The organism is Nocardioides sp. NPDC057772, from assembly GCF_042798075.1.
Lineage (GTDB): Bacteria > Actinomycetota > Actinomycetes > Propionibacteriales > Nocardioidaceae > Nocardioides.
The window spans coordinates 1-54690 of record NZ_JBHVKN010000005.1 but is presented as its reverse complement, the minus strand read 5'-3'; the positions used below and the strand labels follow the sequence as shown (position 1 = coordinate 54690).

The window sequence follows — 54690 nt, the reverse complement described above, 5'->3', positions numbered from 1 at the left end:
CGTCGCTGCGGCGGTGGTCATCCTCCCCGCGAGATCGCGGGAGGGGCGGATCGGGCTCCCGCTGTCTCCGGCGCCCGCGGCCGTGTCGTCGGCGGGTTGCGCACGGTCGAGCCGGATCGCCTCGGCGGCGGCCAGGCCGACCGACCAGCCCTGGTCGACCAGCTGCTTCATCGAACGCAGCACGGCGACCTCGTGCTCGCCGTAGAGCCGGTAGCCGCTCTCGGACCGAGGCGGCGCGATGACGCCGTATCGCCGCTCCCAGGCACGAAGTGTCGCGGTGGTGATGCCGACCCGCTCCGCTGCGTGCTTGATGGTGTACATCTGCTCGACTACCGGCCCAGTCGGTCCAGGGTCGCGCGCAGCTGGTCGGACGCCTTGTCGCCCAGACGGGTGAAGGCGGGGGTCAGCAGTGGGGCCACCATCCTGGCCATGCCTTTCAGCTCGAACTCGGCCACGTAGCGTACGGATGTTCCGCCCGTGGCTGTCGGTACGAAGGTCATCGTGTCATGGGCGGTGACCGTCTTGTTCTCGCCGCGTAGCGCGACCTTGGTGTCGGGCTCGTAGGCCTCTACCACATAGGTGAGGTCGGTGTTGCGTCCGAGGAATCGAGAGGTGTTCGCGTACGCCGTTCCGACCCCGCCGTCGCCGGAGATGCGTTCGGTGCGCACCGTGCCCGGATCCCACTGCTCGGTGGTGGTGAAGTCGGCCAGGAAGGCGAACACCTCGGAGGTCGGTGCGGCGGTCTCCACGGTTCGGTCGATTCTCATCATTGCGCCCTTTCAAACCTTTGACATACCTTGAACGAAGATTGTACATTCCATCCTCGGAAGTAGCCAGTGACAGTGCTGTCGCCTGACGAGGAGTACCCATGAGTCGAACGGCCCGGACGCAGCGGCCGAGCGTGGCCGTGATCGGGGGCGGGGTCTCCGGCCTGACCGCGGCTCATCTCCTCGGCCGCACGCACGACGTCACCCTCTTCGAGGCAGAGCGGCGGCTCGGGGGGCACGCGCACACGCACGACGTCTCGTCCGCCTCGGGAGCGCGCCTCCGCGTGGACAGCGGCTTCATCGTGATGAACGAGCGCACCTATCCGAACCTGCTCCGCCTGTTCGCGGAGCTCGGCGTCGAGACCCGGCCGACCGAGATGAGCATGAGCATCGTCTGCGACGACTGCGGCCTGTCCTACGCCGGCGGCAAGGGCCTGAACGGCATCCTGGCCGACCCGGGTCGCCTCCGCGACCCACGCTTCGTCCGGATGCTGGCGCAGGTGCCTCGCTTCCACCGTCGTGCCCGCCGCCTGCTCGAGTCCGGGGGCGACCTGACCTGGGGCCAGTTCCTCGCCGAGGGCGGCTTCAGCGACTACTTCGTCCAGCACTTCGCCGTCCCGCTGGTCTCATGCGTCTGGTCGTGCGGCGACGAGGACGCGGCGGCCTACCCGGCGAGGCACCTGTTCGCCTTCCTCGACCACCACGGGATGCTCCAGATCACCGGGTCACCCACCTGGCGCACGGTCGTGGGTGGCTCGCGCACCTACGTGGACAGGATCGCCGAACGGCTGGGCGACGTCCGCGCCGGTGAGCCGGTCGCCACCGTGGAGCGGCACGCCGATGGTGTCGAGGTACGCACCGGGGCCGGGTCCTCGCGCTTCGACCGCGTGGTCGTGGCGACCCATGCGGACCAGGCCCTGAGGCTGCTGGTCGACGCCACCCCGGAGGAGAAGACGGACCTGGCGGCCATCAGATACTCGCGCAACGAGACCTGGTTGCACCGTGACGCCAGCCTGCTGCCGGAGTCGCCACGCGCCCGGGCATCGTGGAACTACCGCCTCGCCTCGTGCGGCGGTGGCGCCGACAAGGTGGTCGTCAGCTACTGGATGAACCGGCTCCAGGGCCTCGAGGACCGCGATGAGCACGTGGTCACGCTCAACGCGACCGAGCATGTCGACCCGGCCACGGTCACCGCGCGGATGACCTACGAACACCCGGTCTTCACCACCGAGGCCGTCGCGGCGGCCGCGCGGCTGCGTACGGGCGGCGGGCCTCGGCTGGCCTTCGCTGGCGCCCACCTCGGTTGGGGCTTCCACGAGGACGGTTGTCGCTCCGGCGTCGAGGCGGCCGAGTCGTTCGGGGTGAGGTGGTGATCGCATCACCGGTCTTTCCCGAGGTGCCGTCGCTGGTCGTCGGTCATGTCAGCCACACCCGAGAGGTGCCGGTGCGGCACGCTTTCCGCCACCGCAGCTACCACTGGCTCATCGACGTCGACGATCCACCTCTGCTCCCGCTCTGGCTGCGCCCGTTGGCCGGGTTCCGGGTCGAGGACCATCTCGACGGAGGCTCGTCGGGCCATGGCGTACGTGGCGATCTCGGTGTGTTCCTCGCCCGCCGCGGCGTCGACCTCGCGCCGACCGATCGGGTGCTGATGCTGACGAACGCCCGCGTTCTCGGGCATGTCTTCAACCCCCTCACGGTCTTCTGGGTGCAGTCGGACGACGGTGTGCTGCGCGCGGTCGTCTTCGAGGTGCACAACACCTACGGCGAGCGTCACGCCTACCTGCTCGACGTCGATCGACACGGACGAGCCCGCACCGGCAAGGCCTTCTACGTCTCGCCGTTCAACGACATGGCCGGGACCTATGACATCCGGCTGCAGGTCGACCCGGGACAGGTCTCGGTGACCGTCGGCCTCGACCGCGACGGCGCTCGTGTGCTGACGGCGACCACCCGCGGGACACCGGAGGCCGCGACTCGCCGTGCTCTGCTGCGGGTCAGCCTCACCCATCTGCTGATGCCCCATCGGGTCAGCGCCCTCATCCGGTTCCACGGGATCCGGCTGTGGCTGCGCAGACTGCCCGTCTTCCCTCGTCCGGCCCCTCCGAAGGAGTCCACAACATGACCGCAGAGCCAGTGAGGCTCGGGCTGCCGGCGCACAGGGCGCCGACTGCCACCAAGAGCCTGCGAGCAGGCATCGCCAAGCAGATCCTGCGGCTGGCGACCCGGCAGGTCCCGGTCGACGTCGTGCTCCCGGACGGGAGCCTGCTCAACCGTCGTGCGGGCGCGCCCACCGCGGGACGGCCGGGCAGGCCGGGCATCGTGCTGCGGCGTCCGGAGTCGGTCTACAGCCGGCTCGCGGCGAACCCGAAGATCGGCCTCGGCGAGGCCTACACGGCAGGGGACTGGCACGCCGCGGACGGCACCGATCTCGCCGACGCGCTGACTCCTTACGCCGAACGCCTCTCCGGGCTGCTCCCGGGCTGGATGCTGCGGCTGCGCCGCCTGGTCGACCAGCCCATTCCCGCCGACCAGCGGGGCGCCGTCGAGGACTCCCAGGAGAACATCTCCGCCCACTACGACCTGGGGAACGACATGTTCGCCGCGTTCCTCGACCCCAGCCTCAGCTACAGCTCTGCCCTGTTCGACCGCACCCGTCCGCTCGCCGAGCAGGACCTGGAGGAGGCCCAGCTGCGCAAGGTCGGCGCCGCCCTCGACCTGGCAGGCGTCGGTGCCGGTGACGACCTCCTGGAGATCGGCACGGGGTGGGGGACGCTCGCGATCGAGGCGGCCCGTCGCGGCGCCCGGGTCACCACCGTCACGCTGTCTGTCGAGCAGGCGGCGCTGGCCAGGGAGCGGATCGAGGAGGCCGGTCTCAGCGACCGGGTCGAGGTGCTGGTGCAGGACTACCGGCACGTCGTCGGCACCTTCGACGCCGTGGTCAGCGTGGAGATGATCGAGGCGGTCGGTGAGCGCTACTGGCCGGACTACTTCGCCGCCCTGTCGCGTCTGGTGCGTCCCGGCGGAGCCGTCGCCCTCCAGGCGATCGTGATGCCGCACCAGCGCTATCTGGCGACGCGTCACTCCTACGGATGGGTCCAGAAGCACATCTTCCCGGGTGGGTTGATCCCGTCCGAGACGGTCATCTCCGAGCAGGCCGCCCAGGCCGGGCTGAGGGTTACCCGCACCGACAGGTTCGGAGCCGACTACGCCGAGACCCTGCGCCGCTGGCGCTCCGCCTTCCTGGCTTCGTGGCCGACGATCCGGTCGGACACCTTCGACGAGGGGTTCCGGCGCACCTGGGAGTACTACCTTGCCTACTGCGAGGCGGGTTTCCGGGCCGGGGTCATCGACGTCGCCCAGATCCGCCTCGAACCCGACGAACGGCACCATCCATGACGACCTCACTGATGTGGTTCCGACGGGACCTGCGGCTGGGAGACCATCCTGCCCTGCAGGCCGCGGCTGCCGATGGGCGCGTGGTTCCGCTGTTCGTGCTCGACCCGCGCCTGGCCGGCTCGGGGCAGCGGTGGGAGCGGCTGCTGGCCTCCCTCGCCGCGCTGCGAGAGGAGACGGGCGGGGCACTGGTCATCCGTCAAGGGGACCCGGTCGAGGTGGTGCCTGGGGTCGCGGCCGAGGCCGGGGCGAGCCGGGTGCACGTCTCGACCGAGACGACCCCCTACGGCAGACGCCGCGACGCGGCCGTCGAGCAGCGCCTGGCAGCCGACGGCATCGAGATGGTCGGCACCGGCAGCCCCTACGCCGTGACCCCGGGCAGAGTCCGGAACACGTCCGGAGCGCCCTACCGTGTCTTCACCCCCTTCCTGCGGGCTTGGCGTGAGCACGGCTGGAGAGCACCTGCCGGAGATCCCCAGGTCGAGTGGACGGCCGAGGTCGGATCGGACCCGCTGCCGGACCACCCCGACCAGGAGGCCGGCGAGCGTGCTGCCCTGCACCGATGGGAGGACTTCTGTGCCGAGGACCTGGCCGGCTATGCCGAGGCTCGGGACCGGCCCGACCTCGATCGGACCAGCCGGATCTCGACGGCGCTGAAGTTCGGCGAGATCCACCCACGTACGCTGCTGGCCGATCTGGGCGCGCTCGCGCACGGTGCCTCCGGCGAGGATGTCGAGCGATACGTGGCGGAGCTGGCGTGGCGCGAGTTCTACGCCGATGTGCTCTGGCACGATCCCGGGTCTGCCTGGCGCGACCTGCGTGACGACCTGCGCGGCATGCGCTACGACGAGGATCCGGCGCTGCTGGAGGCATGGAAGTCGGGCACCACCGGCTACCCGTTCGTCGACGCCGGCATGCGTCAGCTGCTCGCGGAGGGCTGGATGCACAACCGGGTGCGGATGGTCGTCGCGAGCTTCCTGGCCAAGGATCTGCACATGTGGTGGCCCGTCGGGGCTCGGCACTTCCTCGACCACCTCCGCGACGGCGACCTGGCCTCCAACAGCCACGGCTGGCAGTGGGTCGCCGGCACCGGGACCGACGCCGCCCCGTACTTCAGGGTCTTCAACCCGGTCACCCAAGGTCGCCGGTTCGACCCGCAGGGCGACTACGTCCGTCGCTGGGTCCCCGAGCTTCGGCACCTCCCCGGCGCGGCGGCCCACGAGCCCTGGCGCCACTCCGATGGAATGGCCAACGGCTACCCGGAACGCGTCGTCGACCATGCCGAGGAGCGTCGCGAGGCGCTCGCCCGGCTGGCAGAGGTGAAGGAGGTACGCACGTGAGCCACGCATCGCCGGCGCCTGACCGCGGCATCGACCGTGTGCTCGACCGCACGGTCGTGCTGGGCTACTCCCGCCTCGGCTACGCGGTCCGTCGCCGCCGCTGGTCCGCGGGTGACCCGCGCCCCGGGGCGCTGGAAGGCCGGACCGCCCTGGTCACCGGTGGCGGCAGCGGTCTCGGCGAGGCCACCGTCCTGGGTCTCGCCCGACTCGGCGCCCGCGTCCACGTCCTCGTGCGCTCGCCCGAACGCGCCGCACACGCGGTCGCCCGGATCGAGCAGCAGCTGCGCGACGAGGGGAGGGTCGCCGAGCTCCGGGTGGAGCGCTGCGACGTCTCCGACCCGGAGGCGATCGACGCCTTCGCCGACGGCTTCTGCGCGCGTGAGGACGGGCGGGCCGAGCTCGACGTGCTCGTGCACAACGCCGGAGTGATGCCGCCCGACCGGACCGAGTCGGTCGACGGTCATGAGCTGTCCGTCGCCACCCACGTGCTCGGGCCGATCCGGCTGACCGAGCGCCTGCTCCCGGCCCTGCGCCGGTCAGAGCGCGGCGCCAGGGTGGTCTTCGTCGCCTCCGGTGGGATGTACACCCAGCCGCTTCCGGTGGGCGACCCCGAGTTCGAGCACGGCACCTACCGAGGTGCCGTGGCGTACGCGCGGTCCAAGCGCATGCAGGTCGAGCTGGCCCCGGTCCTCGACCGGCGGTGGTCCCCGGAGCGGATCTCCACCTCGGTCATGCATCCCGGCTGGGCGGACACGCCGGGCCTGGCCCGCTCGCTCCCCGCCTTCCGTGCCTCGACCCGACTGCTGCTGCGCACACCGGAGGCGGGCGCGGACACCGCGGTCTGGCTCGCCGCCACGGATCCCGTTCCGCCGTCGGGCGCCTTCTGGCACGATCGCCGGATGCGGCCCACGAGCTATCGGGCGGCGACGCATCCCGATCCCGGCGAGACCGAGGAACTGTGGCGGTGGGCGGCAGCGGCCGCCGGCCTGGACAGGCCATAGCTCCTACCTCCCCGACGATCCTTCATCTCTACCGGAAAGGTCCGACCATGCGGTCCGCGACAGCACGTCTCGCGCAGCTCACCACGAGGAAGGCCACGGCATGGGTCGTCCTGGCGATCACGGTCGTCCTGACGGGCGTGGTGATGGCCGTGGGGTCCTCGTTTGGATCCACCAGCTCGGCCCCCGACCCGCTGCCGGCGGATGCCGAGTCGGCCCGCGTCGCTGAGCTCCAGCAGCGCTTTCCGGGAGGAGACGTGCTGCCCGCCGTTGCAGTGGTGGAGCGCGCCGGCGGGCTGACCGCGGAGGACCGGGCCTGGGTCGCCCAGGCGTCGCAGCGCTGGGCCGAGATCACCGGGAACAAGGTCTCGCCGCCGATCCCGGCGACGGACGGCGACGCGCTGATCGTCGCCATCGACGTCGACGCCGAGGTGACCGGACTCGATCTCACCGAGCTCGTCGGCGACCTGCGAGACACGGTCGACGAGGACCGGCCCGACGGCCTCGTGGTCGAGCTCACCGGTGGTGCCGCCTTCGCCGCCGACATCTCCTCGGCGTTCGAGGGGGCGGATCTGCGGCTGCTTCTCGTCACGGCCGGTGTCGTCGCGCTGCTGCTGATCCTGACCTACCGATCGCCGGTGCTGTGGCTCGTGCCGCTGATCGTGGTCGCGGTGGCCGACCGCACCGCATCGGTGGTCACCCAGATCGTCGCGGACTGGACGGGTAGCGGGCTCGACGGCTCGACGTCGGGGATCACCAGCGTGCTCGTCTTCGGTGCCGGCACCAACTACGCGCTCCTGCTGGTCTCGCGCTACCGCGAGGAGCTCCGGCGGCATGCGCACCACCGTGACGCCCTCGCAGCGGCGGTACGCGGCTCCGCCGAGGCGATCGTGGCGAGCAACCTCACGGTCGTGCTCGCGCTGCTGGCGCTGGTGTTCAGCGTCGCTCCCAGCACCCGCTCGCTCGGAGTCTCGGCCGCCATCGGTCTGCTGGTGGCCCTGGCCTTCGCGCTCTTCGCCCTGCCCGCAGCGCTGTCGTTGTTCGGCCGTGGCCTGTTCTGGCCGTTCGTACCCCGCGACGGCGAGGACGAGAAGTCCCGCGACGGTGTCTGGTTCCGGATCGCCCGTGCCGTGGTGAGCCGCCCGGCAGCGGTGCTGGCCGTGGCCGCGCTGATCCTGGGCGTACTCGCCTCCGGGCTCCTCGGCGTCAAGGTCGGGCTCTCCCAGACCGACCAGTTCCGTGTCGACGCCGAGTCCGTCGACGGTCTGGACACCCTCTCGAAGCACTTCCCGCCGGGTGCCTCAGATCCGGTGACGATCGTGGTCGGAGCCGACGAGACCGACGCCGTTCTCGCGCAGGTCAACCAGATGGACGGCGTCGACAGCGCACGCCCGTCGGGCGAGAGCGGCGACCTGGTGAAGATCACCGCGACGCTGGACGACGCACCGGCGACCCCGGAGAGCATCGAGACGATCGAGACGATGCGCAGCGAGCTGGCCGGGACCGGCGCTCTCGTCGGTGGCAGCGTGGCCAAGGACCTGGACAGCCGGAACGGTGCCGAGCGTGATCTGAGGATCGTCGTGCCGATGATCCTGCTGGTGGTGCTGCTGGTGCTCTTCGCGGTGCTGCGGTCGATCGTGACGCCGCTGGTGCTCGTCAGCATCAGCGTGATCGCCACCCTCGCCGCCCTCGGACTGGGCGCCTGGATGAGCACTCATGTCTTCGGGTTCCCTGCCCTCGACGTCAGCACACCGATCTACGCCTTCCTCTTCCTGGTGGCGCTCGGTGTCGACTACACGGTGTTCCTCGTCCTGCGTGCACGGGAGGAGACCGCCGAGCACGACACCGTCGACGCCATGGTGATGGCGGTCGGGCTGACCGGTGGTGTGATCACCAGCGCCGGCATCGTGCTGGCCTCGGTGTTCGCGGTGCTGGGTGTGCTGCCCCTGATCACGCTGACCCAGGTGGGCCTCATCGTGGGCCTGGGCATCCTGCTGGACACCTTCCTCGTTCGCACCGTGGTCGTGCCGGCGGTCTTCGCGCTGGTCGGCGACAGGATCTGGTGGCCCGCCCCGATCGCCCGCCGGCACGCCGAGGATCCGGTGGTCAGCGACCCGCGGTGAGCACGCGAGCCGCCTCCCGGCCGGCGGCGGCGTTGAGGACGCCGGCGCGCGAGCCCGCGAGCTTGGCGGCGATGTGCTCGTCGACGGTGACGTCGCGGTAGAGGCGGGGGTGCTCGTCGTCGACGAACCCGGGCAGCGGACCGATCATCGCCTCGGCGTCGCCGTCGAAGAAGTACGCAGCCGACCGGCGTCGCCGGATGGTGCCGCCGACGATCGGCGGCTTGACCCGGTGCAGGGTCGAGAGCCACTGCTCGTTGGTGAGTCTGGTCGTGAGGTCACCGAGGTTGATCAGCAGCGCCCCGTCGGCCGGGCTGACGTCGTGCCACTCGCCGTCGTGGAGGACCTGGAGGCCCTTGACCCGGTCGGCCCACAGGATCGTGACGATCCCGTAGTCGGTGTGCTCGCCCATCCCGATCATGTCCTCGTCGACCTCGACGCGGGTGCCCTCGGGCAGGGCATAGTTGTTCATCCGCAGGACCTCGATCGGATGGGCCGCGAGGCGCGAGATCGCGCCGCGATCCAGGTCGAGCGCGTCCTCGAAGATGGTGACCATGGTCCGCACGACCCGGGCGGCCTCGGCGCGCCAGGCGTCGATGCGTACCTGGAAGTCCGGGACCTCCGGCCAGGTGTTCTCCGCGTAGTGCGCCTCGACGAGGTCGGCACCGGGGTGGTCGGAGACCGACGAGCCGACGTTGAAGGCCTCGAAGAAGTCCTTCATCCGGGTCTCGGACTGCACCCCGGCGCTGAGCGCGAGCGTCTCCGACTTGGGCGGGGTGTAGCCACGGTTCTCGGCGGCAGGGCGGCGCCACCGGGACTTCTCCTCCAGCGACAGCGCGAAGAAGTCGTCCATCGCCGAGGCGAGCCCTTCGGCCAGAGACGGCGCGACGCCGTGGCCGAGGATCTGGATGAAGCCGACCTCACGGCAGGCGGTGTCGATCGCGGCCGCGACGGCTGCCTTCTCCTCGGGCGTTCCGCCCTGGACGTACGCAGCGATGTCGACGACAGGGACGTGGAAAGTGCTCACGGGTGCTCTCCTAGCAAGGCGCAGACGGTTTTGGTCGTGCCCGGAGGTGTCCGCTTTCCCGGCCTGGAGGCCTCGCTGTCCGTTGAACTCGGGCCTCACCACCCTAGAGCGCCGACGTTTCGGCGCTATTTCGGGCCGAGGTGCTCGTCGAAGAAGGCGAAGATGCGGCGCCAGGCGTCCTCCGCCTCGGGCTCGGAGTAGTTGTAGCCCACCACCCGTTCCAGGGCGGGAACGGGGCGGGGGAAGCCCCACTCGTTCATGAAGCTGTGGCCGACGTCCGGGTACTCCTTGAGGTCGCGGGGCACGTCGCCCGCGGCCAGTGCCGCCTCCACCTTGCGCGCGGCACCGGGTAGCAGGCGATCCTTGGCGCCGAAGCTCGCCACCATCGGACACGAGGAGCTCAGCGCGGACATATCCCTCGGCAGCACCCCGTAGTTGGGTGCCGCCGCGTCGAAGATGCCCCGGGGAGCCAGCAGGAGCGTGAAGCCGCCGCCCATGCAGAAGCCGACGATGCCGACCTTGCCGGTGCAGCGTGGGTCGGCGGCGAGGTGGTCGCGAGCGGCGATCAGGTCGTCGACCGCGGTGCCCTTGCCGGTCACCAGCGACTTCATCGTGCTGACGACGCATCCGACCTTCGGGCCGCGGTGGTAGAGCGACGGCGTCAGCGCCAGGTAGCCGTTGGCAGCGATCCGGTCGCCGATCCGCTGGACGTCCGAGGTCACACCCATCAGGTCCTGCACGACGACGACGCCGGGCCAGGGGCCGTCACCTTCGGGCACCGACAGGTAGCCACGCGTCGGCCCGGCGGGCGCCACATAGTCGATCATCGACATCTCATCACCTCGGGCGCTCATCCTTGCAGGTCGAGCGCCCGAGGTGCGATCAGTCCACCTTGGAGGGGTGCTTGGCGAGCGGGGTGACGTGCACGTCCATGTAGGGGAACAGCGGCAGGCCGGAGAGGATCTGGTGCAGCTCGTCGTGGGACTCGACGTCGAACACCGAGAAGTTCGCGTACTCCCCGGCGATCCGCCACAGGTGCAGCCACTTCCCGGCCCGCTGGAGCTCCTGTGCGTAGGCCTTCTCGCGGGCGATCGTGTCGTCGCGGACGTCCGGATCCAGATCGTGCGGGATCCGGACGTCCATGCGTACGTGGTAGAGCATCAGCCGCGGACCGGGTCGAGGACGAAGCCGTAGTCGACGCTGACGGAGCCGTCCTCGTTGGTGACCGGCGCCAGGACGAGCTCGGGCTTGACCGCCGAGGCGATGTCGTCGTCGTTGTGCTCGTCGCCGGGGAAGTAGAGCTGGGCGGTGAGGAGCTCGTGGCCCGGGGCCGACACCTTGACGTGCAGGTGGGCCGGACGCCAGGCGTGCCAGCCGGCGGCGGCGATGAGCTTGCCGCAGGAGCCGTCGGTCGGGATCTGGTAGGGCGCCGGCTGGATCGTGTGGATCTCGAAGGCGCCGTCGGCCCCGACCGTGAAGCTGCCGCGCAGGTTCCACTCCGGGATGCCCGGCGCGAACTGCGAGTAGAAGCCGTCGGCGTCCGCGTGCCAGAGCTCGACCTTGGCGCCGTCGAGCGGGGTGCCGTCGGTCGAGGTGATCGTGCCGGTCCAGGTCAGCGGGGTGCCGGCCTCGCCCTCGCGCATCGGGATGGTGCCCTTCGCACCCTGCTCCGGGGCGGCGGGGACGTAGTAGGGGCCCTCGATGGTGCCCTTGTTGCCCTCGCGGTGCTCGGTGGCGACCTTCTCGATCTCGTGCTCGACCCAGACGTCGAGGAAGAGCGGCCACTCGCCGTCCTTGCCGACCTGGATCAGCCACGCCTTGAGCGCGTTGTACTCGTCGTAGCTGACCTTCTCCTCCCGGATCGTCTCGTAGACGGCGTTGAGCACGCGCTTGGCGAGCCGGTCGACGCGCTCCGGCGGGGTGTCCTTGACGGCCTCGAAGGGCGACTTGTCGGCGGCGAACCGCTCGGTGGCGGAGGCGCCCGAGGCAGCGGCGGTGGCGGCCTCGGTGGGCTCGAGGGTCTGGTCGGTGGTCATGGGTGTGTCCTCTCGTGTTGCGGTGTGGGGTCTGGTGTTCAGTTGTCGGTGCGGTAGCGATCCAGCTTCTCCGGATCGATCTCGACCCCGAGGCCGGCACCAGGACGTACGGCGAGCTCGCCGTCACGGATCTCGAGCGGCTCGGTGAGCAGGTCATCGGCCATGTCGAGGAAGTTGGAGAGCTCACCGGCCCGGCGGGAGGTGAGCCGGTGGGCGGAGCCGAAGGCGATCGAGCAGGCGGTGCCGAGCTGGCCGTCGATCTGGTTGCCCATCACGACCTCCAGCCCGAGACCCTCGGCGAGATGTAGCACCTGCTGCGACCCGGTGAAGCCGGTGCGCGCGGTCTTGATGCTGATCGCGGTGGCCGAGCCGCCGAGCACCTCGCGGGTGACGTCGGCCGCGGTCGGCACCGACTCGTCGGCGATGAACGGCACGTCCACCTGACTGACCAGCCAGCGCCGCCCGAGCACGTCGTCGGCCGGGTTGAGCTCCTCGGCGAAGAGCAGGTCCAGGTCGGCCATCTGCTTCATCGCCCGGGCGGACTCGGCCGCGGTCCAGCCGCGGTTGCCGTCGACGTACAGCTCGATGTCGGCGCCGAAGCGCTCGCGCAGAGCCCGGACGACGGCGGTGTCGAGCTCGATGGGGGAGCGGCCGACCTTCACCTTGAACGTGCGGATCCCGTACGTGTCGAGCATCCGCTCCGCCTCGGCGACCATCGCCTCGGGCGAGTCGAAGCCGAGCATGTGCGAGACGCGCATCTGGTCGGTGAAAGCGCCGAGCAGGTCGACGACCCGCAGGTCCAGGGTCTTGCCGAGGGCGTCCCACATGGCCATGTCGACCGCGGCCTTGGCGGTCGGGTTGCCGACGGTGCGCTCCATCAGGGCACGGGCGGTCTCCCGCTCGAGCAGCGTGAGCCCGGCGAGCTGCGGGGCGAAGAGCTGGTCGATCACGGCGATGATCCCGGCCTGGGTCTCGCCGTAGGTGAACGGCCGCGGCGGCGCCTCGGCGATGCCGACGACACCGTCGTCGGTGTGGACCCGGACCAGCACGTGCTGGGCGGTGTGGACCTCGCCGGAGGCGAAGCGCAGCGGTTTGCGGTAGGGGATGGCGAAGGGGATCGCCTCGATCTTGGTGATCTTCATGACCGGGGAGCTTCCAGACGGGGTGCGGTGAACAGGTCGGCTGCCTCGAGGACCTCGATGACGGCGTCGACGACGGGGTTGTCGTCGTCGGTGCGGTAGGCGAGGGAGAGCTCGACGCTGCCGGCGTCGAGCAGGTCGCGGAAGACCACGCCCTCCAGCGGCAGGGCGCGGACCGAGGCCGGGACGACGGCCACGCCGAGGCCCGCGGCGACCAGCGCCAGCAGGACCGCGGTGCTCGGGGCCTCGTGCTCGCGGCGCGGGACGAACCCGGCCTCGCGGCAGCTGCGCAGGACGGCCTCGTTGACCGCGGAGTCGCGGGCGCTGTAGGCGATGAACGGCTCGGTGCGCACGTCGGCCAGCGCCACGACCGGCTCGACGGCCAGCCGATGGTCGACCGGGATCGCGAGGGCGAGCGGCTCGACCTCGAGGGTGCGCAAGGTCAGTCCCTCGCCGACCGCCGGCGGCCGCAGTACGCCGAGGTCGAGCGCTCCGCTCTGCAGCCGCTCGCACTGGGCCGGGGTGAGCAGGTCGGCGTGGATCTCCAGCGCCACCTCGGGCAGCTCGCGCTTGACCACCCGGGCGATGCCCGGCAGGTGCGAGAACGAGGCGGTGCCGGTCAGGCCCAGGCGGACCAGGCCGTGGCGGCCGGCTCCGATGCGGCGTACGCCTCGGACGCTGTCGTCGATGGCCGACAGGACCCGGGTGGCCTCGGCGCGCAGGAACTCGCCGGCGGGGGTGAGGGAGACCTGGCGGGTCGTGCGGGTGAACAGGGTGACGTCGAGCTCGGACTCGAGCTGGCGGATCGCCTGGGAGAGCGCCGGCTGGGCGATGTGCAGCTGCGCCGCGGCCTGGCCGAAGTGGCAGGTCTCGGCGACGGCGGCGAAGTACCGCAGGTGGCGTAGCTCCATGAAGCGCTCCTCACGAGGTGGTGATGGTCGCCACACTAGGTCTGCGATAGATAAACAACAAGGACGAAACTGACGCTCATTGATTGATTCGAATGATCAATGGATGCCGAGGTCGGAACTGGGCATTCGCCTGGTGTGACGGCCGCCACTCCCTTGCGAAGGTGTGGTGACCGTCACCCGTTGGAGGCATCACCATGACCGCACCGCTCACCGAGAGCCTGGGCCACATCGAGAACGTCCTGGCGGACGCCGTGGTCGAGGACCGCGAGGCCGGGATCTACCGCGCCAACCGCCGGATCTTCACCGATGAGGAGATCTTCGAGCTGGAGATGAAGCACATCTTCGAGGGCAACTGGATCTACCTCGCCCACGAGAGCCAGGTACCCGACCCCGGCGACTACTTCACCACCTACATCGGGCGACAGCCGGTCGTGATCACCCGCGACAAGGACGGCGAGCTGCACTGCATGATCAACGCCTGTGCCCATCGCGGGGCGATGCTGTGCCGGCGCAAGACCGACAACCGGATGACCCTGACCTGCCCGTTCCACGGCTGGACGTTCCGCAACGACGGCACCCTGCTCAAGGTCAAGGACCCCGACGACGCCGGCTACCCGGAGAGCTTCAACACCGAGGGCTCCCACAACCTCACCCACGTGGCCCGCTTCGACAGCTACCGCGGCTTCCTGTTCGGCTCGCTCAACGAGGACGTCCTCCCGCTCGACGAGCACCTCGGCGACACCGTCAAGGTCATCGACATGCTCGTCGACCAGTCGCCCGACGGGCTCGAGGTCCTGCGCGGTGCCTCGACCTACACCTACGACGGCAACTGGAAGGTCCAGGCAGAGAACGGCGCCGACGGCTACCACGTCACCGCCACCCACTGGAACTACGCGGCCACCACCTCGCGACGCAACACCGGCGAGTCGAAGAACACCACCAAGACCGTCGACGCCGGCAGCTGGGGCAAGGCGGGCGGTGGCTACTGGTCCTACCCGAACGGCCACCTGTGCCTGTGGACCTGGGCGGCCAACCCCGCCGACCGGCCGCTGTGGGACCAGATGGACACGCTCAAGGAGAAGTTCGGCGACGCCAAGGGCGAGTTCATGGTCAAGGGCTCCCGCAACCTGCTGCTCTACCCGAACGTGTATCTGATGGACCAGTTCTCGACCCAGGTCCGGCACTTCCGGCCGATCTCCGTCGAAAAGACCGAGGTCACCATCTACTGCATCGCCCCCAAGGGCGAGAGCCCGGAGTCGCGGGCCTGGCGGATCCGGCAGTACGAGGACTTCTTCAACGCCTCCGGCATGGCCACGCCCGACGACCTGGAGGAGTTCCGCTCCTGCTACGTGACGTACCAGGCCTCCGCGGCGCCGTGGAACGACATGAGCCGCGGCGCCGAGCACTGGCTCACCGGGCCCGACGAGGTCGCCGAGGCGCTGGAGATGCCGGGCGTGATCTCCGCCGGCGCGAAGAACGAGGACGAGGGCCTCTACCCGGTCATGCACGCGCAGTGGGCCGAGCAGATGCGTACGGCCATCGCGAACGAGGCGCAAGCCGGCGGGGAGCGCAGCGACCGACGCCAGAAGGGGAACTGACCATGACGCTCACACAGCAGAACGCTGCTCCGGCCGGGGCGAAGCTGATCACGCAGAACGCGATCGAGCAGTTCCTCTACCGCGAGGCGCGCTTCCTCGACGACCGCGAGTTCGAGAAGTGGCTCGAGTGCTACGCCGACGACGTCGTCTACTGGATGCCCTGCTGGGACGACGCCGACCTCCTCACCGAGGACCCGCAGACCGAGATGTCGCTCATCTACTACCCGAACAAGGGCGGTCTGGAGGACCGCGTCTTCCGGATCCGTACGGAGCGGTCCTCGGCCACCTCGCTGCCGGAGCCGCGTACGTCGCACAACATCAGCAACGTCGAGGTCATCGAGCGCCGCGGCGACGTGGTCGACGTGCGCTTCAACTGGCACACCATGTACTTCCGCTACAAGACCGTCGACCCCTACTACGGCACGTCGTTCTACACCATCGACTTCTCCGGCGAGCAGCCGCTGATCCGCCGCAAGACCGTGGTGCTGAAGAACGACTACATCCACCACGTCGTCGACATCTACCACGTCTGAGGCGCGCGATGACTGCAACAGAGACCGAGCCCACCACCGCGGTCGCGACCCACCAGGTCGCGTTGTCCTTCGAGGACGGGGTGACCCGGTTCATCACCGTGCGTGAGGACCAGACCGTGGCTGATGCGTCCTACCGGCAGCGGATCAACATCCCGCTGGACTGCCGCGACGGCGCCTGCGGGACGTGCAAGGCGCTGTGCGAGTCGGGGGAGTACGACGGTGGCACCTACATCGAGGACGCGCTGTCGGCGGCGGAGGCCGCCCAGGGGTACGCCCTGCCGTGCTCGATGAAGCCGCGTTCGGACCTCGCGCTGCAGATCGCCACCACCTCCGAGGTCGCCAAGACCGGGGCCGCGAGCTACACCGGAACCGTCGTCGGCCTGGACCGACTGAGCCCGACCACGGTCGAGCTCTCGCTCGACATCCCCAACCGCGGGGAGCTCGCGTTCCTGCCCGGCCAGTACGTCAACATCGCCGTCCCCGGCACCGACGTCACCCGGTCGTACTCCTTCGCGAACGCCCCGCACCATGAGCGGCTCGTCTTCCTGGTCAAGCTGACCGACGGCGGCGCGATGTCGACCTGGCTGACCGAGCGGGCCGCCGTCGGCGACGAGGTCACCTTCACCGGGCCGAACGGCTCCTTCTTCCTGCGCGAGGCGCGTCGGCCGGTGCTGATGCTGGCCGGCGGCACCGGACTGGCGCCGGTGCTCTCGATGCTGCGCCAGCTCGAGGTCGACGGCTGTGACCGTGGCGGCCGGCTGGTCTACGGCGTGAGCACCGACGACGACCTGGTCAAGCTCGACGAGGTCGGCGAGCTGATCTCGCGACTGCCCGGCTTCACCTGGGACCACTGCGTCTCCGACCCCGCCTCGACCGCCGCCAACAAGGGCTACGTGATGAGCCTGATCGGCGAGGAGGACCTCCACGACGGCGACGTCGCGATCTACCTGTGCGGCCCGCCACCGATGGTCGAGGCGGTGCGTACGCACGTCGCCGGTGCCGGCATCGAGCCCACCGGGTTCTACTACGAGAAGTTCGCCCTCGCCGTCCCCGCCGCTGCCGAGGCGTCGGCCGCGTCGGCCGAGGCGTCGGCAGCGTCGGCCGAGGCGTCACCCGTACGCGTCGAGCTGGAGACACACCCGGAGGCACGGGCGATCGCGGGGCAGCAGATGCTCCCGGCGGTCGACCTCGGCCCCGCCGGATCGGCTGCCCTGGCTCGGGACGACGGAGATGTCGTACGCCGCATCGCCGGTCAGCTGGTCGCGCCAGCCGCGCTCGACGGAGCTGTCGGCATGGTCGCCGAGGACGACGGCATGACCGTGACCGGTGACGCCCGCCGGATCGGCGGCCAGGAGGTGTTCCCGACCCGGGATGACCTCTCGACCGACGCGGGTGACGCTTCGGCCGACGCGGGCGACGTCTCGACGACCGCGGACGGCTACACGATCGGCGAGGAGCACCCGGACATCTCCGCGTCCGACGCGATCTTCGAGGCGCGTGCGGCGCTGGAGGTGGGGGCGCTGGATCTGACCATCGGGCGGCTCGACTCCCAGCAGCTGGCCGGCTACCGGCTGCTCGCCGAGTCGACCGTCCCGTACGTCGACGGCGACCGCTTCCTCGACGCCCACGGCTACACCGAGTCGAACGCGGCCTTCCACGACTACCTGTTCACCCTCACCGGCAACGGCCACCTGCTGGCGGCCTACCAGGCGCTCGGGGTCAAGGGCCGGATGGAGGACGTGCTGCGCAACGCCACCTGGTGCCACCCGCGGTGCACCCAGGACCACCTCGACATCGTCGAGGCGTTCGAGCGCGGCGACCGGACCGCCGCCCGCGACCTGATCAAGGCCCACAGCGAGCGTTCCCAGGAGACGATGCGGCGCGCGATGGCCGAGTCGGCCGCCGCGACCAGGCCACGGTTCATCACCCCGGGCCGGTTCGCCGGGCAGGTCGTGGTGGTCACCGGGGCGGCCCAGGGCATCGGCGCGCAGGTGGCTCGCCGGGTGGCGGCGGAGGGCGGAAAGGTCGTCCTCGCCGACCGCTCCCCGCTGGTCGCCGACGTCACCCACGAGCTCACCGGTCAGGGCGCCACGGCCAGCGCGGTGGAGTGCGACCTCGAGCACTACGAGGGTGCCGCGGCGCTGGTGGAGCAGGCTCTGGCGACGTACGGCCGGATCGACGTGCTCATCAACAACGTCGGCGGAGCGATCAACTTCAAGCCGTTCACCGAGTTCACGCCCGCGCAGATCGACGCCGAGATCACCCGGTCGCTGATGACCACGCTCTACGCCTGCCGTGCCGCTCTGCCGGGCATGGTCGAGCGCGGCCGCGGCGTGATCGTCAACGTCTCCTCGGCCGCGACCCGGGGCATCCACCGGATCCCGTACTCGGCCGCGAAGGGCGGGATCAACGCGATCACCGCCTCCCTCGCCCTGGAGTACGCCGGTGATGGCATCCGGGTCACCGCGACGGCCCCGGGAGGTACGGAGGCTCCGCCGCGCCGGATCTCCCGGGGCACTCCAACGCCCCGGACCGACACCGAGAAGGCGTGGTTCCAGGCCCACATCGACCAGACCCTCGAGACCTCACTGATGCACCGCTACGGCACGCTCGACGAGCAGGCCGCCGCGATCTGCTTCCTCGCCTCCGAGGAGGCCTCCTACATCACCGGCACGGTCCTTCCCGTCGCCGGCGGTGACCTCGGCTGAGCCACCAGGTTCCTCTCTCGGGGCCGTCCCTCCCTTCGCGAGTGCGCTCGCGTCACCCATGGAGATCACCCATGCCCGACAACACCGAAAACACCGATGAAATCGCCCGGGCCAAGAGCGGGCGCCAGCTCGCCTGGGTCGTCGTGCTCTCCGCGCTGGCCCTCATGTTCGACGGCTACGACCTCGTGGTCTACGGCACGGTGCTGCCGACGCTCATGGCCGACCCCTCCCAGATCGGCCAGCTCTCAGCGGGCCAGGCCGGCACGCTGGGCAGCTACGCCCTGGTCGGCGTGCTCGTCGGCGCGCTGAGCGCCGGTGCGGTCAGCGACCGGATCGGCCGCCGCAAGGTCGTGCTCGCCAGCATCACCTGGTTCTCGCTCGGGATGGCCGCGACCGCGTTCGCGCAGTCGATCGCCGTCTTCGGCATCCTGCGCTTCCTCACCGGCCTCGGTCTGGGCGCGATCCTGGCGACGGTCGGTGCCCTGGTCGCCGAGTTCGCGCCGCCGGAGCGGAAGAACCGGCTCAACGCGATCGTCTACAGCGGCATCCCCGCCGGTGGCGTGAGCGCCTCGCTGATGGCACTGATCATCGACCCGAGCGGCTCCAACTGGCGGATCCTGATGGCGATCGGCGCCGCCCCGCTGGTCCTGCTGCTCCCGTTCGCGGTCGCGAAGCTGCCCGAGTCACAGCTGTGGCTCGACTCCCGCGGCCGAGCCGCCGCGACCACCACCGCTCCGGACGCGGTCGGCTTCGGCGCCCTGGCTCGCCGGCCGCTGGCCTTCCCGACCCTGGTGCTCGGGCTGATGAGCTTCTCCGGTCTGCTGCTGACCTACGGCCTCAACACCTGGCTGCCCAAGATCATGGAGGACAACGGCTACGGCAAGGCGTACGCCCTGGCCTTCCTGCTGGTGCTCAACGGCGGCGCCATCCTCGGTGGCCTCCTCGCCTCGTACGTCGCCGACCGCACCGGGGCCAAGAAGGTGGTCTCGACGACCTTCGTGCTCGCCGGTCTGATGTTGTTGCTGCTGCCCCTCGGACTGCCGCTCGCCGTCCTGTTCCCGGCCGTCGCGATCGCCGGCGTCGGCACGATCGGCACCCAGGTGCTCATCTACGGGCTCGTCGCCAATTACTACCCGACCCGGGCGCGCGGTGCGGGCGTCGCCTGGTGTGCCGGGTTCGGCCGGCTCGGCGGCATCGTCGGACCGATCATCGGTGGGGCACTGGTCGCCGCGGGTGTCGGAGGCACGACCGCCTTCCAGATCTTCGCGGGTGTCGCGGTGCTCGGTGCGGTGGTCACCGTGGCGGTGCCGCGATCCCCGGAGGAGCCGGTCGTGGCCGTCACGCTCGAGGAAGGCCTGCCCGCGTGAGGAGGCCTAGGGTGTGACCGTGCTCATAGAAAGAGCTGGGTGTGTCGGTCGTGAGGACGAGCTCGTCGAGCTCACCTCGCGGCTGGCCCTCGCTCGCACCGAAGGCTCCGCCGCCGTCCTGGTCCTCGGGGACCCGGGGCTGGGGAAGACCGCGCTGCTGCGCGGGCTGGCCGACCGGGTCACGACGCCGCCGCTGAAGGCCCGCGCGGGTGCATGGGAGCAGGACTGCCCCGGCTCGGTGCTGCGCCAGCTGCTCGGTGAAGAGCCGCCGGACGACGCGGTCGCCGCGGCCGACGTCCTGTTCGCGCGAGCCCTGGCCGAGCGTGCAGAGGAGTCCGGTCTCGTCCTGGTCGACGACGCCGACCTCGCCGACACGCTCTCGCTGCAGGCGATCGCCTCCGCGCTGCGCCGCCACCACGACGCACCGGTGCTGGTGGTGCTGGCAGCCACCCGCAGCACCCCGTTCCTCGGCGAGATCGCCGCCGACACCGTACGCATCGAGGGGCTGGACGCGGCCGCGGTCGGCGAGCTCGCCGCCGTGCGCGGTCGGGTCCTGCACCCGGCGATGGCCGAGGTGCTCACCCGCCACACCGCCGGCAGCCCGCGCGACGCGGTCGCCCTGCTCGACGAGCTCCCGCCGAGCCGGTGGGCACGGCCGGACACCCAGCTGCCCGCCCCCGTCCACGTACGCGACGAGGTCCAGCTCGCTCTCGCCGGCTGCGGCGCCGACGGACGTGCGCTCGCCGAGGCCTTCGCGATCCTGGGTGAGGACGCGTCGCTGGGTCAGGCCGCCACCCTCGCCGGCCTCGACGACCCGCTGTCCGCGGTCGACGCCCTGGTCTCGGCCGGGCTGATCGAGACCACCCGCGACCACCGCCCCCGCTGGCGTACGCCGCTGGTCGGTGTCGCCGTGCGCGGCACGATGGGCGCTCGCCGGGCCGCCGACGCGCACCAGCGCGCGGCCGCGATCGTCGACGACGAGGTTCGGCGGGCCCGGCATCTCGTCGCCGCGACCCCGGTGCCCGACGCCGCGCTCGCCGACGAGGTCGCCCGGCTGGCGCAGCGGCGTGGCGACGAGGGCGCCTGGGCGCAGGCCGCGGCGCTCTACCGCGACGCCAGCCGGCTCACCGAGGACCCGGTGCGGCGCGACGACAGGCTGATCCGCTCCGTCGACGCGCTGGTCGCGGCGGGCGACGGCATGGGTGCCGCGGCGCTGGTGCCGGTCGTCGAGAGCCTGCGCGAGACGCCGCTGCGCGACGCCGTGCTCGCCTACCTGGCGATCCTGCGGGGCCGGGCCACCGAGGCCGAGGTGAGGCTCAAGCGCGCCTGGGACATCGTCAACCCCGACCGGGAGCCGGAGACCGCAGCGCTGATCGCCACCCGTCACGTGCTGCACTCGCTGGCCCTGTGCCGCGGCGAGGAGCTGGTCACCTGGGCCGACCGGGCGATCTCGCTCGCCGGCCGCGACTCGGCGGCCGGAGTCGAGGCCGCGGCGATCCGCGGGCTGGGGCTGGCGATGTCGGGCCGGTTCGAGGAGGCCCATGCCGCCTACGCCCTGGCCGCCCGCCGTGTCGGTCACAGCGCCCAGACTCAGCGGGTCACCATGGGTCGCGGCTGGTTGGGTGTCCTCACCGACGAGCCCGACGAGAGCCGCAGCCGACTGGAGGGGGTCACCGACCCGCGGATCCTGGGCGGCTCGACGCGGATCGCGATGTGGGCGCTGGCCTGGCTGGCGCGCGTGCAGTTCCTCACCGGTGAGGGCGACGCGGCGCTGCAGACGGTCGCCGCCGGGCGAGCGCTCGCGACGACGTCGGGCATCGCCCTGGTCACCCCGCTCCTGGAGTGGACCGCCACCGAGACCCACCTGTTGCGCGGCAGCTGGGAGGACGCTGCCCGCACCGCCCGCGCCGCCGAGATCGGCGCCCAGGGCTACGAGATCATGCGCGTCCCCGCGCTGCTCGCCCGCGCCCACATCGCCGAGGCGCGCAGCGACTTCCGTGCCGTGCTCCGCATCCTCGAGCCGCTCACCCAGGCCCCGGCCGGAAGCGCGCTGAGCGAGCCGGCGATCTGGCCCTGGGCCGAGACGTACGCCGCAGCGCTGGTCGCCGAGGGCCGCCTGGACGAGGCCGACGAGTTCCTGCGCCCGCACGAGACCCGCGCCCGCGAGGAGGAGCACCGCTCCGCCCAGGCCAGGCTCGCCGCCGCTCGTGGCCGCTGGCACGGCGCGCGCGGCGACCTCGCGGGGGTCCGCGACACCTTCGACCGTGCCCTCGAGCTGCTGGAGGGACTGCCGCTGCGCTACGAGCGCGCCCGGATCACCTTCGCCTACGGCCAGGCGCTCCGTCGTGCCGGCCGCCGTCGGGACGCCGAGGCGCTGCTGTCGTCGGCGCGCGATCTGTGGGACGGCCTCGGCGCGTCGATGTACGTCGACGCCGCCGAGCGCGAGCTGCGCGCCGGGGGAGTGCGGGCACCGCGCGGCCAGCGCGGCCCAGTCGACCTCACCCCGCAGGAGGAGACCGTCGCGGAGATGGTCGCCTCGGGCCTCTCCAACCGCGAGGTCGCCGCGCAGCTGTTCGTCTCACCCAAGACCGTGCAGTACCACCTGACCCGCATCTACGCGAAGCTCGGCGTCCGCAGCCGGACCGAGCTCGCCGCGATGGCGGCCGAGCCGACGGAGGAACCATGAGCACCGTCGTCCGCGAGCACCGCCCCGACCTCAGACGTGACCTGGGTTGCCACGAGCTGGTCAACGGCTTCATCGGGTTCCTGTTCTCCTGCACCGGCCCGGTCGCGGTCATCCTCGCCGTCGGCCAGGGCGCCGGACTCTCCGCCGCAATGGTCGCCTCCTGGGTGAGCGCGGTCTTCTGCCTCAACGGCGTCCTGACGATCATCGCCTCGCGCTGGAGCCGGCAGCCGCTGGTCTACTTCTGGACCATCCCCGGCACCGTGGTCGTCGGCCAGGCCATGGCCGCCGGCACCACCTGGCCGGAGGCGGTCGGCGGGTTCGTCATGGCCGCGTTGCTGCTGGTCGCGCTGGCCCTGACCCGGCAGGTCGACCGGGTGATGCACCTGCTGCCGATGCCGATCGTGATGGCGATGGTGGCCGGTGTCTTCCTCCGCTTCGGCACCGACCTGGTCCTCGCCGTCGACCGCGACCTGGCCATCGCCGGACCGATGGTCGCCGCCTTCGTTGCCGTCAGTGCGATCCCGCGGCTGGCCCGCTGGCTCCCCGCCGTGCTGGTGGCGCTGGCCGTCGGCGCGGTCGCGGTGAGTCTCGCCGACCGGCCCGCCGTCGAGGTCTCCGGGCGCTGGGTCATCGACCCGGTCTGGACCACGCCGATCTTCACCGGGTCGGCCTTCGTCGAGCTCACTATCCCCCTGCTGATCACCGTCCTGGTCGTCCAGAACGGCCAGGGCATGGCCGTCCTGCGCGCCGCCGGCCACGACCCGCGGATGAACCAGGTGACCGGCTGGTGCGGGGTGACCTCGCTGGTCGCAGCCCCGTTCGGCGGCGTGTCCACCTGCCTGGCCGGGCCCACCAACGCGCTGGTCACCGCCTCGGGGGAGCGGCGGCGGCACTATGCCGCGGCGGTCTGGTGCGGCGTACTCGCGATCGGGTTCGGGATGCTCGCCCCCGGGATGGTGCGGGTGATCACCACCATGCCCGAGGCGTACGTCGCCGCGCTCGGCGGCCTTGCCATGCTCAAGCCGCTCCAAGGCGCCTTCCAGACCGCCTTCAGCGGTCCTCACGTCACCGGCGCGCTGGTCACCTTCCTGGTGACCGTCGCCGACATCACCGTCTTCAACATCGGCTCCGCCTTCTGGGGGCTGGTGGTCGGTCTCGCGGTCAGCGTGCTGCTCGACCGCAACAGCGAGGAGAAACCATGACCACGACAGACACCACCTACCCCGACGCGACGATGCGCTACGGTGCCACCGCCCGCCAGGTCGCCGACGTCTTCGAGCCGGCCGAGGCGACCGACTCGCTCGTGCTGCTGCTCCACGGCGGGATGTGGCGCGACTCCGGCCGGATGCGCACCTGGTCGGCCGGGCGGGCGCTGGCCGAGGCGGGCCACCTGACCGCGACGGTCGAGTACCGGCACGGTCCCGGCCAGTGGCGCCAGGCTCTCGAGGACGTCGAGACGGCCATCGGGTCGATCCAGCTCAGCGGCCGGGAGTGGACCGTCCACAACGACGCACCCCGCCGGATCACTCTGGTCGGACACTCCTCCGGCGGCCAGCTCGCCCTCTGGGCCGCCTCGCGCCCGGACACCCTGGTCACCGGCGTCGTCGCCCTCGCCCCGGCCGCCGCGCTGATCGCGATGAGCGAGGACGGCCTCGGCGACGGTGCGGTCGAGGAGTTCCTCGGCGGCAGCCCGTCCGAGGCGCCCGAGGCGTACGCCGCCGCCGACCCGCTCGGCCTCGTTCCCCGGGCCCCGGTGCGGGTCCTCCACGGCACCGCCGACACCGTGATCCCGCTCGCGATCTCCGAGCGCTACGCCGCCGCACACCCCGGCATACGTCTCGAGGTGGTCGACGGCGCCGACCACGCCGCCTGGGGCGACCCGGCCTCGGCGGCCTGGCCGCACCTGCTCACCGCGGTCAGAGAGGTATGAGGATCGAGGCGAGTCCGAGCAGCGCGCAGACGCCGAGGGTGCGCAGCGTGGACCACTTGCGCCAGAACATGAGCGCGATCGCGACCGCCGTGATCGCGAACGCGATCGGGTCCCAGGAGGACAGCACCGGGAGGTCGAGGTCGACCGGGCCCCACGCCAGGGTGCGGGAGCGGTCGAAGAGCGTGTGCAGCGTGAAGAACAGCGCGAGGTTGGCGATCACGCCGACCACCGCCGCGGTGATCCCGGTCAGCGCCGCGGTGAGGCTCCGGTTGTTGCGGAGCCGCTCGACGTAGGGCGCGCCGAGGAAGATGAACAGGAAGCAGGGCACGAAGGTCACCCAGGTCACCAGCAGCGAGGCGATCACGGCGGCGACCCACGGGTCGAGCGAGCCGGGGTTGCGGTAGGCGCCCACGAAGGCGACGAACTGCACGACCATGATCAGCGGTCCGGGCGTGGTCTCGGCGAGCGCGAGACCACGGACCATCTCGCCGGCCTTCAACCAGCCGAAGACGTTGACGGCCTGGTGGGCGACGTAGGCGAGTACGGCATAGGCACCCCCGAAGGTGACGACGGCGGCGCCGGAGAAGAACAGGCCCATGTCCACGAAGACGCTCTCGCGGCTGAACACGATCGCCGCCAGCGCCACCGGAGCGAACCAGAGCACCAGTCCGAGGACGAGGATCTTCAGGCCGCGGACCTTCGAGGGCGCGTCGTGATGGAGGGCGTCGTCGCTGATCAGCGGTGCCGGGCCGTCGTCCGCGCCGCCGTGGCCCTTGCTCTGCACGAAGGCGGGGACCCGGGTGCCGACCAGCCAGCCGAGCAGGCCGGCGACGACGATCACGACCGGGAACGGCACCTTGAAGACGGTCAGTGCGAGGAACGAGGCGATGGCCATCGCCACCAGGATCGGATGGTGCAGGGCCCGTTTGCCGACGCGCTGCACGGCTTGGACGACGATCGCGATGACCGCTGGGGCGAGGCCGGCGAACAGACCGGTCACGACGGCGGTCGATCCGGCGCCGACGTAGAGCGCCGAGAGGGCGAGGAGGGCGACGACGCCGGGGAGCACGAACAGGACCCCGGCGATCAGCCCGCCGAGGGTGCCGTTGAGCAGCCAGCCGACGTAGATGGCCAGCTGCTGGGCCTCGGGGCCGGGCAGCAGCATGCAGTAGTTCAGCGCGTGCAGGAACCGCTGCTGGCCTATCCAGCGTTTCTCGTCCACCAGCTTGTGCTGCATGACCGCGATCTGGCCGGCGGGTCCGCCGAAGGTCTGCAGGGAGATCGAGAACCAAGCGCGGGTCGCCTCTCGCAACGGGATCACGTCGCGGATGCGGGTCTTCTCGGGTGTCATCGGGGTGTCCGTTCGGGTGGGCGGATGGACCGGGTCTTGACGTTTGCAGATTACTCAGTCAATATTGACTCAATGGAGGTTGAGAGACAGGCCGGGTTGGAACGTCGGGCCAAGATACATGCTGCGCTCGGCGATCCGGTGCGGCTGCGCATCGTCGAAAGCCTCCAGATCAGTGATGCCTCCCCCACAGAGCTCGCCGGGATGCTGTCGATCCCGTCGAACTTGTTTGCTCACCATGTTCAGGCTCTGGTGAGCGCAGGCGTCGTGTCCCGCCATCATTCCGAGGGTGACGGGAGACGCACGTACCTGCACCTCGAGCAGGACACGCTCGAGAGCCTGGGCACCGCGTCCCCCGTGGCGGTGCCCAGGCGTGTCCTGTTCGTCTGCACGGGCAACTCCGCGCGCTCGCACCTGGCCGCGGCGCTGTGGCGCCAGGTCAGCTCGATCCCGGCCGCCTCGGCCGGCACCCATCCCGCCGACCGCATCAATCCCGGGACCATCGACGCCGCCGCCCGCCACGACCTGGATCTCCCCATCGTCGAGCCGAGCCACCTCGACGACGTCCTCGACCCGGGTGACCTGGTCGTCACCGTCTGCGACCGTGCTCACGAGACCCCGAAGGTCCCCGGCGAGCTGCACTGGTCGATCCCCGACCCCGTCGACAAGGGCCCCGAGGCCTTCGACGCTGCGTACGTCGAGCTCGAGCACCGTGTCCGGTCGCTCGCCTCGCGCTTCGACTCCTGATTTCCCCCACAAGTCCCCGCGCAAGGAGAAACCCCCATGGAAGCAACCCCCACCGACGGCACCCCGGCCGTGCTTTTCCTCTGCATCGAGAACGCCGGCCGTTCCCAGATGGCGCTCGGCTTCTTCCAGCACTACGCCGGCGACCAGGCGGTCGGCTGGTCCGGCGGCTCAGCGCCGGCCGCTGCCATCAACCCGGTCGCCGTCGACGCCATGGCCGAGCTCGGGATCGACATCTCCGGTGAGTTCCCCAAGCCGTGGACCGACGAGGTCGTACGCAGCGCCGACGTCGTCGTCACCATGGGCTGCGGCGACTCCTGCCCGTTCTACCCCGGCAAGCGCTACGAGGACTGGAAGGTCACCGACCCGAAGGGCGGCGGCATCGAGCACGTACGCGGCATCCGCGACGAGATCGAGCAGCGGGTGCTCGGCCTCCTCGGTGAGCTCGGGGTCACCCCGGCTCGCTCCGTCACGAGAGAGTGATCGGCGACCGGCTGATCGTGAACAGCTCCTCGGTCGGGGCCGTCGGGCCGCAGCAGCCGCCACCGCTCGTGGTGGTGTCCGGGTCGTCGAAGACGCCGGCCCCGCCGCACACGCCGGTGTCGGGGAGCTCCAGCTCGACCCGGGCGGCCGCGTCGTGGTCGCCGGCGAGCTCGGCCACCACGCTGCGTACCTGCTCGTAGCCGGTCATCGCCAGGAACGTCGGGGCTCGCCCGTAGGACTTCATCCCGACCAGGTAGAGGTCGGGCTCGGGCTGGGCGAGGTCCTTGGCGCCGGTCGCGCTGACCGAGCCGCAGGAGTGGATGTTGGGGTCGATCTGGACCGCGATGTTGCGTGGCGCCTCCAGCGTCGGGTCGAGGTCGAGCCGCATCTCGCTCAGGAAGCTCAGGTCAGGGCGGTAGCCGGTCAGCACCACCACCTGGTCGGCCTCGATGGCCCGGCCGTCCTCGGCGGTGACCGTGGCGCCGTCGACCCGCTCGGTGCGGAACCCGGTCACCAGCTCGACGATGCCGTCCTGGACGGCCTTCTTCGCGCGTACGCCGAGGGCGCCCCGCTCCGGGAGCTCGTCGGCTTCGCCGCCGCCGAAGGTGTTCGTCGAGACCGCGCGGCGGATCGCCCAGGTGACCCGTGTCTCCGGGTGGTCCTTGGCGATCGCGGTGAGCTCGTTGACGGCGTTGAACGCGGAGTCACCCGCGCCGATCACGAGCGTGTGCTTGCCGGCGTAGGTCGCGGCGTCGGCCCGGTCGGGCACCGCGTAGGTGACCTTGCCGGCCGCGCGGGCGGCGCGCTCTCCGAGCGCGGGGAGGCCGTCGGCGCCGGCCGGGTTGGGCCGGCACCAGGTGCCGGAGGCGTCGATGACGGCACGCGCCTCGATGCGCTCCGCGATGCCGTCTGCGCTGGTCACGTGGAGCACGAAGGGCTGCTCGGCGCGTCCGGCGTCGACCAGCCGGTCACGGCCCTTCCTGGAGACGCCGGTGACGGTGGCGCCGTAGCGGACGTGGTCGCGCAGGGCGTCGGCGAGCGGGGCGAGGTAGTGCTCCCGCCACTGCGCTCCGGTCGGATATCCCTTCTCCGGCGCGGCCCAGCCGGTCGGCTCGAGGAGCCGGGCGGCGGCCTTGTCGACAAGCTCGGGCCAGGCCGAGAAGAGTCGCACGTGACCCCATTCGGCGACGGCCGCGGCCGGCTCGCGCCCCTGCTCGAGGACGAGCGGGGTGAGGCCGCGCTCGAGGAGATGGGCTGCGGCCGCGAGGCCCTGGGGTCCGGCGCCGATGACGGCGACAGGCAGGTCGGTCATGATGCTCCTCAGATTCAAGAACGTCGATATGTCGGTGACCCTAGGCGACGTATCGACGCTCGTCAATATCATTCGCTAGACTCCTGCCATGGCCGTTCTCCCTGTGCTTCCGTCTGCTGCTGTCGCGTGCTGCTCGCCGGTGACGGCGGGCGTGCTCGATGACGACCAGGCGGAGGTGTTGGCGCGGACGTTCAAGGCGCTCGGCGACCCCAACCGAGTCAAGCTGCTCTCGATCATCGCGGCCTCCGAGGGGCAGGAAGCCTGTGTCTGTGACCTCACCGAGCCGGTCGGACTGTCCCAGCCGACGGTCTCCCACCACATGAAGCTGCTGGTCGAGGCCGGGCTGGTCACACGTGAGCAGCGGGGCAGGTGGGCCTACTTCTCGATCGTCCCCGGCATCCTCGACTCGCTGGCCGGAGCCCTCGCTTGCCGTCCGTCAGCCCAGGGCGAACCGATTGAGTCGGTACGCCTTTCCTGAGCGCGTCCGCGACATCACGGGACTCATCAAGCGCAGCGTGAGTGGGAGCCTTCGGCGGACCGCATCCGGGGCCTGGCCGAGTGTGCGCGACTCCAGCAACCGGACTCCAGGCGCCCAGGATTCGATCACGGCGGGATCGTCGCAGCCCCAGTCGATACGTGCCTCGAGGTTCTTCAGCGGCGATCCCTCGTCACCCTGGTGCTCGAGGAACCAGTTGCCCCAGGTGTCCATCAGCAAGGTCGATCCGGGGAACCTGTCGGCGACACGGCCGACCACATCGCGCACGTCGCTGCCGGAGACATAGAGGAGCACGGCCTCGGAGACGAAGCATCATGGCTCGGGTAGTTCCTCGACGAGCGGGACCCAGTCGGGGTCGGTGATGGAGCCGGCGTGCATCGTGCGTCGCTCGGTGTCCTCGAAGAACCGGCGCCGGAGCTCCATCGCATCGGGAAGGTCGATCTCCAGCCACCGTGCGGTGCCGTTGTCGAGTCTCTCGTAGCGGGTGTTGAGTCCGGCTCCGATCTCGATCACGCTGCCGCCCGGATGCTCCCGAAGGAACTCGCTGACCCAGTGGTCGAAGATCGCGCCACGCAGCACGGAGCCGACCAGCGAGTCTTTCTTGAACTTCGCGAAGTCGTAGTCGATGGACTCGACCAGCTCCACGGCGCGCTCGTCGTGCATCCATGGCCGTCGCTGGCGCATCTCCATCGCCCGCCCGTAGAGCGGGATCAGCAGAGTCTCTTGGGCGGCGCCGAGCTCGACCCGCGACTTCATCGCGCATCCTCGCGGACCTGGTCGACGACGACATTGCTCATGGAAGCCCCTCGTGGCGGTTGAGAACGCTTCTCACCATCCCACAATCAGCCTCAAATGAGAACCATTACTATTAAGTTCGATGCGCCGGCCTGGCTCGGGCGCGGGCCTTGGGAGCTGTCAGTGCTCGTCGTAGTGGTCGCCGTGGGCGGCGTGGCGGTGCTCGCCATGCATGTAGTCGACGTGGTCGCCGTGCTCGACCGTCTCGTGGCCGCAGTCGGGGCCGTGGGTGTGCTCATGGGTCTCGGCGGTCACGTGAGCGTCGACCTCGTGCTCGTCGTAGTGTCCGTCGTGCTCGTGGTGTGCGTGGCCGTCATGCAGGTAGTCGACGTGGCCCTCGTGCTCGACCGCGACGTGACCGCAGTCGGTCGCGTGCTGATGGCCGTGAGCGTCGTGAACCTCGTGTTCCTGTGTTGCCGACATCGTCATCCCCCTTGAGTCCGGATCTTCCTGCCTTCAGGCATACGCCTGATGGATCTGCGGCGCAACCATTGCCGGGGCCGATGTCTCTTCGGGGGTCAGGTGAGGCTTGGGGGCTGCGCTGCCGCCTGGCTGATCCCGTGGATCGCGGCACGGATCCGAACGGCTGCCGTGTCCGGGTCGGGCTGCCCGCTGTCCAGCCAGGCGATGACGGCGTCGGTCGTCATGGTCGGGATCAGCTGTGAGGCCCAGTCCAGCCAGGGCCCTGCGGGGATCTGCTTGGCGAGGTTGGACCGGGCCACTGCGACCGCGGAGGCCGAGAGGCTGTCGGTCAGGTCCTGGAACTCGCGCTCGCGAGTGGCGAAGCGGAAGAGCAGTCGAAATGCGTCCGGGTCCTCGGCAGCAGCCCTGAGCAGTGCCGGAATCGCGTCGTCCTCGAAGTCGTCGGTGCCCACTTGCTCGGCGAGGCGCGCGCAGGCTTGGTCCAGGATCGTTCGATAGAGCTCGGCTTTGGAGTCGAAGTGCCGATAGAGCACGACACGCGTGATGCCGGCTTCGTCGGCGATCTCGTCCAGGCCGGTGTCGGCGAATCCGTGCCTGGCGAACGCGCGGGTCGCGGCCGCCAGGATCTGCGCTCGTCGTTCCGCGCGCGGCAACCGGGTCTTGGCTGCGGGCTGGGGCATGCGGCACTTCCTCTCTTGTATATCCTGGAGTTTACATCTACCGTTGTATACATGCGAGTAAACTTAAGTTCTGCGGTCGACGCGCGGGTCGAGGTCAGCGGACTGACCAAGCAGTACGGGGGGATCGCGGTCGTCGATGACGTGAGCTTCACCGTCGAGCCCGGATCGGTGACGGGCTTCCTGGGCCCCAACGGCGCCGGCAAGACCACCACGCTGCGGATGATCCTGGGTCTGGTTCGCCCCGATCGCGGCCGAGCAACCGTCGGCGGGGTCGAGTACGCCGACCTGGTCGCTCCCCTCGAAGTCGTCGGTGTGGCTCTCGAGTCGACCGGATTCCATCCGGGGCGTACTGGCCTCGACCATCTCCGGATCTACGCCGCGGCGGGATCCCTGCCCTCCTCGCGGGCTGCTGTCGTATTGGACCTGGTCGGACTTGCCGATGCCGGCCGCCGGAAGGTCGGCGGCTACTCGCTCGGCATGCGGCAGCGTCTCGCTCTCGCCACGGCGCTCCTCGGCGACCCCGACGTACTGATCCTCGACGAGCCGGCCAACGGCCTCGATCCGGAAGGCATCGTCTGGTTGCGTCAGTTCCTCAAGGAGTACGCCGACGCCGGGCGGAGCGTGCTCGTCTCTAGCCACGTCCTGACCGAGATGCAGCAGCTCGTCGACCGCGTCGTGATCCTGCATCGCGGCCGGCTGATCCGACAGGCGACGCTCGCCGAGCTCTCCGGCGATCACGGTGACCTCGAGACCGCCTTCTTCGAACTCACCACCAACCGGGAGGCTCAGGCATGAGGTCGCTCATCATCTCCGAGATCCGCAAGCTGTTCTCCACCAGGCTCTGGCTCTGGTTGCTCCTGGCCTCGATGGCGCTGACGGCCCTCTACGCGGCGCTGCTGATCGGGTTCAGCGACGACCCCGACACCATGACGTTGCCGCTGAACAGTGCTGCCGGCCAGCAGACCCTCTTTGCGGTTGCTTCGGGCGGCGCGAACACACTCGTCGCTGTCCTGGCGGCGATCGGGGTCACCGGAGAGTTCCGCCACCGCACCGCGACCGCGACCTTCCTCGCGACGCCTCGCCGCTGGAGGGTGGTCGCCGCCAAGCTGGCGATCTACGCCGCGGTCGGGGCCGGATATGCAGTCGTCTGCCTCCTGGTCGTCGCCGTGGTCGCCTGGCCCTGGCTCGGCACCAAGGGCATCGACATGGACCCTCTCGGCAACGGACTCCCCGGCACGTACGCAGGCGTCCTCGCCGACGTGACGATCTTCGCTGTGCTGGGCGTCGGTCTGGGAGCGTTGGTGCGCAACCAGGTCGCCACCGTGGTCGGCCTGCTCGTCTACCGATTCGTGGCCGAGCCCATCGTCACCGCGGTGCCGGCGCTTTCCGACTGGACCGCCTATCTCCCTGGATCCGCATCCGCGGCGCTCACCCAGGTCTCGCTCAGCACTCAGGACTACCTCGATCCATGGCTGGGTGGCTTCGTGCTCGCGGGGTACGGGCTGTTTCTCGCCGTCGTCGGCGCGCGCGTCTCCATGGGGCGAGACGTCGCCTGACCCGGGTTCATCGGGTCGCTGCGGTGATGACTTCCAGCAGTCGGCGGTGGAGCTCCATGAGCTCCTCGACGCTCATGTCGAGGCGCTCGACGATCGCAGGCGGGATCTTCTCTGCGTCGTCGCGCAGCGCGCGCCCGCGCTCGGTCAGCACCACGGCGAGCGAGCGCTCGTCGTGCTTGTTGCGCTCGCGCCGGATGTAGTCCTGGGCCTCGAGGCGCTTGAGCAGAGGGGAGAGGGTGCCGGGGTCGAGCTGGACCTTCCGGCCCAGCTCGGAGACGCGCAGTGGCTCCTCCTCCCAAAGGGCCAGCATGACCAGATACTGCGGGTGGGTCAGGCCCATGGGCTCCAGGAGCGGGCGGTAGAGGGCGATGACGCTGCGCGCGGCGACGGCGAGGCCGAAGCAGACCTGTTGATCGAGCGCCAGCGGGTTCTCGATCTCCGTGAGAGGATGCTTCTTCGTCGGCATGTAGTTAGCGTACCAATAATTTGTGCACAAACAATTGGTCTGCAAGTATGGGACCGTGAACGAGCAACCGCGACGACCGCGCCACCTGATGGACCCGGACAACCCGATCCGGCCGGTCAACGACAAGTCGCTCACCCACGTGAAGCAGTGGGTCGCGTCCGTCCTCGTCGTGTTCACCGTCGCCCACCTGGTGGTCGGGCTGGTCATCGGCGCCGTGGCGATCGACCCGGTCTACCAGAGCTCGCGCATCGGGCTGTGCGTCATCGCGGCGGCCTTCGGGGTGCTGGGTCTCGGCGGTGGATTCCTGATCCACCGGCGCAGCCCGTTCACGCCGTGGCTGATCCTCGGGATCCTGCCCTCCGTCGTGGGCCTCTGGTTGATCCTGCGCTGACAGGGCGGCGCCCCGGACCGAGGCACCGCCCTGTCAGCTGAGGCGGTAGGTCAGAACAGGTCCGGCACGGTCCAGCCGTCGAGGTCGTACTCGGCCAAGAACTCGTCGGCGAAGCCCTTCATCGCGTCCGCCCCGCCGCGGTTCTGGGCGGCGAAGAGGAGCTCGGCCTTCACGTTCTCGTGGTTGCCCGAGTAGTTGCGCTCGTAGAGCTCGTGACGGCCGCCGAACTCGGAGCCGATCGAGTCCCACAGCGCCTTCATGACCTTCACCCGGTCGACGGCGGTGATGCCGTTGGAGCCACGGACGTACTTGTCCAGGTACGGCCGCACCTCGGGGCTCTTGAAGTCGGCGGCGCCGGAGGGCAGGTAGATCAGCCCGGAGGCGACGTCCTGCTCGATGATCTCCTTGACCCGCGGATAGCCGTGGATCATGAACATCCGGTACGTCAGGCCGTACTCCAGCTTCGGGATGACCGCGTCGCCGATCCACGGCTCGGGGTCACGGGCCATCGACTCGGTCAGGGACCAGAACAGGTTGCGCCAGCCGATGACCTCGCCGACCCGCGTCTGTACGCCGCGGAAGCCGCCCGAGCCGGTGGCGTCGAGCGCCTTCATCAGCAGGCCGGCGATGAAGTCGAGCTTGACCGCCAGACGGGTGCAGCCCTGGAAGGTGAACCGGGGCAGGAATCCCGACTGCGGGAAGAAGGCGTTGATCCGGTCGACGTCGCCGTACATGAAGACGTTCTCCCAGGGCACAAGTACCTTGTCGAAGATGAAGATGGTGTCGTTCTCGTCCATCCGGCTCGACAGCGGGTAGTCGAACGGCTCGCCGTTCCGGGCCGCCTGCTCGGTGTAGGACGAGCGGCAGATCAGCTTGATGCCGGGGGCGTCCATCGGGACGGTGCAGATCAGTGCGAACTGCTTCTTGCGGATCGGCAGGCCGTAGTGGGCGATGAAGTTGTAGTTGGTGATCGCCGAGCCCGTCGCGACGACCTTGGCACCGGAGACGATCAGGCCGGCGTCGGTCTCCTTCTCGACCTTCATGTAGACGTCGCCGACCTCGTCCGGCGGCAGCTGGCGGTCGACCGGCGGGTTGATGATCGCGTGGTTCCAGTAGAGGACCTTCTCCTGGGACTCGCGATACCAGCGCTCGGCGTTGTCCTGGAACGGGGCGTACAGCTCCTTGTTGGCGTGCAGGGTGCCGAGGAAGCTGGCCTTGTAGTCGGGGGAGCGGCCCATCCAGCCGTACGTCATCTTCGCCCAGCGCGCGATCGCGTCGCGCTCCTTGAGCAGGTCGGCCGAGGACGTCGGGGTCTTGAAGAACGGCATCGTGACACCGCCGTTGCCGGTGTCGGTCGGCACGGTGAGCTCGTCGACGTGCGGGCCTGAGTGCAGGGCGTCGTAGAGGCGCGCGGTCATCCGCACCGGGTTGCGGAAGGCCGGGTGGGTGGTGACGTCCTCGACCCGCTCGCCGTGCAGGTAGATCTCGCGGCCGTCGCGCAGGCTCTCGATGTACTCGTCGCCGGTCATCGGCCGGGAGGCGAAGTTGGTCTGCTTGTTGGCGGGCGACTCGGCGGCCGGGTTGACGGTCGGCGGGCCGTCGGTCTGGGACTCGGGGGCGAGGGTGTCGGTCATGGTGTCTCTCCTTGGTCTGGTTGGTGGTTGGCGTCAGTAGTGGGTGGATCGCGGGATCGCGGGAGTCTCGACGGCGGTGAACGACGTGGTCGCGTCGAACCAGCCGGTGTGCGGGTCGTCCTGGCAGCCGAGCCAGACGACCTCCGAGGACGGGTTGCCGATGTGGTGGAAGGCGCTGTCGTGGAAGAGCAGCGGCTTGCGGTCGGTGGTGATCACCTCGACGACCTCACCGAGGAACAACAGATGGTCGCCGCCGTCGTCGGTACGCCACGGGCGGCACACCAGCGTCGCGGCGGTCCCGCCGAGCCGCGGTGCCGTCGCGCCTTCACGCCAGGGGAGCGGGTCGCCGCACGGGCGTCCGGCGAAGTGCATGGCGATGTCGCTCTGGTCGGCCGCGAGCACGTTGACGGCGAACGAGGCGCCGTCGAGATAGGCGGCCGCCTTGGACGTACGTGTCAGGGCGACCTGCACCAGCGGCGGGTCGAGCGAGATCGGCGTGAAGGCCGTGACCGTGGCGCCGTGGTGGGCGCCGTCGGGGGTGCGGCAGGTGATCACGGTGACGCCGGTCGCGAAGCGGCCGAAGGTCGACCGCAGGGTGCGTGGGTCCATGGAGCTCCTCCTTCGTCGGGCCGCAGGATGTGTGGCGGCGGTCACGTCGGAGGACGACGGTAGGTCCGGATCGCGAGGGCGGCGATCCGCTGGGCGAAGGGGTTGTCCGGATTGCGCACCCGGTTTGTGGACGGTTTCCGGAGGCTCTCGGCTGGAGGCCGATGCGCTGTTAATGTGAAGGACGTCACTAGGGGGTGGCAGATGAGCGTGACCGGCACTCTCACCGTTTCGTCGGGGTCGTCCGGATCGTCCGGCGACATGGAGACCTTCTCCGACGAGGTCTCCCAGGCCTACTTCCCGCATGCCCTGTCCATGCGTGGCCGGCCCACCCGCCCCGCCGAGCTACGTGCGGTCGACCTCGGTCCCGTCCGGCTGACCCGGATCGGCTGGGGTGCGGAGGTGTCGGTCGAGTCCGACCACCCGGGGGCCTGGGCGGTCAACGTCCCGCGCAGCGGTGTCCTCGAGGCCAACGTCGGCGGCGCCCACGTGCTCTCCCTCGATGGTCAGGCGACCGTGTGCCCTCCCGACCGGCCGACCAAGATGACCCGCTGGTCGGCCGACTGCTCGATCGTCGGCATGCGGGTCGACCGCGACTACCTGGTCGACGAGGTCGCCGCCCTGGTCGGCCTGCACACCGACCGGCTGCCCGCCCAGCTCGATCTGCGCGCCGACGGCGCCCGTGCCTGGATCGGCCTGCTGGGCTCCCTCGGCACCGAGGCGATGCGCAACCCGGCGCTGGTGGGCGACGAACGCGTACGCCGCCGGCTGGCCGGGACGCTCACCGCGGCCTTCGTCGCCGCCTGCTTCCCCGAGGAGCCCGCCGTCGGCTCCGTTCAGCCGCGCATCGTCTCCCGGGTCGTGGAGGCCATGGAGGCCGACCCGGCCAGGGAGTGGACCGTCTCGGACCTGGCCCGCGAGGCCGACGTCGGCATCCGCCGCCTCCAGCAGGGCTTCCAGCGCTACCTCGGCCGCACCCCGACCCAGAAGCTGCAGGAGATCCGCCTCGAGCGCGTCCACGCCGATCTCATCGCCAGCCACGGCGACACCGTCGCCGAGGTCGCCTACCGCTGGGGCTTCACCCACCTCGGCCGCTTTGCCGCCGCCTACCGCCAGGCCTACGGCGTCGCCCCCTCACAGACCCTGCGCTGCCGCTGACCCGACTCGGCTAGTCGGCGCTGAGGCCGGCCAGGATGGCCAGCGCGCGGGTGAGCAGCGGGCTCTCGTCGCCGGCCCGGGTGGCGGCGACGAGCTCGACGCCAGGGGTGCCGATGAGAGGGACGTAGACGACGCCGGGGACGGCGAGGGCGGCGGTGGGCTCGGGGACGATGGCGACGCCGAGGCCGGCGGCCACGAAGGTGACCAGGGTGGAGGTCTCGGCGACCTCGTGGGCGATGTGGGTGCTGATCCCGGCTTCGTGGAAGAGGCGCTGGATCATCGCGTTCATCGCCGAGCGGCCGCTGCCGGCGTGGATGACGAGGCCCTCGCCGTCGAGGTCGGCGATGCGTACGCGACGACGGGCGGCGAAGCGGTGGTCCTTCGGCATCGCCACCAGCAGACTCTCCTGGCGCACGTGGGTGATCGAGAGGCCGGCGGAGTCGGGCAGGGGACGGAGCAGGCCGAGGTCGAGGGTGCCCTCGGTGAGCGCCGCGGCCTGGTCCGGCGAGAGCATCTCGCCCCGGAACCCGAACTCCACCTCGGGCAGCTCCGCCCGCAGGGTGCGCGCGAGGGCGGGCAGCAGCGAGTACGTCGCCGACCCGACGCACCCGATCAGCAGCCGCCCGCGCCGACCGGAGGCGATGCTGGCGGCTTCGTGCGCGGCGGCGTCGACGGCGCCGAGGATCTCCCGCGCCCGCTCCAGGTACGCCGCCCCCGCAGGCGTCAGGTCGACCCGTCTCGTCGTCCTGGTGAGCAGGGTCAGCCCCAGCTCGGCCTCGAGCTGGCGGATCTGCTGCGACAGCGGCGGCTGTGCCATGTGGAGCCGCTCGGCCGCCCGGCCGAAGTGGCGCTCCTCGGCGACCGCGACGAAGTAGCGAAGATGGCGCAGCTCCATGCACTCATATTCGCAGAGTCTCAGTCGACCGTCGGTGATCCGCCCGCCGCGAGCTCAGGCCGGCAGCGAGTCGCCCTGGACGGCCTGGATGTCCAGCTCGACCTTGAGGGTCGTGCCGATGGCGGCGATGCCGGCGGCGACGGCCTGGTTGTAGTTCATCGCGAAGTCCTCGCGTCGTAGCTGGGCGGTCGCACGGAAGGCGGCGCGGGTGCCGCCCCAGGCGTCGGGACCGGTGCCGAGATAGGCGACGTCGAGGTCGACGGGGCGGGTCTGGCCGTGCATCGAGAGCTCGCCGTGGACGGTCCAGCGATCCGCTCCGGCCGGGGTGAGTCCGGTGGAGCGGTAGACGACCTCGGGGAACGCGTCCACGTCGAGGAAGTCGCCGCTGCGGAGGTGGTCGTCACGCATCCGGTTGCCGGTGTCGATCGAGGCGGCCCGGATGATGGCCTCTACGCGCGACTTCTCCAGATGATCGGGAGCGATCTCGACGACTCCGGAGAAGTCGGTGAACCGGCCGCGCACGCTGGAGATGCCGAGGTGCTGGGCGACCGCGCCGACGGTGGAGTGCGCGGGGTCGATCGTCCACGGGCCAGGGGCCGGGAGCGACGTGTCGCCCTGGCGGGTCAGCGTGACGGTCCCGAGGGACGCGAGACCGGAGGCGGTCACCATCGCGGTCGCCGCGACAGGGGACCAGCCGATGGCGGTGACGATCGCGACGTACGGCCCGGGGGCGAGGACGGTGTCGTCGGTGACGACACCGTCCTCGTCGGCCTCGGCGCGCAGCACCTGACCGCCGGCCGTGTCGGTGAGGGTGACGACCGCGTGCGCCACGGCCCAGCCGTCGCGGGTGCGGATCTGTGCGGTCAGTGCCATCGCGATCAGTCCTCGGGGTGGGAGAGGACGATCTCGTGGCCGTCCACACCGTGGCCGGTGAGGCTCACCGCGCCTGCCGCCGGTGGGTAGCTGGTGGCCAGGACGGTGTAGTCGCCGCTGTCCAGATCGGCGAAGGCGTACGCCCCGTCCGGGCCCGTCGTCGCGGTCCCGGCCACGTTGCCGGCCGCGTCGACCAGCGTCACCCGGGCGTCGGCGAGGGGGCCGAAGGCCGACTTCACCACGCCGGTCAGTCGGGCGCCGGTGACCATCTCCACCTCGATCCGGGTCACCCCGGTGGCGCCGATCTCGACCGGAACCGCGTGCGGACGGAACCCCTCCGCGTTGACCGCCACGGTGGCCGGTCCCGGGACCAGCTCGTCGATGAAGAAGGTGCCGTCCGCGACGGTCGTGCCGGTGGAGAGCAGGTCGCCGCGTACGTCGGTCACGATCACCATCGCACCGGAGACCGGCGCGCCGTCCTCGCCGCCGCGCACGATGCCCTTGAGGCCGGTGGTGCCGCTGAGCAGGAGGTCGTACGCCACCGGCTCACCGCCCACGACCACGGTCGAGGCCTGCGGCTGGAAGCCGTCGGCCGAGGCGATCAGGACGTACGTCCCCGAGCCCGGTGCGTCCACCGCGTAGGAGCCGTCGGCGTGCGCGACCGAGCGGCCGAGCTGGCGCCCGGACAGCGAGATCAGCGTGACCGCGGCGTGCGGGACCGGGACGCTCCCCGAACCGCGGACGAACCCGTACAGCGGGATGCCGGGGGAGACGGGAGCAGCAGGGGCAGGGTGCTGCTCGGGTACTCCGACGATACCCTCGGCGACCGCGGCCGGCCCGTCGACCGAGGCTGCCTCCTCGGCAGCCTGGGCGAGCCCGCCCTTGGTCTTCAGCGGCACCTCCTTGATGAACACCACGAACACCAGCGCGACGACCGCGACCGCCGCGGCGACCAGGAAGATGTCGGCGATGCCGTGCCCGTAGGCGCTCTCCAGCACCGTCCGCAGCGGCTCCGGCACCTTGTCCATGTCCGGGATCTCGCCGGAGGTGCCCTGAGCCAGGGCGGCGTACTTCGGACCGAGGTCCGTGAGGCCGTCCGAGACATAGTCGGTGACCCGGTGGGCCATCAGTGCGCCGAGCGCGGAGACGCCCATCGCACCACCGAGGCTGCGGAAGAACGTCACCATCGAGCTGGCCGCGCCGAGGTCGGCGGGCGCGACCTGGTTCTGCGTGGAGAGGACCAGGTTCTGCATCGTCATTCCGACGCCGAGCCCGAGGACCGCCATGAAGACGGCGACGTGCCAGTACTCGGTGTCGTAGCGGATCGTGCCGAGCAGGCCGAGCCCACCGACGATGAGAAGGGCGCCGACGACCAGCCAGGCCTTCCACTTCCCGGTGCGGGTGATGATCTGGCCGGAGACGGTCGAGGAGACGAACAGCCCCGCGATCATCGGGATCGTCATCACCCCGGCCATCGTCGGCGACTCGCCGCGGGCCAGTTGGAAGTACTGGCTGAAGAAGATCGTGCCCGCGAACATCGCCACGCCGACGAAGAGCGAGGCGAGCGAGGAGAGCGTGATCGTGCGGTTGGCGAAGAGCCGCAGCGGGACGATCGGCTCCTTGGCGCGGGACTCGACGAGGACGAAGGTCAGCAGGAGCAGCACGGAGCCGCCGACCATGGCCGCGGTCTGCCAGGACGCCCAGTCGTACCTGTCTCCGGCGAAGGTGACCCAGATGAGCAGCAGGGAGACGCCGGCGGCCATGAAGAAGGCGCCGGCCCAGTCGACCCTGACGCCCTCGCGCTTGACGACGGGCAGGTGCAACGTCTTCTGCAGGACGACGAACGCGATCACCGCGAACGGGATCCCGACGTAGAAGCACCAGCGCCAGCCGAGCGAGTCGGCGTCGGTGATGACCCCACCGAGCAGCGGGCCGCCGACGGTCGCGACCGCGAAGACGGCGCCGAGGTAGCCCGAGTAGCGGCCGCGCTCACGCGGCGAGATCATCGCCGCCATGATGACCTGGGCCAAGGCGGTCAGGCCGCCCATGCCGATGCCCTGGATGGCTCGCGCCGCGATGAGCTCGCCCGGGTTCTGGGCCAGGCCCGCGACGGCCGAGGCGGCGACGAAGAGGACCAGCGAGACCTGCATGAGCAGCTTCTTGCTGAACAGGTCGGCCATCTTGCCCCACAGCGGGGTGGTGGCCGTCATGGTGAGCAGGGAGGCCGTGACCACCCAGGTGTAGGCCGACTGCCCGCCGCCGATGTCGGCGATGATCTCGGGCAGGGCGTTGGAGACGATCGTGGAGGAGATCATCGCCACGAACATGCCGAGCAGCAGGCCCGAGAGCGCCTCCATGATCTCGCGGTGAGACATCTGGAAGCCGTCGTCGGACGCGCCTCCCGGCGGTCCGGCGTGAGTCCGCTCGGCTGTCGTCGTTGCCATGGACTTTCCTTCCTAGCTGCGTACGTGGGTGAGGGGGTGCGCCGGGCAGACGAGGCTGTCGTGCAGCTTGTGCATGAGCCGGATCAGCTCGTGGACGTCCTCGTCGCTCCAGCCGCCGAGCCGCTCGGCGAGAAGCTCGGTGCTCTGGTCGGCGAAGCCGGTGAGCAGGTCGTGCCCGGAGTCGGTGAGGCGCAGCAGGCGCGAGCGCCCGTCGGCCGGGTTGGGGGAGCGGTCCAGCCAGCCGTGGTCGGCGAGGTAGGACACATGGCGGCTGGTCACCGAGATGTCGATGGCGAGCAGGTCGGTGAGCTCGCTGATGGTCATCTCGCCGTGCCGACTCAGCAGACCCAGCACGCTCGCGGACCCGGCCGGCAGGTCGGGCGGGAGGTTGCGGGTCAGGGTCTTCTTGACGGCCCAGACCTCGCTGAGTCGATGCATCAGGTCGCGGTAGGTCGCCTGCTCCATCATCGCCCCTTTGATTGGTTGACTTTTACAACCTTATGGGCGATAGGAAAGCAATGCAAATTGCCACGCGGGAGGAAACGGACGTCGACGACGGGTCTAGGCGACGGTCCCGCGGGCCGCCCAGGCTGTCGCGGTCACCGTGATCGGACCCTTCCCCAGCCTGCGCCGGGCGACCTCCTCGAGCGCCGTACGGCCGGCGTCGTCGAGGGATGCCACGTAGTCGCCCGCCGGTCCCACGCCGAAGGTGTAGGGGTCCCACCAGTCCTCGAAGGTCGGGTGGGTGATGCGGACGACCAGGCCGCTGGGCTCGACCTTGCGAAGACCCACCTTCTTGAACAGGTTCTCGAGGTCGCCCAGTCGGGAGCCGGCGAGAAGAGCCTCGTCCTCGGCCTCCGGGTCGATCTCGTGCACGCACGCCCAGAACGGCGCGACGGCTCCGGTGTCGGTGTCCCAGACGCACGCCGCGACGGTGCCGCCGGGACGGGTGACCCGGACCATCTCCTTGATGCCGGCCTCCGGGTCGGTCATGAAGTGCACGACCAGCTGCGCCAGCGATACGTCGAACCAGTTGTCGGCGAAGGGAAGCGCCTCGGCGACCCCGGTGTGCACGTCGACCCTCGCGAGCTGCCGCGCGACCGCCTCGATGAAGGGCGGCGAGGGGTCGACGGCCGCCACCAGGTGGGCCTCGGTGAGCGTCACCAGGTGGCGGGTGAGCGTGCCCGGCCCGCAGCCGACGTCGAGCACCCGCTGGCCCATGCTGACCCGGGCGAAGTCGGCGAAGCGGGGTGCGAGGGGTTCGGCGTAGCGCCCCATGAAGCGGGCGTACCTCTCGGCGGCGACGTCGAAGCCCATGCCTCAGGCTAGGACCGCCCCTCGCTGTGCCGACAGCCCCAAGTTCGGTATCTCCCGCCTAGTGGGTCGAGGGCGTCGTCGCGATCTCCGAGCGGTCGTCGGACCACAGCGTGTGGAAGGTGCCGTCCTTGTCCACGCGCTTGTAGGTGTGCGCGCCGAAGAAGTCCCGCTGGCCCTGGATGAGCGCGGCCGGGAGCCGGTCGGCGGCGAGCGAGTCGAAGTAGGCGAGCGCCGAGGAGAACCCGGGAGCCGGTACGCCGGAGGCCGCCGCGATCCCGACGACGCGCCGCCACGCCTCCTCGCCGGAGGCGACGGCGTCGGCGAAGTAGGGGTCGACCAGCAGCGTCTCCAGGTCGGGCTTGGTGGCGTACGCGTCCACGATCCGGTTGAGGAACCGGGCCCGGATGATGCAGCCCGCCCGCCAGATCTTGGCCAGCGCGCCGAGGTCGATGTCCCAGCCGTACTCCTTCGCTCCGGCCACGATCAGGTCGAACCCCTGTGCGTAGGCGACCACCTTCGAGGCATACAGGGCCGCGCGTACGTCGTCGACGAACGTGTCGGGCACCTCGGGCGCCTTCGGGCGCGACTTCACCGTGGAGCGCACCGCCCCGCGCTGCGCCGGCTTGGAGGAGACCGCGCGGGCGAAGACCGCCTCGCCGATGCCGGAGACCGGGATGCCGAGGCCGAGAGCGTTCTGCACGGTCCAGACACCGGTGCCCTTCGAGCCGGCCTCGTCGAGGATGACATCGACGAGCGGCGAGCCGGTCTCGGCGTCGGTCTGGGCGAGCACCTCGGCGGTGATCTCGATCAGGTAGGACTCCAGGTCACCGGAGTTCCAGTCCTTGAAGACGTCGACCAGCTGCGCCACCGAGAGGCCGCCCACCCGCCGGAGGAGGTCGTAGGCCTCCGCGATCAGCTGCATGTCGGCGTACTCGATGCCGTTGTGGACCATCTTCACGAAGTGGCCCGCGCCGTCGGTGCCGACATGGGTCACGCACGGCTCGCCCTCCGCCACCGCGGCGATGCTCTTCAGGATGGGGCCGAGCGTCTCCCAGGCCTCGGCCGAGCCGCCGGGCATGATCGAGGGGCCGTTGAGGGCACCCTCCTCGCCGCCGGAGATGCCGGTGCCGACGAAGTTCAGGCCCCGCTCGCGCAGCTCGCGCTCGCGGCGGATGGTGTCGTTGAAGTTGGCGTTGCCGCCGTCGACGATGATGTCGCCGGGCTCGAACCGCTCGGCCAGCTGCTCGATCACCGCGTCGGTGCCCTTGCCGGCCTGCACCATGATGATCGCCGTACGCGGCTTGGCCAGGGTCGCCACGAAGTCGTCGATCGTCTCGGAGGCGAGGAATCCGGCCTCGGGGTGCTCGGTGAGGAGCTCCTCGGTGCGGGCGTAGGTGCGGTTGTAGACCGCCACCGTGTTGCCCTCGCGCGAGGCGAGGTTGCGGGCCAGGTTGGACCCCATCACGGCCAGGCCCACCACGCCGATGTTCGCGGACCTGTTGTCGGTGTTCGGCATCGCTGCTCCTCGTTGCTCACTCTGATCGCTGTGTGTTGACCGGCGGGGTCGCCACCATCATGCCCGTGGGGTGAAGACCATGTCCTCGGGTATCTCGAGCCCGAGCTGGGCGAGCAGGTCGAAGAGCACGCCGGCGACCTGCCGGGTGAGTCGGGCGACCACCTGGTCGCGGGTCTCGTCCTCGTGGTCGAGCCACCAGATGATGCTGGCGTCGACCATCCCCATCAACCCAGCCAGGACGCCGTCGGGAGGCTCCCCGCTGAGCTCGGAGTCGCTCAGGTAGCCGCGCATCGCCTCGACGAGCTCGTTGAGGAACCGGGTGCGTCCCATCCGGGCGCGGTGCAGCGCCTTGGTCTGCTGCTGGGCGGCGACGAAGCGGTAGAGGTTGGGGTGTTCGGCGGCCCAGTCGACGCACGGGGCGATGACCCCGCCGATCACCTCATGGGGTGTCCCCGTGCGCGCCAGGTTGGGGCGTACGCGGCGCAGCAGCTCGTTGGCGGCGAACCGGGTCACCTCCGCGTCGAGCTGGTCCTTGCTGGCGAAGTGCCGGTAGACGTTGGGTCGCGGCAGTCCGGCCCGCTCGGCGATCTGGGCCATCCCGACCGTCGGGCCGCCCTCCTCGATGGCCTCGACCGCGGCGATCACCACTCGAGAGCGCCGCGAGTCGTCCTCGAGCGCCTCCTTCGCCGATCGGCGCCGCACCGTCGAGTCGACCCACTTCGCAACGTCCACCACGTGTTCACCGTAGCGGTGATACACCTTGTACCCAGGTCCGATACGGTGATACAACCTGTATCCAGCACATCGTGTCCCACATACCGTGGGATGCGCGACCGGAAGGAATGCCCGTGACCCGCCGCTCTCCCTGGATGGACCAGGACCTCGAGGACCTGCGCGACCTCGCCCGCACCTTCTGCGAGAAGGAGATCAAGCCCAACATCGAGTCCTTCATCGCCAACAAGCAGGTCGACCGTGAGCTCTGGACGAAGGCCGGCGAGCTCGGTCTGCTCTGCCTCTCCGTGCCGGAGGAGTACGGCGGTGGTGGCGGCACCTTCGCCCACGAGGCCGTGCTGATCGAGGAGCAGGCCCGCGTCGGCGACTCCTCGTGGGGAGCACCGCTGCACAGCGGCATCGTGGCCCACTACCTGGTGGCGTACGGCACCGAGGAGCAGAAGCAGGAGTGGCTGCCCAAGATGGCCAGCGGCGAGGTGGTCGCCGCCGTCGCGATGACCGAGCCCGGCACCGGCTCGGACCTCCAGTCGATCACCACGAAGGCGATCCGCGACGGTGACGACTACGTCGTCAACGGCGCCAAGACGTTCATCACCAACGGGAACCAGGCCGACATGGTGCTGGTCGCGGTCAAGACCAACCCGGAGGAGAAGGGTGCCGGGATCTCCCTGGTGATCGTCCCCACCGACACCCCTGGCTTCCGGCGGGGCCGGGTGCTGAACAAGATCGGGATGAAGGGTCAGGACACCTGCGAGCTCTTCTTCGACGACGTACGCATCCCGGCGACCAACCTGCTCGGCGCCACGGAGGGGGAGGGTTTCGTCCAGCTCATGCTGCAGCTGCCGCAGGAGCGCCTGATCGTCGCGCTCGGCTGTGTCGCGGCGATGGAGTTCGCCTACCAGGAGACGATCTCCTACGTCCACACCCGCACCGCCTTCGGGCGCCCGGTCTTCGGTTTTCAGAACACCAAGTTCACGATGGCGGAGGTCGCCACCGAGGCCCGGGTGGCCCGCTCGTTCATCGACGAGTGCATCGAGCTGCACGTCAAGGGTGAGCTCGACATCCCGACGGTCGCGATGGCGAAGTACTGGTGCTCCGAGCGTGCCATGAAGGTCGTCGACAAGTGCGTGCAGATGCACGGCGGCTACGGCTACATGGAGGAGTACCCCATCGCCCGAGCCTTCACCGACCTACGGGTCCAGCAGATCTACGCCGGCACGACCGAGATCATGAAGGAGATCATCAGCCGGTCGCTGCCGGTCCCCGCCTAGTCCAGGCTTCGCCTAGTCCAGGCTTCGCCTAGGCGGCTGCGGTGGGCGGCTCGGCGCGGAACCGCGCCGGCCGTCCGTCGACCCCGAGCACCCGCCAGGACCACCGGGTCAGCGGCGTACGCAGCCCGAGGTTGTCGAAGAGCATCCGCACGTCGGCGAAGAGGTGACGGCGGAACGCGGCGGCCTCGGGCCCGGTGCCCCAGACCTCGCGGACGACCTCGTCGGGGAGGCCCATGAGCTCGCGGTCGGCACGCGACGGGATGATGATCGCGTCGGAGCCCAAGCGCATCGCGAGCGGCGTGAGGATGCCGAGGGCCAGGCGCGAGACCGGGTTGAGCGACGGGGCGTGCTCCTCGAGCCAGGCGTGCGCGAAGCCGATGTGGCGGGCCTCCTCGGCGATGTGGATCGCCATGATCTGGTCGAGGAGCGGGTGGGTGCCGCCGCCGCGCATGGCCTCCTTCTGCACGTGGTCGATCGGCTCCTCGCCGGCCAGGATGATCGCGAAGAAGAGGGCCGGGTAGAGCGCGCCGAGGTGTCCCACGAGCGGGATCGCCCGCATCAGCCAGCCGGGTGCGCCCGAGACGTCGGGGCAGACCCGGTTGGTGAACTCCTGGAACATCTGGATGTGGTGGGTCTCCTCGGTGAGCTCGTGCATGAAGTAGCGGAACTCGGGGTCGCCGTTGTCGACGCCCATCAGGAACTGGGTGCCGCCCAGGAGCAGCAGCTGCTCGAACTGGGAGCCCGTCTTGACCATCGCGGTGAGCCGGTGTCGACCGACCTCGATCTGCCGCGCCTTCGGCAGCGACTGGTACCACGGGTGGGCGCCGAGCAGGTCGAGCGTGGGCAGGATCCAGCGCTCGTCGTCCTCCTCGATGGCCATCTCCGGCGCGTCCCAGTCGACGTCCTTGAACGCGTTGAAGTACTTCTCGACCGACGCCTCCGACAACGTACGCAGCGTCTCGTCGTACTCCCGCCGGGCCGTGGGCCGGGTCGGTGTGATCATCCGGACCGGGGTGCCGGCGACGGCGCCCACGTAGCCACCGATCGAGCGAAGTGTCTGCACAACCATCCGAGCCTCCTTGCGACGTTGGTCTATCAACCAATGTACATGGGATTTGCGTCCCGGGAACCCGAATGGAGGCGGGTGTTCCGCTCAGCAGATCTCGGCGGCGAGGGCCTTCCGCACTCCGGCGACGAGATCCTCGGGTGTCCGGGCGGGTCGGTCGAAGGTGGTGCGCGCGCTGTGGGCACCGCGTTCGTCGACCCACTGGAACTCGAAACCATCGGCGCAGAGCCCGGTGATCTGCGCGGCCAGGATGGTGTCGACCGGGATGTAGGAGCGGGTCGCGACCGCCTCGCGGAGCTCGTTGCCGTGATGGTTGTTGAGATGGTCCTGGTTGCGATGCAGCACGCCGTCGTTGAGGTCGAGGTCGCGGTCGGTGAAGGCGTCGAGCGGGATCGGCACCGCCTCACCGGTCGGGCGGACCAGCATGACGTTGGCGACGTCCATGACGATCTCCTCCCACTCCGTCTCGCAGCACGTGCAGGCATCCGTACGCAGCCACCGGAGCGTGCCGGTGAGCCGGACCGCCTCGCGGTCGCCGAGCGCGCCCTGCAGGACCAGCACGACATGGCTGCCGCGACGGCCGGCGTACGCCATCCGCTGCTCGGGCGGGCAGAGGAAGGTCGGCCGCCCGCCGTCGTCGGCGAACCCCTGCATCTCGAGCTCCTCCATCGAGTAGGGGATGCCGTCGATCACCACGCTGCCCCCGCGGGGGCAGGACAGGATGCTGCGGGCAATACGGGGAGTCGACTCCATGACACCTCCATGTTTAGGTAAGGCTTACCTAAACACGAATCGTGTGGTGGGACAAGTGGGAGGGCGGCGTCAGGTCAGGACTGCTGGTCCAGCGACAGCTTCACGGGGATGTTGCCCGCGACAGCCCTCGAGTACGGGCACTTGCGGTGTGCGGCCTCGAGCAGCGCCTCGCCGGTCTCCGCCGGGACATCGGGCAGGAGGGCGACCAGTTCCACCGCCAGATCGAAGCCGGCGCTGCCCCCGCTGATCGTCACCTTGGCCTGAACCTGCGCGCCACGGAGTTTGACGCGTTGTGCGCGCGCGACCGAGTTCAGGGCCGAGAGGAAGCACGCCGAGTAGCCGGCGGCGAACAGCTGCTCGGGGTTGCTGACGTGGCCTCCGGCACCGCCCAGGTCTTCGGGAATGCCCAGATCCAGGTCGACCAGGGCATCGCTGGAGCGGACGTGTCCGTTACGACCGTCGCCGGTCGCCACGGCGTCGGCGGTGTAGCTGAGTGTCGTCATGATCGAGTCCCCTTTACGAGAGCGAGAAGTTCGTCTATTGCTTGTTGAGTTGCTCGCGCGAAGGTGCCTCCGCGAGAGACCGGAGTTCCCGAGGCGCGCGCGATCGCGACCGATGCCTCGGCCTGCCGTACGGCGAGGAGCGTCGGGTTCGCCACCAGGGCGCCCGGCACCTCGACGTGGTCGTCGGCGCTGAGGAGGGCAAACAGGCCCCCGGCCGACATCACCACGTCGATCTGGCTCTCCTGCACCATCGTGCTGGCCAGCGAGATGAAGGTGTCCTTGATCGACTGGTAGGCCAGTTCGTCGTCGTAGGCAGCGACCGCCTGGTCAGGGGTCAGCCGGAACGCGCGGACGTCGACCACCCGAGAGTCCAGGCCGTAGCGTGCGATCTGTTCGCGGTGCCATGGGAGGTAGACGGGGTCGAGGGTCACCAGGCCGATACGGCCACCCAGCATGCACGCCTGGAGCATGCTGGCTTCACCGTGGCCGATGACGGGGATGTCCACCGCGGTCCGCGCCTCGTAGAGGCACGCATCCTGGAAGTGGCCGACGAGGACGGCGTCGAAGCCTTCCGACGCCGCCTCGACGATGCCCTCGATCGACTGGACGCCGCAACGGAGCTCGCTGAGTCTGCCCAGCTGGGTGTCGGCCGGGCTGATTCCCCTGACCTCGTAGGTGACCCCGGGCGCCGCGATCTCGGTGAGGTAGGCCTCCAGCCTCTTCAGGTAGGGCTGGTGCACCGCGGGATCGGTGAAGCTCTGGTAGAGGATCCGGGTGGGAGGGGTGTTCATGCGTGCCTCTCGGGTGTCGGCGACAGGTCCGGGTCTGCGAGGAGCAGGACCTTGCCGCGGTGGTGGGATCGCTCCAGCAGAAGGTGTGCCTCCGCAGCCCGCTCGAAGGGGAGGGCTACGTGGGTCGTGGGGAGGATCGCGCCGCGTTCGTACAGCGGCCAGATGTTCCGGACGAGATCGTCGATGATCCGGTCCTTCTCGTGGTCGGGACGCATCCGCAGGCCGCTTCCGGCCACCGTCAGGTTCCCGACGAGAAGGCGGGTGAGGTCGATCTGGGTCGACGAGCCGCTCTGGTGCGCGATGATCGCCAGGCGTCCGCCCCGGCCGAGCACCTTCAGGTTCCGGTCCAGGTAGTCCGCGCCGATGATGTCGAGCACGGTCGCGGGCCTGATGCCCCGGTCGAGCAGCTCCTCGGCGAAGTCCTGTCGGCGATGGTCGATCACCAGTTCCGCGCCCAGCTTCTCGACGAACAAGCCCTTCTCGGGCGAGCCGACCGTGGTCGCCACCCGCAGGCCGTACGCGACGGCGAACTGGATGGCGAGCGAGCCGATGCCGCTGGCGCCACCGTGCACGAGCATCCAGGACCCGGGCTCGGGCGGATTCGGCATGTAGAGGTTCGACCACACGGTCGCGGCGGCCTCCATCAGACCGCCGGCGTCACGCGTGGAGACGGTCGCAGGCACCGGCGCGAGGTGGGTCGCTCGCACGGCGACGTACTCGGCGTACCCGCCTCCGGGCAGCAGCGCACACACCTCGCGGCCGATCAGGTCGTCCGGGACACCGGCGCCGGTGGCGACCACGACGCCGGAGACCTCCAGGCCGAGGATCGGGTCCGCCGCCACCCCGGGATACGTGCCGGCCCGTTGCATCAGGTCGGCACGGTTGACCCCGGCGGCGACGACGCGGACCAGCGCCTCACCGGCTCCCGGCCGCGGGACCGCTCGCCGGCTCACGGTGAGCACGTCCGGACCTCCGGGTCGGCTCGCGACCACGGCCCGCATGTGCGTGGGAAGCGGATCCACGGTCACGACGCCGCGGCCATCCGGTCGGCGCCCAGCCAGGTGGCGGCGTTCCCGCGCAGCAGGAGGTCCCGGTCGCCGTCGCTGAGGAAGCTCGCCTTCCGTACGACGTTGCCGACCGGACGTTCCCCCAGCGGGTAGGGGTAGTCGCTGCCCACCATCACGTGATCGGCGCCCAGGGTGTCGAGCAGCAGGCGCAGCGGCGCCTCCTCGAAGACCACGGTGTCGACCGAGAACCTGTCGCGGTAGTGCGAGGGCGGGTGCTCCGAGGTGCCGATGACGTCGTGGCGGTGGTGCCAGGCGTTGTCCATCCGGCCCAGCCAGTACGGGAAGGAGCCGCCGCCGTGCGCGAAGCAGATCCGCAGGTCGCTCGAGACCCGGTCGAAGACCCCGCCCAGCACCATCGCCAGGATCGAGAGGTGCGTCTCGGCGGGCATCCCGGTCAGCCACTGCGCCATCCACCGGTCGAGCCGTGGTGAGTTGGGCAGGTCCCAAGGATGCACGAAGACCGGCACGCCGAGACTCGCACAGTGCTGGAGGAAGGTCACGACGCCGGCGTCGTCGAGGTCACGGTCGCCGACGTGGTTCCCGATCTCCACCCCGACGTGACCGTTCGCCAAGGAGCGCTCCAGCTCGGCGCACGCGAGGTCGGCGTCCTGCAGAGGGACCTGGCAGAACGGGAGCAGTCGCGGAGACTCGGCGGTGATCTCGAGCGCGAGGTCGTTGAAGATGCGGGAGATCGCGGCCGCGTCGGACGGTGCCGCGTCGTAGCTGAAGAACACCGGGGTCGGTGAGACCACCTGCATCTCCACGTCGTCGGCGTCCATGGCGGCAAGACGGACGTCGGCCTCCCATGCGGAGGAGTTGATCCGCCGGAACTCGCGTGAGCCGATCATCATGACCGCTTCGCTCTCGCTCGTGACGTCGAGCCACAGCCGTGGCTCTGGGCCGGGGAGCTGCGGCCACCCGCGTGGTACGGAGTGCGTGTGTACGTCGATGGCCGAGGTCACGCGCCTCAGCCCTTTCCGGGGTGGAGGGCGTGGCACTGGCCGCAGGTGCGGGCGGCCTCGTCCTCGTAGAACGCGGTGAACACAGGGGGTAGATCCGCCACGATGTCGCGAACCTGGAGCTCGACCTCGTGCACGAGCGCCGAGCACTCGAGGCAGTACCACTGGAACTTCTCCAGGGTCCCCTCCTCGCGGATCCGCTCGATGACCACGCCGATCGACCCGGCCTCCGGGCGCTGGGGCGAGTGAGGGAGATTGCCGGGCAGCAGCCAGGTCTCGCCCTCCTTGATCTCGACGGTGACCTTGCCGTCCTCGGTCATCACGTCGACGTACATCGAGCCCTTGATCTGGTGGAACCACTCCTCGTAGGGGTCGACGTGGAAGTCGGTCCGCTGGTTCGGGCCGCCGACGACCTGGACGATGAAGTCGTCGCCGGTGAAGATCGCCTTGTTGTTGACCGGCGGCTTCAGGTCCGGCTCGTGCTCGCTGATCCATTTCATGAAGTTGAGCACCGGCGGGACGTTGGTGGTCGACTGAGTCATTTCGTTTCCTCCTGAGGGGTGGGGCTGGGCAGGTGCGCCACGGCCTGGATCTCGATGAGCAGGTGCGGGTGGGGCAGTTGGTGGACGGCGACGGTGGTTCGGGTCGGTCCGGCCTCGTCGAAGTAGGAGCCGTAGACGTCGTTGTAGCCGCCGAAGTCGTTCATGTTGACCAGGTAAGAGGTCACCTGGACGAGGTCGCCGAGGTCGCCGCCCGCGGCTCGCAGGATGTCGCGGATGTTCTCGATCACGGCGGCCGTCTGGGCACGGATGTCCAGGCGGGTGGTGCCGAGCTCGTCGACCTCGACACCGACGAAGGTGTTGTCGGGCCGGCGGCTGCTGGTGCCGGAGACGAAGAGCAGGTCGCCCGCCCGGCGGGCGTGCGGGAACCGCCCCCGGGGCCGCGCCTTGCTCTCGACCAGGAACGCGTCGTTCATCAGTCACCGCCCTCGCCGAGCGGGCCGGCGCTGTCCGCGACAGCTACGGCGTGGACCGTGCCGAGCCCGGCGACCGTCGCGCTGACCGGCCCCGGCCGAAGGGTTACGGCCTCGGTCGCGGCACCGGCGAGCACGACGGAGCCCGCAGGCAGCCGTAGCCCCAGACGGCCGCCGAGGGCGACCAGGCGCGGCAGCGTACGCAGCGGGTGTCCGAGGATGGCCGCGGTCGTTCCTTCGGCGACGACCTCGTCTCCGGCACGGAGGGTGACCGGGATGTCGTCCAGGTCCACCTCGTCTGGGGCACGCCACGGTCCGAGGACGAACATCGCCGCCGATGTGTTGTCGGCGACCACGCGCGGCAGGTCGAACCGGAACCCGTCGTAGCGGGAGTCGATGATCTCGAGCCCCGCCGCGACGCCGGTGATCGCCGCTTCCAGATCGACGTCCGGGTCGGCGAGGTCGACGGCGGTGCCGATCAGGAAGGCGATCTCGGGCTCGACGCGCGGGTGGATGAGCGCGCCGAGGTCGATCAGGCCTCCGTCGGCGGCCTGCATGCCGTCGGTGAGCTGGCCGACGATGACCTCGTCCACGCCCATCTGACGCATCTTGGCCTCGCTGGTGAACCCGAGCTTGAGGCCGACGCCGTGCTCACCGCGCGCGTGCCGACGAGCGATCAGCGCCGTTTGGCTCGCGTACGCCTCATCGAGGTTCAGCTGCGGCCACGGTGTCGCCGTGCTCACCGGAGTGGCGCTCTGCTGCGCGGTGTCGAGGAGTTCGGCGACGTGAGGGACCACGTCGGCCTGCGTCGTCACGTCACGCTGTTCTGACCCGTTCACAGCGCCACGCACACATTCGTCGTCTCGGTGTAGAAGTCGAGCGAGTGGCGACCACCCTCACGGCCGATGCCGGACAGACCGATGCCGCCGAATGGTGATCGCAGTTCGCGTAGGAACCAGGTGTTGACCCAGGAGATCCCGGTTTGCATCCGACCTGCGACGCGGTGCGCGCGACCCAGATCGGTCGTCCAGACCGCGGCGGCGAGGCCGTAGTCGGTGTCGTTCGCCAGTCTGATCGCCTCCTCCTCGGTGTCGAAGGGCATCAGAGCGGCGACGGGCCCGAAGATCTCCTCGCGGACCGGGCGGTCGCTGTTGGTCATCCCTGTCCAGAGGGTCGGCTCGATCCAGAACCCGCCGTTCAGTGCACCGCCGGGCTCGGCGGCGCGCCCGCCGGTCAGCACCTTGGCGCCCGCCTGCTCGGCGAGGTCGAGGTAGTCGAGGATCTTCTTCTGGTGGGCCCGAGAGATCACCGGCCCTGTCGTCGTCGTGGGATCCGACGGGGCCCCGAGGTGAAGCGCCTCGGCCGCCGCGACGAGCCGTTCGGTCACCTCGTCGAAGACCGAGCGCTCGATGTAGACGCGCTCCGTGCACAGGCACACCTGGCCGGTGTTGGCGAACACGGAACGTGTCAGGCCGGCGATGGTGGCGTCGAGGTCGGCGTCGGCGAAGACGACGGCGGCGTTCTTGCCGCCGAGTTCGAAGGAGACCGGTCGAATGCGGGGTGCGACGGCCTTCATGATGCCGGCGCCGGTGGCCGTCGAGCCGGTGAAGGTGACGCCGTCGATGCCCGGGTGGCTGGTGAGGTGCTCACCGGCCGATCCGGATCCGAACCCGTGGACGACGTTGTAGACCCCGTTCGGCACACCGGCCGCGGCGAGCACCTCGGCGAGCACGGTGGCAGAGCCCGGTGTCTCCTCGGACGGTTTGACCACGAGGGTGTTGCCGCACGCCAGGGCGGGCGCCAGCTTCCAGGTCAGCAGCAGGAGCGGCAGGTTCCAGGGCACGATCGCGGCCACCACGCCCAGCGGCTTGCGGACCGCGTAGTTCAGCGCCTGTCGGTCCCCGCCCAGGTCCTGGAGGTAGGACTCCACGCCCTCGGCGCCCATGACGTCGGCGAAGGCGCGGAAATTGGCGGCCGCGCGGGCGATGTCGAGGGCCCGAGCGCCGGCCTCCGGCTTGCCGGTGTCGGCGACCTCGGCAGCCAGCAGGTCGTCGGCTCTCCGGTCGATCTCGTCGGCCACGCGACGCAGCAGGGTGCAGCGCTCCTGCACCGACGTACGCCCCCAGGGTCCGTCCAGGGCCGCCCGGGCTGCCCGGACCGCCTGGTCGACGAGGCCGGCGTCCGCCTCGTGCACCCAGGCGACCTGCTGCCCGGTGGCCGGGTCGACGTCGGCGAACGCCTCGGCGCCGTCGGTGAACCGACCGTCGATGAAGTTCTTGTACTCACGCATGTGGTGTCCGTTCTGTTGATGCCGAAGCAGGAGCGGTCGGGCGCAGACGCGGCGGCTGCCGGTCCCATGCCCCGTCGGTCCCACGGCTGCGAAGCTCTGGTTTGCGGACCTTGCCGTTCTCGGTCAGCGGGAGGGCGTCGAGCCGGACCATGAACCTGGGGATGGCGTACGCCGCCAGCCGTGGGACGCAGAACTCGACGAGATCCTCGAAGTTCAGGTCCTGTGCATCCTTGGCGACGACCGCCGCCATGACCTCGTCCTCACCGAGCTCGGAGTCGACGGCGTAGACCGCGACGTCGGCGACGGCCGGGTGCGCGCGGAGCACGTCCTCGACCTCCACCGACGAGATGTTCTCGCCGCGTCGACGGATCACGTCCTTGATCCGGTCGACGAAGCGCAACGACCCGTCCGCCTCCACGACGACGCGGTCGCCCGTGTGGAACCACAGGTCCTGCCAGGCCGCTGTGGTCGCCTCCGGCATGCCGAAGTAGCCGGAGGCGAAGGGGAACGGCTGTTCGCTGCGCAGCAGCAGCTACCCACGGGCCCCGGGCGGGACGTAGGCGCCGTCGGCGTCGACCACCCCCATGTGGTA

The 54690-nt window shown here is 70.2% G+C and carries 56 protein-coding genes (1 of these 56 only partly in view); 21 read left to right on the top strand and 35 right to left on the bottom strand.

The window, feature by feature from the left end; genetic code table 11:
- Together ACFVJS_RS02120 and ACFVJS_RS02115 are read right to left on the bottom strand one after the other, a co-directional pair.
- Window positions 1-321, bottom strand: the 5' end (the start) of a protein-coding gene (locus ACFVJS_RS02120; protein ID WP_378876989.1) for a MerR family transcriptional regulator. The gene continues 576 nt to the left of window position 1, outside the view; only the first 321 of its 897 coding nucleotides appear in the window; the start codon lies at window positions 319-321; its stop codon lies beyond the left edge, outside the window.
- An 8-nt stretch (window positions 322-329) separates the two neighbouring features.
- Entirely contained in the window at window positions 330-767 is a 438-nt protein-coding gene (locus tag ACFVJS_RS02115) for an SRPBCC family protein (RefSeq protein ID WP_378876987.1), read from the bottom strand.
- Between the two features lie 101 nt (window positions 768-868).
- On the opposite strand from ACFVJS_RS02115, the gene ACFVJS_RS02110 reads away from it, so the two are divergent.
- From ACFVJS_RS02110 to ACFVJS_RS02085, 6 genes are read left to right on the top strand one after another with little or no spacing between them, the layout of a single operon-like run.
- On the top strand, window positions 869-2140 hold the full coding sequence (locus tag ACFVJS_RS02110; RefSeq protein ID WP_378876985.1) for an NAD(P)/FAD-dependent oxidoreductase: 1272 nt from the start codon (window positions 869-871) through the stop codon (window positions 2138-2140).
- Complete coding sequence (locus tag ACFVJS_RS02105; protein WP_378876983.1) at window positions 2137-2892, top strand: DUF1365 domain-containing protein; 756 nt, start codon at window positions 2137-2139, stop codon at window positions 2890-2892. The genes ACFVJS_RS02110 and ACFVJS_RS02105 overlap by 4 nt, the downstream gene beginning before the upstream one ends.
- A complete protein-coding gene (locus ACFVJS_RS02100; RefSeq protein WP_378876980.1) occupies window positions 2889-4166 on the top strand; it encodes a class I SAM-dependent methyltransferase in 1278 nt (425 codons plus the stop codon). Before ACFVJS_RS02105 ends, ACFVJS_RS02100 begins: the two co-directional genes overlap by 4 nt.
- Window positions 4163-5503, top strand: a complete 1341-nt coding sequence (locus ACFVJS_RS02095; protein ID WP_378876978.1) for a cryptochrome/photolyase family protein — start codon at window positions 4163-4165, stop codon at window positions 5501-5503. Before ACFVJS_RS02100 ends, ACFVJS_RS02095 begins: the two co-directional genes overlap by 4 nt.
- On the top strand, window positions 5500-6504 hold the full coding sequence (locus ACFVJS_RS02090) for an SDR family NAD(P)-dependent oxidoreductase (RefSeq protein WP_378876976.1): 1005 nt from the start codon (window positions 5500-5502) through the stop codon (window positions 6502-6504). Before ACFVJS_RS02095 ends, ACFVJS_RS02090 begins: the two co-directional genes overlap by 4 nt.
- Before the next feature lie 47 nt (window positions 6505-6551).
- Window positions 6552-8624 (top strand): MMPL family transporter, encoded by a 2073-nt coding sequence (locus ACFVJS_RS02085; protein WP_378876974.1) that lies wholly within the window; start codon window positions 6552-6554, stop codon window positions 8622-8624.
- Here the strand turns inward: ACFVJS_RS02085 and ACFVJS_RS02080 are convergent.
- From ACFVJS_RS02080 to ACFVJS_RS02055, 6 genes are all read right to left on the bottom strand, one after another.
- Complete coding sequence (locus ACFVJS_RS02080) at window positions 8608-9648, bottom strand: isopenicillin N synthase family dioxygenase (RefSeq protein ID WP_378876972.1); 1041 nt, start codon at window positions 9646-9648, stop codon at window positions 8608-8610. The two genes, ACFVJS_RS02085 and ACFVJS_RS02080, sit on opposite strands and share 17 nt — an antisense overlap.
- A gap of 125 nt (window positions 9649-9773) precedes the next feature.
- Window positions 9774-10481 carry a dienelactone hydrolase family protein gene (locus ACFVJS_RS02075; RefSeq protein ID WP_378876970.1) on the bottom strand — a complete coding sequence of 236 codons (708 nt, stop codon included), beginning with the start codon at window positions 10479-10481 and terminating at the stop codon, window positions 9774-9776.
- A gap of 49 nt (window positions 10482-10530) precedes the next feature.
- Window positions 10531-10809 (bottom strand): muconolactone Delta-isomerase, encoded by a 279-nt coding sequence (catC, locus tag ACFVJS_RS02070; RefSeq protein WP_378876968.1) that lies wholly within the window; start codon window positions 10807-10809, stop codon window positions 10531-10533.
- On the bottom strand, window positions 10809-11684 hold the full coding sequence (gene catA / locus ACFVJS_RS02065) for a catechol 1,2-dioxygenase (protein WP_378876966.1): 876 nt from the start codon (window positions 11682-11684) through the stop codon (window positions 10809-10811). The genes catC and catA overlap by 1 nt, the downstream gene beginning before the upstream one ends.
- Window positions 11685-11722: 38 nt before the next feature.
- Window positions 11723-12826, bottom strand: coding sequence for a mandelate racemase/muconate lactonizing enzyme family protein (locus ACFVJS_RS02060; protein ID WP_378876964.1), 1104 nt, complete (start codon window positions 12824-12826; stop codon window positions 11723-11725).
- Window positions 12823-13734 carry a LysR substrate-binding domain-containing protein gene (locus ACFVJS_RS02055; RefSeq protein WP_378876962.1) on the bottom strand — a complete coding sequence of 304 codons (912 nt, stop codon included), beginning with the start codon at window positions 13732-13734 and terminating at the stop codon, window positions 12823-12825. Before ACFVJS_RS02055 ends, ACFVJS_RS02060 begins: the two co-directional genes overlap by 4 nt.
- 194 nt (window positions 13735-13928) lie before the next feature.
- Here ACFVJS_RS02055 and benA point away from each other — a divergent pair, with 194 nt between their 5' ends.
- The 7 genes from benA to ACFVJS_RS02020 all read left to right on the top strand — a co-directional run bounded on the left by benA (window position 13929) and on the right by ACFVJS_RS02020 (window position 24556).
- Window positions 13929-15332, top strand: a complete 1404-nt coding sequence (gene benA, locus ACFVJS_RS02050; protein ID WP_378876960.1) for a benzoate 1,2-dioxygenase large subunit — start codon at window positions 13929-13931, stop codon at window positions 15330-15332.
- Between the two features lie 2 nt (window positions 15333-15334).
- Window positions 15335-15865, top strand: coding sequence for a benzoate 1,2-dioxygenase small subunit (benB, locus tag ACFVJS_RS02045; RefSeq protein WP_378876958.1), 531 nt, complete (start codon window positions 15335-15337; stop codon window positions 15863-15865).
- 8 nt (window positions 15866-15873) lie between these two features.
- Entirely contained in the window at window positions 15874-18573 is a 2700-nt protein-coding gene (gene benC / locus ACFVJS_RS02040; RefSeq protein WP_378876956.1) for a benzoate 1,2-dioxygenase electron transfer component BenC, read from the top strand.
- A gap of 71 nt (window positions 18574-18644) precedes the next feature.
- Window positions 18645-19940, top strand: a complete 1296-nt coding sequence (locus ACFVJS_RS02035; protein WP_378876954.1) for an MFS transporter — start codon at window positions 18645-18647, stop codon at window positions 19938-19940.
- A gap of 13 nt (window positions 19941-19953) precedes the next feature.
- Window positions 19954-22626 (top strand): LuxR C-terminal-related transcriptional regulator, encoded by a 2673-nt coding sequence (locus tag ACFVJS_RS02030; RefSeq protein ID WP_378876952.1) that lies wholly within the window; start codon window positions 19954-19956, stop codon window positions 22624-22626.
- Complete coding sequence (locus ACFVJS_RS02025) at window positions 22623-23828, top strand: benzoate/H(+) symporter BenE family transporter (protein WP_378876950.1); 1206 nt, start codon at window positions 22623-22625, stop codon at window positions 23826-23828. The genes ACFVJS_RS02030 and ACFVJS_RS02025 overlap by 4 nt, the downstream gene beginning before the upstream one ends.
- Window positions 23825-24556: an alpha/beta hydrolase family protein gene (locus tag ACFVJS_RS02020; RefSeq protein WP_378876948.1), complete on the top strand. Its 732-nt coding sequence runs from the start codon at window positions 23825-23827 to the stop codon at window positions 24554-24556. Before ACFVJS_RS02025 ends, ACFVJS_RS02020 begins: the two co-directional genes overlap by 4 nt.
- Here the strand turns inward: ACFVJS_RS02020 and chrA are convergent.
- On the bottom strand, window positions 24543-25907 hold the full coding sequence (gene chrA / locus ACFVJS_RS02015; RefSeq protein WP_378876946.1) for a chromate efflux transporter: 1365 nt from the start codon (window positions 25905-25907) through the stop codon (window positions 24543-24545). The two genes, ACFVJS_RS02020 and chrA, sit on opposite strands and share 14 nt — an antisense overlap.
- Window positions 25908-25979: 72 nt before the next feature.
- Here chrA and ACFVJS_RS02010 point away from each other — a divergent pair, with 72 nt between their 5' ends.
- A complete protein-coding gene (locus ACFVJS_RS02010; protein ID WP_378876944.1) occupies window positions 25980-26651 on the top strand; it encodes an ArsR family transcriptional regulator in 672 nt (223 codons plus the stop codon).
- A gap of 36 nt (window positions 26652-26687) precedes the next feature.
- Window positions 26688-27131 (top strand): arsenate reductase ArsC, encoded by a 444-nt coding sequence (locus ACFVJS_RS02005; RefSeq protein WP_378876942.1) that lies wholly within the window; start codon window positions 26688-26690, stop codon window positions 27129-27131.
- Here the strand turns inward: ACFVJS_RS02005 and ACFVJS_RS02000 are convergent.
- Window positions 27118-28443: an NAD(P)-binding domain-containing protein gene (locus ACFVJS_RS02000; protein ID WP_378876940.1), complete on the bottom strand. Its 1326-nt coding sequence runs from the start codon at window positions 28441-28443 to the stop codon at window positions 27118-27120. The genes ACFVJS_RS02005 and ACFVJS_RS02000 overlap by 14 nt on opposite strands.
- 88 nt (window positions 28444-28531) lie before the next feature.
- Here ACFVJS_RS02000 and ACFVJS_RS01995 point away from each other — a divergent pair, with 88 nt between their 5' ends.
- On the top strand, window positions 28532-28921 hold the full coding sequence (locus ACFVJS_RS01995) for an ArsR/SmtB family transcription factor (protein WP_378876938.1): 390 nt from the start codon (window positions 28532-28534) through the stop codon (window positions 28919-28921).
- Here the strand turns inward: ACFVJS_RS01995 and ACFVJS_RS01990 are convergent.
- The 4 genes from ACFVJS_RS01990 to ACFVJS_RS01975 form a co-directional block, all read right to left on the bottom strand.
- The gene (locus ACFVJS_RS01990) at window positions 28880-29233 is read right to left on the bottom strand and encodes a hypothetical protein (protein WP_378876936.1); all 354 of its coding nucleotides are present in this window, start codon (window positions 29231-29233) and stop codon (window positions 28880-28882) included. The genes ACFVJS_RS01995 and ACFVJS_RS01990 overlap by 42 nt on opposite strands.
- A gap of 18 nt (window positions 29234-29251) precedes the next feature.
- On the bottom strand, window positions 29252-29695 hold the full coding sequence (locus ACFVJS_RS01985; protein WP_378876934.1) for a class I SAM-dependent methyltransferase: 444 nt from the start codon (window positions 29693-29695) through the stop codon (window positions 29252-29254).
- Window positions 29696-29854: 159 nt separating this feature from the next.
- Window positions 29855-30157 (bottom strand): hypothetical protein, encoded by a 303-nt coding sequence (locus ACFVJS_RS01980; protein WP_378876932.1) that lies wholly within the window; start codon window positions 30155-30157, stop codon window positions 29855-29857.
- A gap of 95 nt (window positions 30158-30252) precedes the next feature.
- On the bottom strand, window positions 30253-30837 hold the full coding sequence (locus tag ACFVJS_RS01975) for a TetR/AcrR family transcriptional regulator (RefSeq protein WP_378876930.1): 585 nt from the start codon (window positions 30835-30837) through the stop codon (window positions 30253-30255).
- 51 nt (window positions 30838-30888) lie between these two features.
- Here ACFVJS_RS01975 and ACFVJS_RS01970 point away from each other — a divergent pair, with 51 nt between their 5' ends.
- Both ACFVJS_RS01970 and ACFVJS_RS01965 read left to right on the top strand, forming a co-directional pair.
- A complete protein-coding gene (locus ACFVJS_RS01970; protein WP_378876928.1) occupies window positions 30889-31632 on the top strand; it encodes an ABC transporter ATP-binding protein in 744 nt (247 codons plus the stop codon).
- Complete coding sequence (locus tag ACFVJS_RS01965; protein ID WP_378876925.1) at window positions 31629-32393, top strand: hypothetical protein; 765 nt, start codon at window positions 31629-31631, stop codon at window positions 32391-32393. The genes ACFVJS_RS01970 and ACFVJS_RS01965 overlap by 4 nt, the downstream gene beginning before the upstream one ends.
- 7 nt (window positions 32394-32400) lie before the next feature.
- Here the strand turns inward: ACFVJS_RS01965 and ACFVJS_RS01960 are convergent, their stop codons facing one another.
- The gene (locus ACFVJS_RS01960; RefSeq protein WP_378876920.1) at window positions 32401-32859 is read right to left on the bottom strand and encodes a MarR family winged helix-turn-helix transcriptional regulator; all 459 of its coding nucleotides are present in this window, start codon (window positions 32857-32859) and stop codon (window positions 32401-32403) included.
- Window positions 32860-32914: 55 nt separating this feature from the next.
- Here ACFVJS_RS01960 and ACFVJS_RS01955 point away from each other — a divergent pair, with 55 nt between their 5' ends.
- Entirely contained in the window at window positions 32915-33250 is a 336-nt protein-coding gene (locus ACFVJS_RS01955; RefSeq protein ID WP_378876918.1) for a hypothetical protein, read from the top strand.
- A gap of 50 nt (window positions 33251-33300) precedes the next feature.
- On the opposite strand, the gene ACFVJS_RS01950 is transcribed toward ACFVJS_RS01955, so the two are convergent.
- Window positions 33301-34884, bottom strand: a complete 1584-nt coding sequence (locus ACFVJS_RS01950; protein ID WP_378876916.1) for a 4-hydroxyphenylacetate 3-hydroxylase family protein — start codon at window positions 34882-34884, stop codon at window positions 33301-33303.
- A 33-nt stretch (window positions 34885-34917) separates the two neighbouring features.
- Complete coding sequence (locus ACFVJS_RS01945) at window positions 34918-35493, bottom strand: flavin reductase family protein (RefSeq protein WP_378876914.1); 576 nt, start codon at window positions 35491-35493, stop codon at window positions 34918-34920.
- A gap of 201 nt (window positions 35494-35694) precedes the next feature.
- On the opposite strand from ACFVJS_RS01945, the gene ACFVJS_RS01940 reads away from it, so the two are divergent.
- Window positions 35695-36648: an AraC family transcriptional regulator gene (locus ACFVJS_RS01940; protein ID WP_378876912.1), complete on the top strand. Its 954-nt coding sequence runs from the start codon at window positions 35695-35697 to the stop codon at window positions 36646-36648.
- 10 nt (window positions 36649-36658) lie between these two features.
- Here ACFVJS_RS01940 and ACFVJS_RS01935 read toward each other — a convergent pair whose 3' ends face one another.
- The 7 genes from ACFVJS_RS01935 to ACFVJS_RS01905 form a co-directional block, all read right to left on the bottom strand.
- Window positions 36659-37543: a LysR family transcriptional regulator gene (locus ACFVJS_RS01935; RefSeq protein WP_378876910.1), complete on the bottom strand. Its 885-nt coding sequence runs from the start codon at window positions 37541-37543 to the stop codon at window positions 36659-36661.
- A gap of 54 nt (window positions 37544-37597) precedes the next feature.
- Window positions 37598-38416: a YceI family protein gene (locus tag ACFVJS_RS01930; protein ID WP_378876908.1), complete on the bottom strand. Its 819-nt coding sequence runs from the start codon at window positions 38414-38416 to the stop codon at window positions 37598-37600.
- Between the two features lie 5 nt (window positions 38417-38421).
- On the bottom strand, window positions 38422-40860 hold the full coding sequence (locus ACFVJS_RS01925; RefSeq protein ID WP_378876906.1) for an MFS transporter: 2439 nt from the start codon (window positions 40858-40860) through the stop codon (window positions 38422-38424).
- Between the two features lie 12 nt (window positions 40861-40872).
- Complete coding sequence (locus tag ACFVJS_RS01920; protein ID WP_378876904.1) at window positions 40873-41325, bottom strand: MarR family winged helix-turn-helix transcriptional regulator; 453 nt, start codon at window positions 41323-41325, stop codon at window positions 40873-40875.
- Between the two features lie 96 nt (window positions 41326-41421).
- On the bottom strand, window positions 41422-42177 hold the full coding sequence (locus tag ACFVJS_RS01915; RefSeq protein WP_378876902.1) for a class I SAM-dependent methyltransferase: 756 nt from the start codon (window positions 42175-42177) through the stop codon (window positions 41422-41424).
- Between the two features lie 58 nt (window positions 42178-42235).
- Window positions 42236-43693, bottom strand: coding sequence for an NADP-dependent phosphogluconate dehydrogenase (gene gndA, locus ACFVJS_RS01910; RefSeq protein ID WP_378876900.1), 1458 nt, complete (start codon window positions 43691-43693; stop codon window positions 42236-42238).
- Between the two features lie 57 nt (window positions 43694-43750).
- Window positions 43751-44428, bottom strand: a complete 678-nt coding sequence (locus tag ACFVJS_RS01905) for a TetR/AcrR family transcriptional regulator (RefSeq protein ID WP_378876898.1) — start codon at window positions 44426-44428, stop codon at window positions 43751-43753.
- 113 nt (window positions 44429-44541) lie between these two features.
- Here ACFVJS_RS01905 and ACFVJS_RS01900 point away from each other — a divergent pair, with 113 nt between their 5' ends.
- Window positions 44542-45696 (top strand): acyl-CoA dehydrogenase family protein, encoded by a 1155-nt coding sequence (locus tag ACFVJS_RS01900; protein ID WP_378876895.1) that lies wholly within the window; start codon window positions 44542-44544, stop codon window positions 45694-45696.
- A gap of 28 nt (window positions 45697-45724) precedes the next feature.
- Here ACFVJS_RS01900 and ACFVJS_RS01895 read toward each other — a convergent pair whose 3' ends face one another.
- The 11 genes from ACFVJS_RS01895 to ACFVJS_RS01845 all read right to left on the bottom strand — a co-directional run bounded on the left by ACFVJS_RS01895 (window position 45725) and on the right by ACFVJS_RS01845 (window position 54579).
- Window positions 45725-46765 carry a diiron oxygenase gene (locus ACFVJS_RS01895; RefSeq protein ID WP_378876893.1) on the bottom strand — a complete coding sequence of 347 codons (1041 nt, stop codon included), beginning with the start codon at window positions 46763-46765 and terminating at the stop codon, window positions 45725-45727.
- 84 nt (window positions 46766-46849) lie between these two features.
- Entirely contained in the window at window positions 46850-47515 is a 666-nt protein-coding gene (locus ACFVJS_RS01890; RefSeq protein ID WP_008361992.1) for a DUF2470 domain-containing protein, read from the bottom strand.
- A 74-nt stretch (window positions 47516-47589) separates the two neighbouring features.
- Entirely contained in the window at window positions 47590-48018 is a 429-nt protein-coding gene (locus ACFVJS_RS01885; protein ID WP_378876890.1) for an Ohr family peroxiredoxin, read from the bottom strand.
- The gene (locus ACFVJS_RS01880) at window positions 48015-48809 is read right to left on the bottom strand and encodes an aspartate/glutamate racemase family protein (RefSeq protein WP_378876888.1); all 795 of its coding nucleotides are present in this window, start codon (window positions 48807-48809) and stop codon (window positions 48015-48017) included. Before ACFVJS_RS01880 ends, ACFVJS_RS01885 begins: the two co-directional genes overlap by 4 nt.
- Complete coding sequence (locus tag ACFVJS_RS01875) at window positions 48806-49810, bottom strand: NAD(P)H-quinone oxidoreductase (protein ID WP_378877037.1); 1005 nt, start codon at window positions 49808-49810, stop codon at window positions 48806-48808. Before ACFVJS_RS01875 ends, ACFVJS_RS01880 begins: the two co-directional genes overlap by 4 nt.
- 23 nt (window positions 49811-49833) lie before the next feature.
- Window positions 49834-50838, bottom strand: a complete 1005-nt coding sequence (locus tag ACFVJS_RS01870; RefSeq protein ID WP_378876886.1) for an amidohydrolase family protein — start codon at window positions 50836-50838, stop codon at window positions 49834-49836.
- Between the two features lie 5 nt (window positions 50839-50843).
- Window positions 50844-51377 carry a 3-hydroxyanthranilate 3,4-dioxygenase gene (locus ACFVJS_RS01865; protein ID WP_378876884.1) on the bottom strand — a complete coding sequence of 178 codons (534 nt, stop codon included), beginning with the start codon at window positions 51375-51377 and terminating at the stop codon, window positions 50844-50846.
- Complete coding sequence (locus tag ACFVJS_RS01860; protein ID WP_378876882.1) at window positions 51374-51811, bottom strand: RidA family protein; 438 nt, start codon at window positions 51809-51811, stop codon at window positions 51374-51376. Before ACFVJS_RS01860 ends, ACFVJS_RS01865 begins: the two co-directional genes overlap by 4 nt.
- Window positions 51811-52623 carry a 2-keto-4-pentenoate hydratase gene (locus tag ACFVJS_RS01855; RefSeq protein ID WP_378876880.1) on the bottom strand — a complete coding sequence of 271 codons (813 nt, stop codon included), beginning with the start codon at window positions 52621-52623 and terminating at the stop codon, window positions 51811-51813. The genes ACFVJS_RS01860 and ACFVJS_RS01855 overlap by 1 nt, the downstream gene beginning before the upstream one ends.
- Window positions 52624-52643: 20 nt before the next feature.
- Window positions 52644-54098, bottom strand: coding sequence for a 2-hydroxymuconic semialdehyde dehydrogenase (locus tag ACFVJS_RS01850; RefSeq protein ID WP_378876878.1), 1455 nt, complete (start codon window positions 54096-54098; stop codon window positions 52644-52646).
- Window positions 54091-54579 carry a hypothetical protein gene (locus ACFVJS_RS01845; RefSeq protein WP_378876876.1) on the bottom strand — a complete coding sequence of 163 codons (489 nt, stop codon included), beginning with the start codon at window positions 54577-54579 and terminating at the stop codon, window positions 54091-54093. The genes ACFVJS_RS01850 and ACFVJS_RS01845 overlap by 8 nt, the downstream gene beginning before the upstream one ends.
- Between the last annotated feature and the right edge of the window lie 111 nt (window positions 54580-54690).

What these genes read in the sequence shown, in the direction of transcription:
- ACFVJS_RS02115 (WP_378876987.1), bottom strand. Translation starts at nt 767, where the DNA reads ATGAGAATCGACCGAACCGTGGAGACCGCCGCACCGACCTCCGAGGTG.
- ACFVJS_RS02110 (WP_378876985.1), top strand. Translation starts at nt 869, where the DNA reads ATGAGTCGAACGGCCCGGACGCAGCGGCCGAGCGTGGCCGTGATCGGG.
- ACFVJS_RS02100 (WP_378876980.1), top strand. Translation starts at nt 2,889, where the DNA reads ATGACCGCAGAGCCAGTGAGGCTCGGGCTGCCGGCGCACAGGGCGCCG.
- ACFVJS_RS02095 (WP_378876978.1), top strand. Translation starts at nt 4,163, where the DNA reads ATGACGACCTCACTGATGTGGTTCCGACGGGACCTGCGGCTGGGAGAC.
- ACFVJS_RS02085 (WP_378876974.1), top strand. Translation starts at nt 6,552, where the DNA reads ATGCGGTCCGCGACAGCACGTCTCGCGCAGCTCACCACGAGGAAGGCC.
- ACFVJS_RS02075 (WP_378876970.1), bottom strand. Translation starts at nt 10,481, where the DNA reads ATGTCGATGATCGACTATGTGGCGCCCGCCGGGCCGACGCGTGGCTAC.
- catC (WP_378876968.1), bottom strand. Translation starts at nt 10,809, where the DNA reads ATGCTCTACCACGTACGCATGGACGTCCGGATCCCGCACGATCTGGAT.
- catA (WP_378876966.1), bottom strand. Translation starts at nt 11,684, where the DNA reads ATGACCACCGACCAGACCCTCGAGCCCACCGAGGCCGCCACCGCCGCT.
- ACFVJS_RS02060 (WP_378876964.1), bottom strand. Translation starts at nt 12,826, where the DNA reads ATGAAGATCACCAAGATCGAGGCGATCCCCTTCGCCATCCCCTACCGC.
- ACFVJS_RS02055 (WP_378876962.1), bottom strand. Translation starts at nt 13,734, where the DNA reads ATGGAGCTACGCCACCTGCGGTACTTCGCCGCCGTCGCCGAGACCTGC.
- benA (WP_378876960.1), top strand. Translation starts at nt 13,929, where the DNA reads ATGACCGCACCGCTCACCGAGAGCCTGGGCCACATCGAGAACGTCCTG.
- benB (WP_378876958.1), top strand. Translation starts at nt 15,335, where the DNA reads ATGACGCTCACACAGCAGAACGCTGCTCCGGCCGGGGCGAAGCTGATC.
- benC (WP_378876956.1), top strand. Translation starts at nt 15,874, where the DNA reads ATGACTGCAACAGAGACCGAGCCCACCACCGCGGTCGCGACCCACCAG.
- ACFVJS_RS02035 (WP_378876954.1), top strand. Translation starts at nt 18,645, where the DNA reads ATGCCCGACAACACCGAAAACACCGATGAAATCGCCCGGGCCAAGAGC.
- ACFVJS_RS02025 (WP_378876950.1), top strand. Translation starts at nt 22,623, where the DNA reads ATGAGCACCGTCGTCCGCGAGCACCGCCCCGACCTCAGACGTGACCTG.
- ACFVJS_RS02020 (WP_378876948.1), top strand. Translation starts at nt 23,825, where the DNA reads ATGACCACGACAGACACCACCTACCCCGACGCGACGATGCGCTACGGT.
- chrA (WP_378876946.1), bottom strand. Translation starts at nt 25,907, where the DNA reads ATGACACCCGAGAAGACCCGCATCCGCGACGTGATCCCGTTGCGAGAG.
- ACFVJS_RS02010 (WP_378876944.1), top strand. Translation starts at nt 25,980, where the DNA reads ATGGAGGTTGAGAGACAGGCCGGGTTGGAACGTCGGGCCAAGATACAT.
- ACFVJS_RS02005 (WP_378876942.1), top strand. Translation starts at nt 26,688, where the DNA reads ATGGAAGCAACCCCCACCGACGGCACCCCGGCCGTGCTTTTCCTCTGC.
- ACFVJS_RS02000 (WP_378876940.1), bottom strand. Translation starts at nt 28,443, where the DNA reads ATGACCGACCTGCCTGTCGCCGTCATCGGCGCCGGACCCCAGGGCCTC.
- ACFVJS_RS01995 (WP_378876938.1), top strand. Translation starts at nt 28,532, where the DNA reads ATGGCCGTTCTCCCTGTGCTTCCGTCTGCTGCTGTCGCGTGCTGCTCG.
- ACFVJS_RS01985 (WP_378876934.1), bottom strand. Translation starts at nt 29,695, where the DNA reads ATGAAGTCGCGGGTCGAGCTCGGCGCCGCCCAAGAGACTCTGCTGATC.
- ACFVJS_RS01980 (WP_378876932.1), bottom strand. Translation starts at nt 30,157, where the DNA reads ATGTCGGCAACACAGGAACACGAGGTTCACGACGCTCACGGCCATCAG.
- ACFVJS_RS01975 (WP_378876930.1), bottom strand. Translation starts at nt 30,837, where the DNA reads ATGCCCCAGCCCGCAGCCAAGACCCGGTTGCCGCGCGCGGAACGACGA.
- ACFVJS_RS01970 (WP_378876928.1), top strand. Translation starts at nt 30,889, where the DNA reads ATGCGAGTAAACTTAAGTTCTGCGGTCGACGCGCGGGTCGAGGTCAGC.
- ACFVJS_RS01965 (WP_378876925.1), top strand. Translation starts at nt 31,629, where the DNA reads ATGAGGTCGCTCATCATCTCCGAGATCCGCAAGCTGTTCTCCACCAGG.
- ACFVJS_RS01960 (WP_378876920.1), bottom strand. Translation starts at nt 32,859, where the DNA reads ATGCCGACGAAGAAGCATCCTCTCACGGAGATCGAGAACCCGCTGGCG.
- ACFVJS_RS01950 (WP_378876916.1), bottom strand. Translation starts at nt 34,884, where the DNA reads ATGACCGACACCCTCGCCCCCGAGTCCCAGACCGACGGCCCGCCGACC.
- ACFVJS_RS01945 (WP_378876914.1), bottom strand. Translation starts at nt 35,493, where the DNA reads ATGGACCCACGCACCCTGCGGTCGACCTTCGGCCGCTTCGCGACCGGC.
- ACFVJS_RS01940 (WP_378876912.1), top strand. Translation starts at nt 35,695, where the DNA reads ATGAGCGTGACCGGCACTCTCACCGTTTCGTCGGGGTCGTCCGGATCG.
- ACFVJS_RS01935 (WP_378876910.1), bottom strand. Translation starts at nt 37,543, where the DNA reads ATGGAGCTGCGCCATCTTCGCTACTTCGTCGCGGTCGCCGAGGAGCGC.
- ACFVJS_RS01930 (WP_378876908.1), bottom strand. Translation starts at nt 38,416, where the DNA reads ATGGCACTGACCGCACAGATCCGCACCCGCGACGGCTGGGCCGTGGCG.
- ACFVJS_RS01925 (WP_378876906.1), bottom strand. Translation starts at nt 40,860, where the DNA reads ATGGCAACGACGACAGCCGAGCGGACTCACGCCGGACCGCCGGGAGGC.
- ACFVJS_RS01920 (WP_378876904.1), bottom strand. Translation starts at nt 41,325, where the DNA reads ATGGAGCAGGCGACCTACCGCGACCTGATGCATCGACTCAGCGAGGTC.
- ACFVJS_RS01915 (WP_378876902.1), bottom strand. Translation starts at nt 42,177, where the DNA reads ATGGGCTTCGACGTCGCCGCCGAGAGGTACGCCCGCTTCATGGGGCGC.
- gndA (WP_378876900.1), bottom strand. Translation starts at nt 43,693, where the DNA reads ATGCCGAACACCGACAACAGGTCCGCGAACATCGGCGTGGTGGGCCTG.
- ACFVJS_RS01895 (WP_378876893.1), bottom strand. Translation starts at nt 46,765, where the DNA reads ATGGTTGTGCAGACACTTCGCTCGATCGGTGGCTACGTGGGCGCCGTC.
- ACFVJS_RS01890 (WP_008361992.1), bottom strand. Translation starts at nt 47,515, where the DNA reads ATGGAGTCGACTCCCCGTATTGCCCGCAGCATCCTGTCCTGCCCCCGC.
- ACFVJS_RS01885 (WP_378876890.1), bottom strand. Translation starts at nt 48,018, where the DNA reads ATGACGACACTCAGCTACACCGCCGACGCCGTGGCGACCGGCGACGGT.
- ACFVJS_RS01880 (WP_378876888.1), bottom strand. Translation starts at nt 48,809, where the DNA reads ATGAACACCCCTCCCACCCGGATCCTCTACCAGAGCTTCACCGATCCC.
- ACFVJS_RS01875 (WP_378877037.1), bottom strand. Translation starts at nt 49,810, where the DNA reads ATGCGGGCCGTGGTCGCGAGCCGACCCGGAGGTCCGGACGTGCTCACC.
- ACFVJS_RS01865 (WP_378876884.1), bottom strand. Translation starts at nt 51,377, where the DNA reads ATGACTCAGTCGACCACCAACGTCCCGCCGGTGCTCAACTTCATGAAA.
- ACFVJS_RS01860 (WP_378876882.1), bottom strand. Translation starts at nt 51,811, where the DNA reads ATGAACGACGCGTTCCTGGTCGAGAGCAAGGCGCGGCCCCGGGGGCGG.
- ACFVJS_RS01850 (WP_378876878.1), bottom strand. Translation starts at nt 54,098, where the DNA reads ATGCGTGAGTACAAGAACTTCATCGACGGTCGGTTCACCGACGGCGCC.
- ACFVJS_RS01845 (WP_378876876.1), bottom strand. Translation starts at nt 54,579, where the DNA reads ATGCCGGAGGCGACCACAGCGGCCTGGCAGGACCTGTGGTTCCACACG.